At 61.4% G+C, this 41,900-nt stretch carries 43 protein-coding genes; 23 read left to right on the top strand and 20 right to left on the bottom strand.

Features of this window, described 5'->3' with window-relative positions; translation table 11 throughout:
* The 3 genes from PMI11_RS16830 to PMI11_RS16820 form a co-directional block, all read right to left on the bottom strand.
* The coding region (locus PMI11_RS16830; RefSeq protein ID WP_007819188.1) for an ABC transporter permease subunit at positions 1–390 on the bottom strand (390 nt) is incomplete at its 3' end.
* Between the two features lie 113 nt (positions 391–503).
* A complete protein-coding gene (locus tag PMI11_RS16825; RefSeq protein WP_007819186.1) occupies positions 504–1,277 on the bottom strand; it encodes a transporter substrate-binding domain-containing protein in 774 nt (257 codons plus the stop codon).
* Between the two features lie 106 nt (positions 1,278–1,383).
* Positions 1,384–2,157 carry a transporter substrate-binding domain-containing protein gene (locus PMI11_RS16820; RefSeq protein WP_007819184.1) on the bottom strand — a complete coding sequence of 258 codons (774 nt, stop codon included), beginning with the start codon at positions 2,155–2,157 and terminating at the stop codon, positions 1,384–1,386.
* 339 nt (positions 2,158–2,496) lie between these two features.
* Here PMI11_RS16820 and PMI11_RS16815 point away from each other — a divergent pair, with 339 nt between their 5' ends.
* Positions 2,497–4,767, top strand: a complete 2,271-nt coding sequence (locus PMI11_RS16815; RefSeq protein ID WP_007819182.1) for an OmpA family protein — start codon at positions 2,497–2,499, stop codon at positions 4,765–4,767.
* A 368-nt stretch (positions 4,768–5,135) separates the two neighbouring features.
* Positions 5,136–6,758: an arylsulfatase B gene (locus PMI11_RS16810; RefSeq protein WP_244430592.1), complete on the top strand. Its 1,623-nt coding sequence runs from the start codon at positions 5,136–5,138 to the stop codon at positions 6,756–6,758.
* A gap of 128 nt (positions 6,759–6,886) precedes the next feature.
* Here the strand turns inward: PMI11_RS16810 and mobB are convergent, their stop codons facing one another.
* From mobB to PMI11_RS16795, 3 genes are read right to left on the bottom strand one after another with little or no spacing between them, the layout of a single operon-like run.
* On the bottom strand, positions 6,887–7,411 hold the full coding sequence (gene mobB, locus PMI11_RS16805) for a molybdopterin-guanine dinucleotide biosynthesis protein B (protein WP_007819175.1): 525 nt from the start codon (positions 7,409–7,411) through the stop codon (positions 6,887–6,889).
* Positions 7,408–8,037: a molybdenum cofactor guanylyltransferase MobA gene (gene mobA, locus PMI11_RS16800; RefSeq protein WP_007819173.1), complete on the bottom strand. Its 630-nt coding sequence runs from the start codon at positions 8,035–8,037 to the stop codon at positions 7,408–7,410. The genes mobB and mobA overlap by 4 nt, the downstream gene beginning before the upstream one ends.
* A 17-nt stretch (positions 8,038–8,054) precedes the next feature.
* A complete protein-coding gene (locus PMI11_RS16795) occupies positions 8,055–8,963 on the bottom strand; it encodes a DMT family transporter (protein ID WP_007819172.1) in 909 nt (302 codons plus the stop codon).
* A 311-nt stretch (positions 8,964–9,274) separates the two neighbouring features.
* Here PMI11_RS16795 and PMI11_RS16790 point away from each other — a divergent pair, with 311 nt between their 5' ends.
* The 3 genes from PMI11_RS16790 to PMI11_RS16775 all read left to right on the top strand — a co-directional run bounded on the left by PMI11_RS16790 (position 9,275) and on the right by PMI11_RS16775 (position 12,946).
* Positions 9,275–11,830, top strand: coding sequence for a methyl-accepting chemotaxis protein (locus PMI11_RS16790; RefSeq protein WP_007819171.1), 2,556 nt, complete (start codon positions 9,275–9,277; stop codon positions 11,828–11,830).
* Positions 11,831–11,948: 118 nt separating this feature from the next.
* Positions 11,949–12,155, top strand: coding sequence for a CsbD family protein (locus tag PMI11_RS16785; protein ID WP_007819170.1), 207 nt, complete (start codon positions 11,949–11,951; stop codon positions 12,153–12,155).
* A gap of 404 nt (positions 12,156–12,559) precedes the next feature.
* Entirely contained in the window at positions 12,560–12,946 is a 387-nt protein-coding gene (locus PMI11_RS16775; protein ID WP_348257844.1) for a GNAT family N-acetyltransferase, read from the top strand.
* A 35-nt stretch (positions 12,947–12,981) separates the two neighbouring features.
* Here the strand turns inward: PMI11_RS16775 and PMI11_RS16770 are convergent, their stop codons facing one another.
* From PMI11_RS16770 to moaA, 3 genes are all read right to left on the bottom strand, one after another.
* Positions 12,982–13,503, bottom strand: a complete 522-nt coding sequence (locus tag PMI11_RS16770) for a GNAT family N-acetyltransferase (RefSeq protein WP_007819168.1) — start codon at positions 13,501–13,503, stop codon at positions 12,982–12,984.
* Between the two features lie 108 nt (positions 13,504–13,611).
* Positions 13,612–14,394 carry an SDR family NAD(P)-dependent oxidoreductase gene (locus PMI11_RS16765; RefSeq protein ID WP_007819167.1) on the bottom strand — a complete coding sequence of 261 codons (783 nt, stop codon included), beginning with the start codon at positions 14,392–14,394 and terminating at the stop codon, positions 13,612–13,614.
* A gap of 186 nt (positions 14,395–14,580) precedes the next feature.
* Positions 14,581–15,627, bottom strand: coding sequence for a GTP 3',8-cyclase MoaA (gene moaA / locus PMI11_RS16760; protein WP_007819164.1), 1,047 nt, complete (start codon positions 15,625–15,627; stop codon positions 14,581–14,583).
* Positions 15,628–15,763: 136 nt separating this feature from the next.
* Here moaA and PMI11_RS16755 point away from each other — a divergent pair, with 136 nt between their 5' ends.
* Positions 15,764–16,138 carry a gamma-butyrobetaine hydroxylase-like domain-containing protein gene (locus tag PMI11_RS16755; RefSeq protein WP_007819163.1) on the top strand — a complete coding sequence of 125 codons (375 nt, stop codon included), beginning with the start codon at positions 15,764–15,766 and terminating at the stop codon, positions 16,136–16,138.
* A 33-nt stretch (positions 16,139–16,171) separates the two neighbouring features.
* Positions 16,172–17,359 (top strand): low temperature requirement protein A, encoded by a 1,188-nt coding sequence (locus tag PMI11_RS16750; protein ID WP_007819161.1) that lies wholly within the window; start codon positions 16,172–16,174, stop codon positions 17,357–17,359.
* 1 nt (position 17,360) lies between these two features.
* Here PMI11_RS16750 and PMI11_RS16745 read toward each other — a convergent pair whose 3' ends face one another.
* Positions 17,361–17,828, bottom strand: a complete 468-nt coding sequence (locus tag PMI11_RS16745) for a MarR family winged helix-turn-helix transcriptional regulator (RefSeq protein WP_007819159.1) — start codon at positions 17,826–17,828, stop codon at positions 17,361–17,363.
* Between the two features lie 45 nt (positions 17,829–17,873).
* Here PMI11_RS16745 and PMI11_RS16740 point away from each other — a divergent pair, with 45 nt between their 5' ends.
* Both PMI11_RS16740 and PMI11_RS16735 read left to right on the top strand, forming a co-directional pair.
* Positions 17,874–18,824 (top strand): alpha/beta hydrolase, encoded by a 951-nt coding sequence (locus PMI11_RS16740; RefSeq protein ID WP_007819143.1) that lies wholly within the window; start codon positions 17,874–17,876, stop codon positions 18,822–18,824.
* A 48-nt stretch (positions 18,825–18,872) separates the two neighbouring features.
* Positions 18,873–19,484 carry a pyridoxamine 5'-phosphate oxidase family protein gene (locus tag PMI11_RS16735; RefSeq protein WP_007819141.1) on the top strand — a complete coding sequence of 204 codons (612 nt, stop codon included), beginning with the start codon at positions 18,873–18,875 and terminating at the stop codon, positions 19,482–19,484.
* A 228-nt stretch (positions 19,485–19,712) separates the two neighbouring features.
* Here the strand turns inward: PMI11_RS16735 and metG are convergent, their stop codons facing one another.
* On the bottom strand, positions 19,713–21,260 hold the full coding sequence (gene metG / locus PMI11_RS16730; RefSeq protein WP_007819140.1) for a methionine--tRNA ligase: 1,548 nt from the start codon (positions 21,258–21,260) through the stop codon (positions 19,713–19,715).
* Between the two features lie 202 nt (positions 21,261–21,462).
* A complete protein-coding gene (locus tag PMI11_RS16725; RefSeq protein WP_007819135.1) occupies positions 21,463–22,368 on the bottom strand; it encodes a LysR family transcriptional regulator in 906 nt (301 codons plus the stop codon).
* A 115-nt stretch (positions 22,369–22,483) separates the two neighbouring features.
* On the opposite strand from PMI11_RS16725, the gene PMI11_RS16720 reads away from it, so the two are divergent.
* The 4 genes from PMI11_RS16720 to PMI11_RS16705 all read left to right on the top strand — a co-directional run bounded on the left by PMI11_RS16720 (position 22,484) and on the right by PMI11_RS16705 (position 25,115).
* Positions 22,484–22,864, top strand: a complete 381-nt coding sequence (locus PMI11_RS16720; protein WP_037071575.1) for a DUF2255 family protein — start codon at positions 22,484–22,486, stop codon at positions 22,862–22,864.
* A gap of 17 nt (positions 22,865–22,881) precedes the next feature.
* Entirely contained in the window at positions 22,882–23,601 is a 720-nt protein-coding gene (locus PMI11_RS16715) for a carboxymuconolactone decarboxylase family protein (RefSeq protein ID WP_007819132.1), read from the top strand.
* 27 nt (positions 23,602–23,628) lie between these two features.
* Entirely contained in the window at positions 23,629–24,612 is a 984-nt protein-coding gene (locus PMI11_RS16710) for an aldo/keto reductase (RefSeq protein WP_007819126.1), read from the top strand.
* 104 nt (positions 24,613–24,716) lie between these two features.
* A complete protein-coding gene (locus PMI11_RS16705) occupies positions 24,717–25,115 on the top strand; it encodes a GFA family protein (RefSeq protein ID WP_007819123.1) in 399 nt (132 codons plus the stop codon).
* Between the two features lie 12 nt (positions 25,116–25,127).
* Here PMI11_RS16705 and PMI11_RS16700 read toward each other — a convergent pair whose 3' ends face one another.
* Positions 25,128–26,282 (bottom strand): ROK family transcriptional regulator, encoded by a 1,155-nt coding sequence (locus PMI11_RS16700; RefSeq protein WP_007819121.1) that lies wholly within the window; start codon positions 26,280–26,282, stop codon positions 25,128–25,130.
* Positions 26,283–26,472: 190 nt separating this feature from the next.
* On the opposite strand from PMI11_RS16700, the gene PMI11_RS16695 reads away from it, so the two are divergent.
* The 6 genes from PMI11_RS16695 to PMI11_RS16670 are packed head-to-tail and all read left to right on the top strand — an operon-like array spanning position 26,473 to position 32,474.
* Positions 26,473–27,783, top strand: coding sequence for an extracellular solute-binding protein (locus tag PMI11_RS16695; RefSeq protein ID WP_007819119.1), 1,311 nt, complete (start codon positions 26,473–26,475; stop codon positions 27,781–27,783).
* Between the two features lie 60 nt (positions 27,784–27,843).
* Positions 27,844–28,734: a carbohydrate ABC transporter permease gene (locus PMI11_RS16690; protein ID WP_007819117.1), complete on the top strand. Its 891-nt coding sequence runs from the start codon at positions 27,844–27,846 to the stop codon at positions 28,732–28,734.
* Positions 28,735–28,743: 9 nt separating this feature from the next.
* Positions 28,744–29,661 (top strand): carbohydrate ABC transporter permease, encoded by a 918-nt coding sequence (locus tag PMI11_RS16685; protein ID WP_007819115.1) that lies wholly within the window; start codon positions 28,744–28,746, stop codon positions 29,659–29,661.
* A gap of 1 nt (position 29,662) precedes the next feature.
* Positions 29,663–30,760 carry an ABC transporter ATP-binding protein gene (gene ugpC, locus PMI11_RS16680; RefSeq protein WP_007819113.1) on the top strand — a complete coding sequence of 366 codons (1,098 nt, stop codon included), beginning with the start codon at positions 29,663–29,665 and terminating at the stop codon, positions 30,758–30,760.
* Positions 30,761–30,771: 11 nt separating this feature from the next.
* Positions 30,772–31,596 carry a glycerophosphodiester phosphodiesterase family protein gene (locus tag PMI11_RS16675; RefSeq protein ID WP_007819110.1) on the top strand — a complete coding sequence of 275 codons (825 nt, stop codon included), beginning with the start codon at positions 30,772–30,774 and terminating at the stop codon, positions 31,594–31,596.
* 17 nt (positions 31,597–31,613) lie between these two features.
* Positions 31,614–32,474, top strand: a complete 861-nt coding sequence (locus PMI11_RS16670) for a glycerophosphodiester phosphodiesterase family protein (RefSeq protein WP_007819108.1) — start codon at positions 31,614–31,616, stop codon at positions 32,472–32,474.
* A 55-nt stretch (positions 32,475–32,529) separates the two neighbouring features.
* Here PMI11_RS16670 and PMI11_RS16665 read toward each other — a convergent pair whose 3' ends face one another.
* Both PMI11_RS16665 and PMI11_RS16660 read right to left on the bottom strand, forming a co-directional pair.
* Positions 32,530–32,928, bottom strand: coding sequence for a cupin domain-containing protein (locus PMI11_RS16665; protein ID WP_007819106.1), 399 nt, complete (start codon positions 32,926–32,928; stop codon positions 32,530–32,532).
* Between the two features lie 130 nt (positions 32,929–33,058).
* Positions 33,059–33,919, bottom strand: a complete 861-nt coding sequence (locus PMI11_RS16660) for an NmrA family NAD(P)-binding protein (protein WP_007819104.1) — start codon at positions 33,917–33,919, stop codon at positions 33,059–33,061.
* Between the two features lie 191 nt (positions 33,920–34,110).
* On the opposite strand from PMI11_RS16660, the gene PMI11_RS36015 reads away from it, so the two are divergent.
* The gene (locus PMI11_RS36015) at positions 34,111–34,647 is read left to right on the top strand and encodes a 2'-5' RNA ligase family protein (protein WP_007819102.1); all 537 of its coding nucleotides are present in this window, start codon (positions 34,111–34,113) and stop codon (positions 34,645–34,647) included.
* Positions 34,648–34,661: 14 nt separating this feature from the next.
* Here PMI11_RS36015 and PMI11_RS36545 read toward each other — a convergent pair whose 3' ends face one another.
* The gene (locus PMI11_RS36545) at positions 34,662–34,823 is read right to left on the bottom strand and encodes a DUF1127 domain-containing protein (protein ID WP_007819100.1); all 162 of its coding nucleotides are present in this window, start codon (positions 34,821–34,823) and stop codon (positions 34,662–34,664) included.
* A 168-nt stretch (positions 34,824–34,991) separates the two neighbouring features.
* Between PMI11_RS36545 and PMI11_RS16650 the strand changes: the two genes are divergently transcribed.
* The gene (locus tag PMI11_RS16650; RefSeq protein WP_007819098.1) at positions 34,992–35,882 is read left to right on the top strand and encodes a LysR substrate-binding domain-containing protein; all 891 of its coding nucleotides are present in this window, start codon (positions 34,992–34,994) and stop codon (positions 35,880–35,882) included.
* Positions 35,883–35,905: 23 nt separating this feature from the next.
* On the opposite strand, the gene PMI11_RS16645 is transcribed toward PMI11_RS16650, so the two are convergent.
* Positions 35,906–36,322: a YkvA family protein gene (locus PMI11_RS16645; protein WP_244430591.1), complete on the bottom strand. Its 417-nt coding sequence runs from the start codon at positions 36,320–36,322 to the stop codon at positions 35,906–35,908.
* A 147-nt stretch (positions 36,323–36,469) separates the two neighbouring features.
* On the opposite strand from PMI11_RS16645, the gene PMI11_RS16640 reads away from it, so the two are divergent.
* On the top strand, positions 36,470–36,766 hold the full coding sequence (locus tag PMI11_RS16640; protein WP_007819095.1) for a hypothetical protein: 297 nt from the start codon (positions 36,470–36,472) through the stop codon (positions 36,764–36,766).
* A 156-nt stretch (positions 36,767–36,922) separates the two neighbouring features.
* On the opposite strand, the gene PMI11_RS16635 is transcribed toward PMI11_RS16640, so the two are convergent.
* From PMI11_RS16635 to PMI11_RS16625, 3 genes are all read right to left on the bottom strand, one after another.
* Entirely contained in the window at positions 36,923–37,801 is an 879-nt protein-coding gene (locus tag PMI11_RS16635) for an NmrA family NAD(P)-binding protein (RefSeq protein ID WP_007819094.1), read from the bottom strand.
* A 62-nt stretch (positions 37,802–37,863) separates the two neighbouring features.
* The gene (locus tag PMI11_RS16630) at positions 37,864–38,760 is read right to left on the bottom strand and encodes a helix-turn-helix domain-containing protein (protein WP_007819093.1); all 897 of its coding nucleotides are present in this window, start codon (positions 38,758–38,760) and stop codon (positions 37,864–37,866) included.
* A 76-nt stretch (positions 38,761–38,836) separates the two neighbouring features.
* Complete coding sequence (locus PMI11_RS16625) at positions 38,837–40,390, bottom strand: acetolactate synthase large subunit (protein WP_007819092.1); 1,554 nt, start codon at positions 40,388–40,390, stop codon at positions 38,837–38,839.
* 150 nt (positions 40,391–40,540) lie between these two features.
* Here PMI11_RS16625 and PMI11_RS16620 point away from each other — a divergent pair, with 150 nt between their 5' ends.
* Positions 40,541–41,764, top strand: coding sequence for an alpha/beta hydrolase family protein (locus PMI11_RS16620; protein ID WP_007819091.1), 1,224 nt, complete (start codon positions 40,541–40,543; stop codon positions 41,762–41,764).
* Positions 41,765–41,900: the final 136 nt, after the last annotated feature.

Raw genomic sequence — 41,900 nt, 5'->3', positions numbered from 1 at the left:
GACTGGCGGCCCGCTATAGCCGGCGAGATCCAGCAGATACTGGATGAGGATCTGCATGCCGTAATAGATGATGAAGAGCGTCAGAAGCTCCGGCAGGCCGCGGAAGATCGTGGTGTAGACGCCGGCCGCCAGCCGCAGCGACTTTTCTTCCGATTGCTGGCCGAGCGCGACCAGAAAACCGATGACGAGGCCGATCGGCAGGGTGACAACCGCCACCGAAACGGTGACCTGCAGGCCGAGCGCGATCTCGTCGCCCCAGCCGGTATCGCCACAGGCAAGAATCGTCGACGGCGCTAACCAGGTGAAGATGCCAACGGGCCCGCACAGTGGATCGACGATGTGCACAATCAGGCTCCATAAGGAGCCAAGCGCGGAAAATAATCCGCCCATGCCAGAATTCCCCTCACGGCTTTTGCCGTTTTGATATTGCCACCTTTGTCAAACAAAAATGGCGGAAGAGCAAGCCTTCCGCCACTATCTTCATCGGCCAGATAGCGAATTTATCATTCGCCGTAAACGTCGAAGTCGAAGTACTTTTCCTGGATCTTCTTATACTCGCCGCTGGCGCGGATCGCAGCGATCGCAGTGTTGAGCTTTTCCTTCAGCGGATCGCCCTTGCGGATGGCAATGCCTGCGCCATTGCCGTTGATTTCCTTGTCGACCGGCAGGGTCGTCAGGATCTTGCAGCAGGAGCCGTCGCCGGACTTCACCCATTCGGAGAGAACGACGATATCATCAATGACGGCATCGACACGGCCGGCTGCAGCATCGAGTTTGTACTCGTCAGCCGTTGGGTAAAGCTTCAGCTCGCTGTCAGCGAAGTGCTTCTCGACATAGTTGACGTTCGTCGTGGAGGTTTGCACACCGATCACCTTGCCCTTGAGGCCGGCAACATCAGTCACGGTCGAATCCTTCGGCACGGCAACGGCCGGTGGGGTTCTGTAAAAATGATCGGAGAAGTCGACAAGCTTCAGGCGCTCCGGGGTGATCGCCATCGACGAAACGATCATGTCGAACTTCTTGGCGTTGAGCGCCGGGATGATGCCGTCCCAATCAGTGCTGACGAAGGAGCATTCAGCCTTCATTTCGGCGCAGAGGGCCTTGGCGATATCGATGTCGAAGCCCTGGATGGTGCCGCTGGCATCGACGAATTCGAACGGCGGATAGGTCGAATCGGTGCCGATCACATATTTTTCGCCGTCGGCAAGCGCCGCGCCGGCAAAGAGAGACAATGCCGCAAGCGAGGCTGCAGCAAGGAGCTTGATGGAAATGCGCATGAAAATTCCCTCACGGCTTGTGCCGTTTTGACATCGCCGTGTTGCCAAACAAAAATGGCGGAAGAGCAAGCCTTCCGCCATTACCTTCAGCCAGATAGCGAATTTATCATTCGCCGTAAACGTCGAAGTCGAAGTACTTTTCCTGGATCTTCTTGTACTCGCCGCTGGCGCGGATCGCGGCGATCGCGGTGTTGAGCTTTTCTTTCAGCGGATCGCCCTTGCGGATGGCGATGCCTGCGCCGTTGCCGTTGATTTCCTTGTCGACCGGCAGGGTCGTCAGGATCTTGCAGCAGGAGCCGGCGTCGGACTTGACCCATTCGGAGAGAACGACGACGTCGTCGATGACGGCGTCAACACGGCCGCTGGAAACGTCGAGCTTGTACTCGTCAGCCGTCGGGTAGAGCTTCAGCTCGGTGTCGGCGAGATGCTTCTCGGCGTAGTTGGCATGGGTCGTGGAGGTCTGCGCGCCGATGACCTTGCCCTTGAGGCCGGCAACATCAGTGATCGTGGAGTCCTTCGGCACGGCAATTGCCGGCGGGGTGTTGTAATACTTGTTGGAGAAGTCGACGAGCTTGAGGCGCTCAGGCGTGATCGACATGGAAGAGACGATCATGTCGAACTTCTTGGCGTTCAGAGCCGGGATGATGCCGTCCCAGTCGGTGGACACGAAGGAGCATTCGGCCTTCATCTGGGCGCAGAGTGCCTTGGCGACATCGATGTCGAAGCCCTGAATGGTGCCACTGGCGTCGACGAATTCGAACGGCGGGTAGGTCGAGTCCGTGCCGATCACATATTTTTCGCCGTCGGCAAGCGCCGCGCCGGCAAAGAGAGACATGGCCGCCATCGAGGCAGCAGCAAGAAGCTTGGTGGAAATGCGCATGAGGATCCTCTCTGTTGGTGGCTCCGGGCCTTTTTGTTGTTCGCCGGAGGCCGCACACTTCGACGGTGCCACCACCGTCTTGCGGCGATAATCAAACCTTTTCTCACAAAATTGCAACAGGAATCCCGCCGCAATTGTGCGCTGCAACCGGCAGCCAACGTGCGAGCCGATATGAACGAGGACCGACTGCCACGTTCAGGCGAGGTTAATGCGTGCCTTCCTAGCTTCCGGAACAAATCGGCATTTTAGCGCTTTGATTTTCGTGTGGTGCACAAAAAGCCGTGATTGCGGGGCAGTGAGCCCCGGTCGAAGTCAGAACAAAGGACGAGGAAATCCCTGATGGGCATGAAATCCAGACTGTTTGCGAGCGCGGCCTTTCCGCTGCTTTCCCTTGCCTTCGCAATGCCGCCTGTGGGCGCTTACGCCGCAGTCGGCGGGGTTCAGCATGGCGCAGCCGGTACTGTCGCCAATACAGTCGTCGGGGGCAGCTACGAGGTGGCGCAGGACGCACCTTCCGAAGAGGAGCTCCTGAAAAAGAAGAAGCAGGCAGAAGAGCAGCAACAGCAGCAGGAGGCGCCCGCCGAGAAGCCGCAGAAGCGCGAAGCGCCCGCCGAAAGCGCTCCGGAACCGGAACAGAAGCCCAAGCGCCAGCGCGAGCCCGAACCGCAGGCAGAGCCCCAAGCCCAGGCACCCGCGGCTGAGGAGCCGGCACGTCCGCGCCGCCAGCGCGAAGCGCAGCCCGAACAGGCAGCACCCGATCAGCAGGCTCCTGCCGCCGAAGAGCCGCAGCGTCCGCGTCGCCAGAAGCAGGCGCAGCCGGAACAGCAGGCTGAGCCGCAGGCTGTGCAGCCGCAGGCGGAGCAGCCGAAGCGCCAGCGCGACCGCAAGCAGAATGCCGAGCAGGCCGCACCTGACGCGCAGCAGCCGGCTGCCGAAGCTCCGGCCGCCGGCGAGGCGAATCAGCCCGCTGAAAAACCGCGCCAGCGCCCGCAGCGCCAGAAGCCCGAAACATCAGAGCAGCCAGCCGAGCAGACCACGGAACAGCCGGCCGAGCAGCAGGGCGGCAAGCGTCCGGCTGGTGGCAAGCGTCCCGCTGCCACCGAAGAGCAGGCGGCACCCGCCGGTGAGGCACCCGTCCCAGCCGGAAAGCCCGCAACGGCCGAACAGCCGACAGGCGAAAAGCCCGTCCCGGCAGAAAAGCCTGCGACAGCCGAAAAGCCCGCTGCGACCGAAGCGCCGGCGCCCGCTGAAAAACCTGCGACCGCTGAAAAGCCTGCTGCTGGCGAACAGCCCGCCAATGGTCAGCAGGCCGTCCAGCCTGCACCCAGCCAGCCGCTGGAACAGCCCGCCGCCAACGCGCCGCAGCCCGGTGAACAGGCGGCACCCGCTGCGCCGCAGCAGGCCGAACAGGCCATTCCCGCGCCTGAAAAGGTCACGCCGAAGGAGCTGGAGCGCCGCAAGGAGATCGCTCAGGACCCGGCCAAGAGCAACGAGACCATCGTCCTGCCGGTTGAGAATGGTGCCGCCGTTCTCGACAGCGACAAGGATGCCGACCGCAGCCAGGGCCGGCAGGGCCGTCGCGACCGCGACCGCCAGCGCGCCGACAGCCAGGATTTCAAGCTGCCGACCTCGGATGCCGAGGCCCAGTCGCTGAGCGCCACCCGACAGAGTGCTCCGGTGCAGATCGAGGCCATCACGCGTGAAGAAGGCCGGCGCATCGACCGCCGTCCTCAATTCGCCCAGCCGGATGGCGTGCGCTATGGCGAGCGCACGGACGACAGCCGCGTCATCATCCAGTTCGGCGACCGGACCGTGGTCCGCAGCGATGACGACCGCCGGTTCCTGCGTGACGGCGAACGGCCGAGCTACGAGGAACTTTCGGGAGACCGCTACCGCGAAACAATCATGCGGCCCGAAGGCTATCGCATCGTGACGATCCGCAACCGTTACGGCGACATCATCCAGCGCTCGCGCGTCGATGCCCGCGGCCGCGAAGAGGTGCTCTATTATTCGCCCGAGCTCTACGAGGATCCGGACCGTGATTACTTCGAGGATCCGGGTGCCGACCTGCCGCCGATGCGCCTGCGCGTGCCGCTGAACGACTATATCATCGACACCAGCACCGATCCGGACCGTGACTATTACGAGTTCCTGAGCGAGCCGCCTGTCGAGCCGGTCGAACGCGTCTATTCGCTGAACGAGGTGAAGTACTCCGCCCGTATCCGCGACAAGGTGCGCCGCATCGACCTGGATACGGTGACCTTTGCGACGGGAAGTGCGGAAATCCCGATGAGCCAGGCCCGTACGCTGCGCAAGGTCGCCGATGCGATCAACGAAGTGCTCGACAAGAACAAGAGCGAGACCTTCCTGATCGAGGGACATACGGATGCGGTCGGCTCCGACCAGAGCAACCTGATCCTGTCTGACCAGCGCGCGGAATCAGTCGCCAACGTGCTGACGGATGTCTACGGCATTCCGCCGGAGAACCTTGCGACGCAGGGCTACGGCGAGCGCTATCTGAAGGTGAATACGGCAGGGCCGAACCAGGAGAACCGGCGTGTGACCATCCGCCGCGTGACGCCGCTGGTGCGGCCAGTGGCGCAGAGGTAATTTATTACCGATATGATTGCGAAGGGCGGGGTCGTGAGGCCTCGCCCTTTTTTGTTTTGTGGATTTTTGAAAGGGGAGGACAAGCGTGGTTTCCTGCTAACCAACGCTAAGGGGATCAAATTACCAACGGAAGCAGAAGGCGACCTAACGTCTCGTGGCGCCACACCTGAAAGTTGCGCAGCGACAGCTTTGCCGACCTATCCGAAAATCCAGACACCTGAGAGCTCATGCACTCGCCTTTTGCGTAAATCGGATAGACAATGCCGAGATGCAGGCGCCGCCCGCAACGTGCCAGCCCGCGGAGGTAGGGGCGCATATGCCGGGTAGCAAAGCGGGCACTTGATACAGAGAGAGGGGTTAGGGGCATTTTGGATGCTCGCCAGCCCGGATTTTCTACTTTGGGCATGAATGTTGATGATCATCAACGAACTGTTCTTGCGCGAAATGCCGGACAAACCGCTGAGCAAGGGGGGAGACAGAAAATGGACAAGAACGCTGATGACAAAGCCGGTCATGTCGGTCCAAAAGGGTTTACACGCCGGGCAATGCTCACGACTGGCAGCTCGCTGGCGGCGGCGCAATTCGCTGGCAGGATCGGTGCGCGCGGATTAGCCGCCGCACTTGCTTCCGGAACGGCCGCGTTGGCACAGTCGACCAAGCCGAACATTGTTTATATCCTGGCCGACGATCTGGGCTGGAAGGATGTCGGATTTCACGGTTCTGACATCAAGACACCAAACATCGACGAACTGGCGGAGAAAGGCGCCCGGCTTGAGCAATACTATGTCCAGCCCATGTGCACGCCCACGCGGGCGGCGTTCATGACGGGCCGCTACCCGTTCCGCTACGGAATGCAAACCGCCGTCATCCCCCAAGGCGGCACCTACGGCCTGGCGCTCGACGACCATCTCTTGCCGGAACTGCTGAAGGAGGCGGGCTATGCCACCGCCGCGAGCGGCAAGTGGCACCTCGGTCACGCCAAGACGGCATTCTGGCCGCGCCAGCGCGGATTCGACTCATTCTATGGCGCTCTGCTTGGCGAGATCGATCACTTCACGCACAAGTCGGCGAACGGGAATGCGGACTGGTACCGGAACAACGACGCACTCGAGGAGGAAGGATTCGACAATGTACTCTTCGCTGACGAAGCCGTGCGAGTGATCAACGAGCACGATCAGGCGAAGCCTTTGTTCCTGTATCTGGCCTTTACGTCGCCGCATACGCCCTTCCAGGCACCGAAGGAATTTCTTGAACGCAACAGCCATATCGCCGACGAGAGCCGGCGAAACTACGCAGCGATGATCTCGGTGATGGACGATGGCATCGGCAGAGTCGTCGAAGCTCTCGAAATGCGCGGCATGCGCGAGAATACGCTCATTGTCTTTCACAGCGACAATGGTGGCGTGGTCGATGCCTTCTTTGCGGGGGAAAGCAATGTCAAAGGCAAGCTTCCAGCCGACAACGGTCCTTACCGGGAGGGCAAGGGGACGACCTATGAAGGAGGCACGCGCGTCGTTGGCCTCGTCAACTGGCCGGGAAAGATCGAGCCTGGCACTGCCAACGGAATGATGCATGTCGTCGATATGTACCCGACCTTGGCAGCCCTAGCCGGCGCTGAGCTCGGCAAGAACAAGCCGCTGGACGGAATGGACATGTGGCCGGTGCTTGGCGAAGGAAAGCCATCGCCACGCACGGAGATCGTCTACAACATCGAACCAATGACGGCCGCCGTGCGCCAGGGCGATTGGAAGCTGGTGTGGAAGACGACCTTGCCGCCGAAAGTCGAACTCTTCGATCTTTCGAAGGATACGTCCGAGACCACCAACCTTGCCGATCAGAACCCAGAAATGGTCCAGAAACTGCAGGCGCGGGTCATCGAGCTCGCCTCCCAGATGTCTGCACCATTGATCCTGCAGGACGCCGTGCGATTGCTCTTGCACTCGGACACGGTGCTGCCCGACGCGGCCGAAATGTTCAATGTCGGAGATTGAGTGATTTGGCGGTTCATTCCGAAGGAGAGCGGCCTGGCGAGGCCGTTCGTTCCTTGCTCGCCGTTGTGACGCCGGTCGAATTGGCGAACTCGGGCTCGACTTCTCAGGTCGACATTTTACCGTTTCGCTCAAACTCCAGCCGGAGCCCCAAGCCCAACCGTACGCGCCACAAAGTCGGCGATCCCGACGGTATCATCGAGATCGAACACCGCGAGCCCTGCCGCATCCTCCACGGCATGATCCGCCGCAATCGCCACAATATGCGGATCTTCCGATGCCAGCGGATCGCGCCTCGCAGCTTCCAGCCGCCGCGCCTCGATCTTCGGGATCGGCTCGCGTTTGTAGCCCTCGATCAGCACCAGATCGCAGGGCGCAAGCCGCGCCAATATCTCCTCGAAGCTCGGCTCCGGTGCGCCGCGCAGCTCGTGCATGATGGCGTAGCGGGTGCCCGAGACGATCGTCACCTCATGTGCTCCGGCCTGGCGGTGGCGGTAGCTGTCGGCGCCGACCTTGTCGATGTCGAAATCGTGGTGGGCATGCTTCACGGTTGAGATGCGATAGCCGCGACGGGTGAATTCCTCGACGAGGCGCACCGCAAGGCCTGTCTTGCCGGAATTCTTCCAGCCGGCGATGCCAAAGATTTTCTGTGTCATCCCCCAAGTGCCTCCAGCCAGCGTTCGGCCTCTATTAAATCATCAGGCGTGTTAATGTTGAAGAAAGGATCGAGAACGCTGGCGCGGGTCGGATGTAGCGGGAAAGCCACTTCCGTAACGTCATGACGCAAGAGGAAGTCGCGAACGCGGCGCTTCTCGTCGATCCTGACCCATTCTTCCAGATCGCCGGCGAGCGCCGTCGGCCAGAGACCGAAAACCGGATGGCTGCGGCCTTCCGAGGCAGCGATGGCGATCTGTTCGGGATGGCTTACCGCACCCGCAAGCCGGCTAACGAGATCCGCCGGGAAGAAGGGGCAATCGACCGAGACGGTAACGACATGGGTGGCGGGCAGGCCGGCACCATAGACCATTGCCGCGTGAATGCCGGCCATCGGGCCGGCCTTACCGGGAATACGGTCTGAGATGACGGGCAGGTCGTGTCCGTCGACCGCATCGGCATTGACGGCGATCTGTGCCGTCTGTGCAGAGAGGCGGGCCAGAACATGGGAAAGCAGGCTGCGGCCGCCGAGCGTGACGCCCGCCTTGTCGCGGCCCATGCGCGACGAGCGCCCGCCGGCCAGCACGACGCCCGGAATGGTCGATTGGTCGAGCACGAAGTCAGTCATGGCGGTACCTCAGACTATCAAACGGGCGATCGGGGCGCCGACTCCTGGGCAACCGGCGGCACGTGGCGCTTGGCCTCACGATAGAACGTATAGAGGCCGGAGGCGATAACGATGGCGGCACCTACCAGCGTCCAGAAATCAGGCACTTCGGCAAAGAAGAAGAAGCCGAGCAACGAGGAGAAGATCAGGCTCGTATAACGGAAGGGCGCGACGAAGGAGATCTCACCGGTGCGCATGGCGAGGATGACCGACTGGTAGCCGACGAGCACGAGGACGGAGGCGAGCAGGAGGTGCGTCAGCGAGGTGGCGCTGACCGGTTCCCAACCGCCGAGGAAAGGGATCATCAGTGCGCCAAAGATCGCAACAGAGATCGCCGTTATCGTCGTGATCATCAGCGAGGGTATATCCTTGCTGATGCTGCGGGTGGCAAGATCGCGGCCGGCTGTGACGGCGACGCTGCCGACGCAGAGCAGGGCGGCGGCGGTAAAGCCTTCCGGGCCGGGACGAATGATGATCATCACGCCGACAAGACCGACGAGGATCGCCATCCAGCGCCGCCAGCCGACCGGTTCCTGGAAGAAGAGTGCTGCGCCGAAGGTGACGACCAGCGGCAGCGACTGCAGGATTGCCGAGGCATTGGCAATCGGCATCATGCCAAGGGCGGTAATGTAGGTAACAGCGGCAATGATCTCGCAGGCTATGCGCAGCGCGATGATAGGCTTGAGCATGACGCGCCACGGGCGCAGCGCGCCGAATTTCCAGGCGATCAGATAGACGAGAATGCTGGTGAAGAGGCCACGCAGGAACATGATCTCGCCGGCATTCATGTAGGAAATGACTGATTTGGAGAGTGCGTCGCTCGAGGAAAAACCCGCCATCGCCATGCTCATATAGATGGCGCCTTCGGTATTGCGTGATCGCGGCATGCTGGAGATTCCCTTATCTTACAAGCCCTTTTAGAAGGGAACGGACGGTAAGGGAATCGGAGGAATGCCACACCTGCAATAATTCGATGCTGCAGCGCAGCACAACCTGGCGTAAGGGAAAACAAATCCTTGTGCAGTTGCGGCAAATATTAGAAATATAAGGATAATTCCCAAATCTTCCGGTTGCGGATTAAGGTTGTGTCAACCGATTCAGCGAACTATGCGACCACTCTTCATGATGGAGGAGGCCGCCGAACCATCCGGAATGATTGCGGAGTGGACGGTACCATCAGTTTCAAGGCGCCGCGTCCATGCACTTCATCGACCGACTTCTGCAAAGCCGTCGTATCGTCACCAAGGTCCTGCTGTTCGTCATCCCGCTCGTCGTGTTGATCGCCGGCGTCGGCATCCTCGGTTACCACACGGCCAATATCCTGAACGGCCACATGACGGTGACGCGCGCGACGATCGAAAACATCTCCGATTTCGAGAACCTGCAGGCCGCACTTCAGGAGTTCCTCTCCGATCCTTCCGACGCAAGCAAAGCCGGTTTCGGCAAGGCGATCGATGCGCAGGAAAGCGGCGTGGTGCGTCTCAACAGCTTGTTAAAGACCGACGACCAGCGCAGCCAGCTGACCAAAGTCAGCGGCCTGGCATCAGCCATGCGCAAGCAGGAGGAGACGCTATGGAGCCTGCGCCAGACGGAAGATGCGAGCGTTGCAGCCATTACCAAGACGGTGCAGGCGATTTCGGCTGCGGCAGATGAAGCCAGCGGCCAGACAGATCTCATACGCAAGGATTTCACCGACAAGGAAGTCTTCGCCAAGGCGCTGCTCTACAATTCTGCTGCCTTCAAGTCGCTGACCGATATCATGGGCGCGATGCGCGTCGACATTCAGATGGGCTTTACGCCCGAGGAGCAGATCGAGGCCGCCCAGCAGCATATTGCCGAGATCCTGAGACAGCTCGATATCGCCAAGACCATGGTTTCGAAGGATGGCCAGCCGCTGATCGCGCAGGTCGCAGAGACTGCCGGCAAGCTCGATGCGCTCTTGAAGGGCAGCGGGACACCGGATGAGAAAGCCTCCGGCATGGCGCCGCTCCTGACCGGCTTCGTCAATACCGAGGGCCAGATGACGCTGCAGTCGGCCAAGAACAGCGACACGGCATCCGCCCGTTTCGTCAGCCTCGACAAGAGCATTGCCGAACAGCGCGAGCTTTTGACCTCGGTAGACCAGGTGCGCGAGGGCGCCGACCGGTTGCAGGTACATGTCAGCCAGATGCTGAGCACGCGTGACGCCGCCGCGCGGGACGTGGTTCTTGCCGATCTCAAGATGCTGACCGAAACTGCCAGGAAGATCTCCGCGCTCGGGGCCAATGATGCCGTGATGAAGGCTTTTGCGGACAAGGTTGCCCCAGCTGCCGCTTCGCTGACCGCCGCTTCTGCCGACATGCTGAAGGCGGCGGCGGACTGGAAGGCGGCCCGCCAGCAGTCATCCGAAATCCTCTCCGGCGCCATGGCCTCGCTTCGCCAGTTCGTCAGCCAGGCGCAGGAACTCGGCAAGGAAGACAGCGAGCGTTCGGCCAATGTTTCCGTCTTTGCGATGATCCTCGGCACGCTGCTTGCCATCATCGGCGGCCTCATGCTGGTCGAGACCTTGCGCGGCCCGCTGAAGCGCGTCTCCGATGTGATGACGCGGCTTGCCAATGGCGATCTCGAAGTCGCCATCGAAGGCCGCAACCGCGGCGACGAAATCGGCGACATGGTTCGCTCAGTCGCCGTCTTCCGTGATGCGGCGGTCGAAAACGTCCGGCTCGAGAAGGAGGCCGAAAGCGCGCGGGCGCTCTCAGCCGACGAGGCAAGCCTCCGCGCCGCCGAGCGCGAGCGCATCGAGGCCGAACAGAAGCAGGCGCTGAATGCGCTCTCCGACGTGCTGCAGCAGCTGGCACAAGGAAATCTGGAAATCGGCATGCGCCGCGATCTCGCCAGCGATTTCGTCGATATGGCCGATACCTACAATCATGCCGTCGAGGCACTCCGCCAGACATTGGCCGATGTGCGCGGCGCCACCGTCGAGATCAAGGGCGGCACGGGCAACCTCGCATCCTCGGCCGACGATCTCGCGCGCCGCACCGAACAGCAGGCAGCCGCACTTGAGGAAAGCTCGCGGGCGCTGCGGCACTTGAGCGATGTCGTGCGCTCCACCGCCGACCGCGCCAAGCAGACAGCGCAATCCGTCAACGAGACGCAGGTTTTCGCGACCCGTTCCGGTGAAGTCGTCGCCAAGGCCGTCGATGCCATGGGCGAAATCAACCGGTCGTCCGAGAAGATCGCCACCATCATCGGCGTGATCGACGAAATCGCCTTCCAGACCAACCTCCTGGCGCTGAATGCCGGCGTCGAAGCAGCACGGGCAGGTGAGGCGGGCCGCGGCTTTGCGGTCGTGGCGCAGGAAGTGCGCGAACTTGCCCAGCGCTGCGCCAAGGCCGCCCGCGAGATCAAGGAACTGATCTCGGCGAGCTCCGGCCAGGTGCAGAGCGGCGTAGAGCTTGTCGAGGAAACCGGCCAGGCGCTCGCCGAAATCATCGCCCATGTCGGCGGCGTGCAGCGCCTCGTCTCCGAGATTTCGGCGGCCACCGGCGAACAGTCGACCGGCATTCACGAGGTCAGCAAGGCGGTGCATGACGTGGAGCTGATCACCCAGCAGAATGCGGCGATGGTTGAAGAGAACAATGCCGAGATCCAGGGCCTGCGCCAGCGTGTGGACATGCTCACGGACAAGGTCAACCGCTTCCGCACCGGTGACGAAGGCGAGGTGCATGGATATAGCCGCGCCGAAGGTCGCTGGACGGGCCGAGTTGCGTAAGTCAGCGCATCGGAATTGAGATAAGGAAGAGCCCGCGGTTTTCCAACCGCGGGTTTTTCTTTTGAACTATTAGCCGCCTGCGTCGTTTTCCAACCATGTCCAACAAAGGAGAACCGTGATGGATTGGAACCGTGTTGAAGGCAACTGGAAGCAAGTTAAGGGCCGGGTTAAGGAGCAGTGGGGCAAGCTTACCGACGACGACCTTGACCAGATCAACGGACGCCGCGAACAGCTCGAAGGCAAGCTGCAGGAACGCTACGGCCTCGCCAAGGACCGCGCCCGCCGGGACATCGATACCTGGTACGACAGCCAGACCTGGCACTGATAACAATCCGACATCAGAGTATTCCACTCAGAGAGATTTGGCCCCGCTTATGCGGGGCTTTTTTCGTGCCGGCTATCAACCACGGCAAAGCGGTTGAGGCTATAGCCGAATCCTGATCTCCATTAGATATTTTGGGACGGAACATAACGGATTTACGAGCCATGAGCACTGCGGAAAAATCAGATGAGTCGAACCCGGAGCTCCCCATGGGATATTCTCCGGTTCCCAGGGGCAAGCTTGCAAACGCCGTCACCTGCCTGGAAATGACTGAGAAGCCGCTGCCGAGGGAGGCCGGCAACAGCGCAGGGCTTTCCCTGGAGAGGATGTTGGCGCCTGATCCACACACTTATCGGCAGCTCTTCCGGGCGATCGGTGAGGACTGGCTTTGGGTTTCCCGGCTTGTCATGGCCGATGAAGCGCTGAAAGCCATCATCGGCGACCCCTTGGTGGAAATCTACGTGCTACTCTCGGACGGTTGGCAAGCCGGAATGCTGGAGCTTGATTTCCGGCAGCCCGGCCAATGTGAACTTGTCTTCTTCGGGGTCGGAAAAAGCGCCATCGGAACGGGGGCGGGGCGCTATCTGATGAATCATGCTTTGTCCATCGCCTGGGTGCATCCGATCGAGCGACTCTGGGTCCACACCTGCCATTTCGACCACCCGAATGCATTGCCGTTCTATCAGCGGTCCGGTTTCAAACCCTATGCTTTCATGATCGAGGTCACGGATGATCCGCGGCTGACCGGAGTTTTGCCGCGGTCGGCGGCGCCGCATGTGCCTATCCTCGAGTAAGGCAATGCCAGGCGTAGAGGGGCTCTTCCAAAGTTTCAGGATAGAAGGCTGTAAAGGTTCGTCGGCGCACCGTGGAGCATGACCTGCCCTTCGAAGCCGAAGCCGCATTTCTCGAGAACGCGGCGGGATGCGGGATTGGCCGGGCGCACCAGCCCGATAATCCGGCGGGCACCCAGCTCTTCAACGGCAAAGGCCAATATGCCGCGAACGAGTTCGGTTGCGTAACCATGTCCCCAGCTTCGGGGATCGAGATGATAGGAGAGGTTGAGACCCTCGAACTCATTCGACACGGTGACCCCGCCAAAGCCGATCAGCTCACCATTGGCGATGACTGCAAAGCGGCCGAAGCTGTGTTGCTTCCAATGCGCCATGTCCTTCGCCAGTCGTGCGGCGCTTTCTTCGGGGCTGTCCGGCCGAGGCACGGGCCGGTGTGCGACCAGTTCAGGCCTTGCGAACAGCTCCGTCAGAAAATGAAGATCCTCTATGGTCGGTGGGCGCAGCAGCAGCCTGTCGGTGCGGCGCATCTCATTCATTGGAATATCGTTGCCGTCAGTCATTCATGCTCCACTTGGCAAAGGAAGGGCGTGGGGGCAGTGAATATCGATAACGATGTCCCGCCACCGGATAGCCTCCTCCTATTCTCTCGTGCGGCGAAACACAGTCTCTCAACTCATATAGCCGCCATCCAGCACCAGCGGACTTCCCAGCATGAAGGACGAGGCATCCGAGCAGAGCCACAGCACGCCCTCTGCGATCTCCTGCGGCGTGGCGACCCTGCCGATCGGCGTCTGGGCGATGATGGCGGTCGCGATATCGGCGCTCTTTTTCATAGAGGATTCGACGGGCGGGGTGCCGACCCAGCCGGGACAGATCGCGGTAATGCGGATACCCTCGCGAGCATATTCGAGTGCGGCACTCTTCGTCAGCCCAATGACGCCGTGTTTTGCGGCCGCATAGGCCGCACCACCCGGAAAGGGATAGCCGCGCAGACCATCAACGGATGAGTTGTTGACGATGACACCGCGGCCGTCCTTTTGCATGGCCGGGATCTGATAGCGCATGCAGAGGAAGGCCGAGGTCAGGTAGCCGTCGATGGTCTTGCGCCAGGCATCCTCGCCGAGGGTTCCGACCGGTGCGCCGCGTCCGCCGCTGCCGCCATTGTTGAAGGCGTAGTCGATCCGCCCATGTTGCTTGACGATGCCGGAGATCAGCCTTTCTACAGACTTGCCATCGGCCACGTCGCATTCAACCCAGCTGGCGCTGCCATCCGGCAGGCTGGCAAGTGCCTGTTTTGCCCGTTTTTGGTTGCGACTGGCGATGACGAGCGTTGCGCCTTCGCGGGCGAAAGCCTGTGCGGTCGCAAGGCCGATGCCGGATGATCCGCCGGTGATGAGGGCGACCTTACCCTGCATTTCGGGATAACGTTTTGGGCTGGTGTCAGTGGGCATTCGGCGATTCCATGTTCACACAGTCATGCCATATGAGCGTGCCTTGTGGTTCACTGCAAGATCAGGTGCTCGCTGGCTGAAGGGAGGGCGCCATGCCGCGCCTTGCCGGCCCTTCGCATGGCTCCTGGCGTTCGACGCTGGACCCGATTCACTGGATCGATTGCTGCCGCTTCGTGTTACCGGATCTCACCCCCCGGTGACACTCATATGCCGGGCGACGGCCGGACGCTTATGCGTGCGGTCGATGATGAAATCGTGGCCCTTGGGCTTGCGGGTGATCGCCTCGTCGATGGCCGCATGGAGCAGGCTGTCGTCCTCGGTGGCGCGAAGGGCCGCGCGCAGGTCGGCGGCGTCGTTCTGGCCGAGGCACATATAGAGCGTGCCGGTGCAGGTGAGCCGCACGCGGTTGCAGCTCTCGCAGAAATTATGGGTGAGGGGCGTGATGAAGCCGAGGCGGCCGCCGGTCTCCGAAACCCGGACATAGCGGGCAGGACCGCCGGTCTGGTAATCGATATCGGTGAAGGTGAACTGTTGCTCCAGATCTGCGCGCAGTTTTGAGAGCGGCAGGTACTGGTCGGTGCGATCTTCTTCGATCTCGCCCATCGGCATGGTTTCGATGACGGTCAGATCCATGCCTCGGCCATGCGCGAAGCGCAGCATGTCGGGCATTTCCACTTCATTGAAATCCTTCAGCGCCACGGCATTGAGCTTGATCTTCAGCCCGGCCTTCTGGGCGGCATCGATGCCTTCCATGACCTTGGCGAAATCGCCCCAGCGGGTGATTTTTCGGAATTTTTCCGGATCTAGCGTGTCGAGGGAAACATTGATGCGGCGCACGCCGCAGTCATAGAGTTCTTCGGCATGGCGGGCGAGCTGGGAACCATTTGTGGTGATCGTCAACTCATCGAGACCGGAGCCGACCTGGCGGCCAAGCTGGCGCACCAGATGCATGATGTTCTTGCGTACCAGCGGCTCGCCACCGGTCAAGCGGATCTTGCGCACGCCCTTGGCGATGAAGGCGGAACAGAGCCGGTCGAGCTCCTCCAGCGTCAAGAGGTCCTTCTTCGGCAGGAAGGTCATGTTTTCCGCCATGCAATAGGTGCAGCGGAAGTCGCAGCGGTCGGTGACGGAAACGCGTAGATAGGTGATTGCACGCCCGAAGGGGTCGATCATCGGCGCTGCATCTGCTACCAGCGGAGAGGCATTGCCTATCGTTCCGGCTATGGTGTTCACGTCAATCTCCGTACTCTCCTTAATGTGGGCATATGCTATTGTGGCGTCAAGGGAAACAGCTTTCGGCGCCACGGCAAATTGCGCTTGCGCCGAAAAAGATCAGCGCCTACTCCTCGCAGAAGAAGAGGACATAGTGATGAGCGATATCTGGCCCAGCGAACTCCGGGTTTCGAAAGACCGCCAGAGGCTGGTGGTAAGCTTCAATGACGGGCAGAGCTTCGATCTCTCGGCCGAGCTTCTGCGCGTGCTGTCGCCCTCGGCCGAGGTTCAGGGGCATGGGCCGGGGCAGAAGGTCACGGTGCCGGGCAAGCGCAATGTCGCCATCATCTCAATGATCCCGACAGGCAATTATGCCGTGCGCATCGGCTTCGACGACATGCACGATACCGGCATCTACACATGGACTTATCTCCGCGAACTCGGCGAACGCGGCTTCGAGCTTTTCTCGGCCTATGAGGAAGAGCTCGCGGCCAAGGGAATGAGCCGGGACGTAGCGGAAAAGCCACGCTGATCGCGATAAACTTAGGGGCAGACGAGGGGGCACATGACGGAAACACATAAAAAGAGCTGGCTGCGAGCCCACGGGCATACCGGCAGCAGGGTCACATTCCTGGAACTCTTCTTCGATCTCGTTTTCGTCTTTTCCATCTCGCAATTATCGCACGCGCTCTTTGCCCATTACACCCCGCTTGGGGCTGCCGAAGCAGCGCTGATGATGTTTGCGGTCTGGTGGGTGTGGATCTTCACCGCCTGGGTGACGAACTGGCTTGATCCGGAGCGCATGCCGGTGCGCAGCATGCTGATCGTGCTGATGCTGCTCGGCCTCGTGCTTTCGGCCTCCATTCCCGAAGCCTTCGGCGAGAAGGGTCTGCTGTTCGCCTCAGCCTATGTGCTGATGCAGGTCGGTCGCTCAATCTTCACCACCTATGCGATGCAGGCTGCGGGCCGTTCGGCCACGATCAACTTCGTGCGTATCACCACTTACCTTGCCGTTGCCGGCGTGTTCTGGATCGCCGGCGGGCTTCTGGAGCATGAAGCGCGGCTGATCTGCTGGGTGATCGCGCTCTTGATCGAATATTCCGGGCCGGCTCTCGGCTTTGCGGTGCCCGGCCTCGGCAAATCCAAGACGGAGGAGTGGGACGTTTCCGGCGCCCATATGGCAGAGCGTTGCGCGCTTTTCATCATCATCTGCCTCGGCGAAGCGATCCTCGTTTCCGGCCGTACCTTTTCTGAAATGGAATTCTCGGTCATGACCGGGGTGGTCTTCCTGATCGGCTTCATCGGCACGGTTGCCATGTGGTGGCTCTATTTCCGCTTCGGCCATGAGCGGGCGGCGCATCGCATCGAGCATGAGGATACGCCGGGGAGCTTAGCGCGGCAGGCCTTCACCTATGCGCATATCCCGATCCTGGCAGGCATCATCGTGCATGCGGTGGCGGTGGAATTCATGTTCGAGCATCCGCATGAGGCGGGCAATCTCGCCATCGCGGCCTCCGTGCTCGGGGGCTCCGGCCTCTTCCTGATCGGCAATCTCTGGTTCAAGGGCGCCACCAGCGGCCGCCTGCCGCTCTCGCATCTCGCCGGAATCGTGATCCTGATCCTCTGCGCATTCCTGGCGCCCTTCATGCAGGTCTATGTGATGGGCATTCTGGCAGCACTGGTGCTGATCGTCGTGGCAGCGTGGGAATACAAGTCGCTGACGCGGGCGCCGGCGGGGCCGGTACTGCACTGACCTAATCCTCGTCCCGCAAATCCTGCAGCAGCACGCCGATGATGCGCTCCATCGAGTCGGCGGTTGCCATGCATTGCTCGATCGGCTCGGCAGAGAGCGTGCGCTCGATGAGGCCGGTCTGGATCGCCATGGCCTGTTCGGTCAGCTTGCGGCCTTCTGATGTCAAGTGCAGGCGCAGCACGCGCTTGTCGCGCTCGTCGTCGCGGCGCAGGATCAGGCCGCGTTTTTCCATCTGCGGCAGGAGCATGCTCATATTGGAGCGGCCGACGAGCAGCTTGCGGGCCAGCTCCTGCTGCGAAATGCCTTCGAAGCGGTAGAGATTGACGAGAATATCGAGATGCGGCGGCTTGATATCGAGATCGGATAACGAGCGCGCAAGGGATTGTTGCATGAGCTGGCAGGCGCGAGCCACCGCGATCCAGCTGCGAAAACGCGGATGATCCCAGGGAAGGGATTGATTTTTGTTCATCGTTGTACTTTATTGTTCATTGTTGAACATTATCGGAATCCCATCATGGCAAAATTTGCGCTTGAGGTCACCCGCCTCGGATTTTCGCTCATGCAATCCGTTTCTCCGCGTCTTGCCGGCGAGGCAGCCTTCCGGCTGTTCTGCCGAACGCCATCCGTCAAGCCGAAAGGCGAGAAGGCGAAGGCGGCGCATGCGGCAGGTGTTGCCAGGCTTGCGGGCGCGGAACGCTTCCTGCTGCCGGTCGAGGGTAAGCGCGCCCATGCCTACCGGCTGAATGGCGGGGCGCTCGGCCGGCGCAAGCGTTACCTCGTGACCCATGGCTGGGGCTCCGGCATGGCCTATATGGCCGATCTGGTAACGATTCTGGCGGATACCGGCGCGGAAGTGATCGCGCTCGATTTTCCCGGCCACGGTCGCGCTGGCGGACGCTTCCTCCATATGGGGCTGGCGGTCAAGGCGATTGCTGCTGCGGAAGCGCGTTTCGGCCGCTTCGATGCCATCATCGGCCATTCCTTCGGTGGTGCTGCGCTCATGGTCTCGGCTTCCGCCATACTGCCTGACGTAAAACCCGTCTCGACCGAGCGCATGGTGCTGATCGGCTCGCCCAGTGAAATGCATTGGCTGTTTACCGATTTCGGCCGGATGCTGCGGCTGAAGCCGGCCGCGCAGGCCGCGCTCGAGGATGTCGTGCAGCGTGTCACCGGTCGCAGACTTGAGGATTTCGACGCGGGAAAAACGGCCGCAAGCATCGGCAAGCCCGTGCTGGTGATCCATGCCGAGGACGACAAGGAAGTCGGTGCCGCCCATGCGCGGCGTTATGCGGCCTCAGGCGGGCAGGTGCGGCTGTCCTGGGCGAACGGTTTTGGCCACCGGCGCATCATCTCGGCCGCCCCAGTTCTTGACGAAGTCGCGGCGTTTCTGGCTGAGGGAGACATCAAGAAACCTGCTGAGATCATTCCGATTTTTGAGCTTCCGGCGCGTCGCGCATCGGTGTAGCGTCCGGCCGGTCGCGGGGCAGGCGACCGCCAACAGGACGGGGTAGCGATGAAGATCATCAGCAGTATCGAAGAGCTCAACGAAATCTATGGTGCGGGCCTGTCGCAGGCATCCGTCGACAAGGTGACGAAACGGCTGACACCGCTCTATCGGCATATGATCGAGATCTCGCCCTTTACGGCGCTCGCGACCGTTGGCCCGGAAGGGCTCGACTGCTCGCCGCGCGGCGATATCGGCGGCGTGGTGCGCATCATTGACGACACGACACTGCACCTTCCTGACTGGCGCGGCAACAACCGCGTCGATTCGCTTTCCAACATCGTGCGCGATCCACGCCTGTCGCTGATGTTCCTCATTCCCGGCTCGAATACCGTGATGCGCATCAACGGCCGCGGCGTAGTGTCCAATGACGAGGCGCTGCTTGCGAGTTTCGAGATGGACGGCAAACATCCGCGCACGGTTATCGTCATCAGCATCGTCGAGGTCTATTTCCAGTGTGCGCGTGCCGTGATGCGCGCCGAACTGTGGAACGCCGAGCGCTTCATCGATACCACGAATTTGCCGACGCCCGGCCAGATGCTGAAGGATGCGGTGGCGGATTTCGACCACGAGACTTATGATCGGGAATGGCCGGCGCGGGCTGCCAAGACGATGTGGTGAGGTGAGGGCGCGCCGGGAAGTGACGTCCTCACCAACCTTAGTTGATTGTCAGCATGAGCGGCCCCCTCATCCGCCTGCCGGCACCTTTTCCCCTCTGGAGAGAAGGGGATGCCGCGACCGTCTCCGCATTCTCAAAGGCATCGTAGGCCTCGTCCCCTCTACCCAGCGGGGAGAGGGTTAGGGTGAGGGGGCCGCACATTCTAAAAAGCAACAGGCGTTCCTCGGCACCTAAGCCGCCACTCTTCTCGGAAACAGCACGGCGTCCGACACCGTCCTGACCCCGTCAACGACAAGCGGCGTCTCATAGATATTAGGCACCTCAATCCCAAGTCTTGAATGCAGTGCCTCCGCTGATCGCGGCAGGAAGGGCAGGAGGCAGCGAGCAACTATCGCCAGTCCATAGACCTGCTCGGCAAGGCAGCCCCCGAGACGATCAACCGCCGCCTGCCGCTCCACAGCAGTGAGATCGCCAAGCAGCGCCTTCGCATCCGCCCAGGGAGCGCGTTTGGCAAAACGCCGGTTCGCCTCGCCGACAAAGGCGAAGATATCCGCAAGGCCGACATGCAGCTCATAAGCATCGAAGGCCTCGGCCACTTTCGCAGGAAGCCGTGCCGCTTCTTGCGTGAAATCACTCTCCTGCAACGGCGGAACGATCCCGGCGAAAGCTGAAGAGACAAGTGCCAGCACCCGGTTGGCGAGATTGCCGAGCTGGCCGCCAAGCTCTCCTGTCCATGCGGCTTCCAGACGCTCGGCCGAGAAGTCGCCATCGTCACCGGAGCGGATATGCCGGAGCAGGTAATAGCGCAGCGCATCCGGCGTGCCGTAGGCGTCGACGACGCTGTTGGGGTCGATGCCATTGCCGGCGGATTTGCCAATCTTTCTGCCGTCGACCGTCACATAGCCATGCACCAGGATCGACGATGGCGGCGGCAGGCCTGCCGAGAGCAGGATGGCCGGCCAGTAGATGGTATGGAATTTCGAGATACCCTTGCCGACGACGTGGATGCGCGCACCGCTGGCGGTCCAATAGCGATTGAAGAGCTCCTCATAGGTGCCGTAGCCGAGCCCTGTCAGGTAGTTGGCCAGCGCATCGAACCAGACATAGACGACTTCATCGCTATCAGGCACGGGAACGCCCCAACCGCGCGCCCGCTCTGCGCTGCGCGAGACGCTGATATCGTCAAGGCCTCGACGCAGCAGCGCCAGCACCTCGTTGCGCCGGTGGGCCGGAACGATGCTGAGTTCACCGGTCTCGATCAGTTGCAGGATACGGTCGCCATAGCGCGAGAGGCGGAAGAACCAGTTCTCCTCCCGGACGAGTTCAAGCGGGATGCCATGCTCCGGGCAACGCCCGTCAGTGAATTCCGACGCCTCGTAGAACTGCTCGCAGCCGACGCAATAGAGGCCCTCATAGGCCTTGCGATAGAGGTCACCATTGTCGGCGCAGGCGTTCCACAAGGCGTGCACGCAGGCGATATGCCTTGGATCGCGCGAGGTACGCACGAATTCGTCGTTGGAGATGTCGAGCCGTGTCCCGAGCTGCTCGAAGCGGTCGGCATTGGCGTTGACGAAATCCGCCACGGGCAGGCCGGCGGCTTCCGCCGAGCGGACATTCTTCAGGCTGTTGTCATCGGTACCGCACTGGAACCGCACATCGCGGCCGAGCAGGCGGAAATGGCGCGCATAGGCATCGGTCTGCAGGAGTTCGAGCGCAAAGCCCACATGCGGGGCGGCGTTCACATAGGGGATCGAGGTGGTGATATAGGTCTTGTTCATCGGTTGATCCTTTCGAAGGCTGGTTGCCCCGCGAGACGGATCGCCAAATGAAAAGACCGCCTCGAGGGCGGTCGCTGGTGCATTCTGGACGCACGAAACCCGCCACGCTATGAGCGCGGCATCATCATCACAAAGGTGCTGATTGCGGTTCTGTCCATGCGGGATGTGGTATCATCCGGCGCGAATTCAGACAAGCGCGGCCTCAGGCATTTTCCGCGGGATGAAATTTCAATGCCTCAACCAGCATCGTGAAGGCCGGCGAGGGATGCCGCCTTGACGGGTAGTAGAGATGATAGCCGGGAAAGGGTGGGGACCATTCGTCCAGCACCTGCACGAGGCGCCCACTGTCCAGATATTGCCTGACGACGTCTTCGTGGACAAAGGCCAAGCCGTAACCATCGAGTGCCGCCCTGATCATCTGCGGCACGCCATTGAACGCGACCTGCCCATCGACCCTGACGCGCATCTCATGTCCGTCACGTTCGAATTCCCAGGGATAGAAGCCGCCATAGGTTGGCAGGCGTATGTTGATGCATCGATGCGCCGTCAGTTCCTGCGGCGAGGCGGGCGCCGGTCTTTCTGCCAGATATGACGGAGCACCCACGACGATCATTCGCGCCAGCGGCCCGATGCGAACGGCGATCATGTCCTTTTCCACCTGGTCGCCAAGCCGGACGCCGGCGTCGAAGCGCTCCGCGACAATATCCGTCAACGCCAGATCTGCGATCAGCTCGACCTTGATGTCGGGATAGTCGGCCAGGAATTTGGACAGCTTGGGCCACAGAAGCGTGTCGATCGCATGTTCGCCCGCGGTTATCCTGAAACTTCCCGCAGGCTTTTCCCGGTATTCGCTCAGCGCCGACAGTTGCGCGTCGATGCTGCCGAATGCCGGGCTGAGCGTCGCCAGCAGTTGTTCGCCTGCCGTCGTCGGCGCGAGGCTGCGCGTCGTGCGGGTCAGCAGGCGAACGCCCAACCGTTCCTCCAGCCGGCGAATGATGAGGCTGAGCGACGACTGCGATGTTCCGAGACGGGCAGCCGCCTTGGTAAAGCTCTGCTCCTCGGCAACCGCGAGAAACGCCATGAGATCGCCCAGGTCTTCGCGCCGCATTTATTGACCTCCGATATAAGTCCAATCTCATATTAGCGTCTAATCGAAACAAAAGGCAGGGTCTATGGTGTCGGGCAATGACACCAGTCTGCCGGCAATGGACGGAGCCTCGATCATGGCATGGTCAAAAGACGAACTGGCGCGCATCGCCGCCTCCGATGATCTGCATAATTCCCCTTTCCGCGATGACGGCGTCACCTATGGCACCCCGAAATGGATCTGGTCCGTCGTCGTCGACGGCGCCCTGTTCGTGCGTGGTTACAATGGCCAGGCTTCGCGCTGGTATCAGGCGGCGCTGAAGCAGAAAGCCGGGCGCATCACTGCCGCAGGCATGACGGCGGACGTCACGTTTGAACCCGTTGCCGATGCGGCGACCAACGACAGGATCGATGATGCCTACAGGGCGAAATATGCCGGAAACCGCTACCTCGATCCGATGATCGGTGCACGGGCGCGGGCCGCCACGATCCGCGTGGAAGCGGTTCGCAACTCATAGACCGAATGGACGAAGCAATGCCGAACTCTCATACCTTGCACCAGACGCTCAGCCTCGGCGATATCAGGAGTGTCTCGCCCGCATTGGCTGATTATACCGAGAAGGCCGTTGTCGGCGACCTGTGGAAACGGCCCATGCTGACGGCGAGGGATCGCTGCGTCATCACCCTCGCGGCGCTGATTGCCCGCAACCAGACCATTTCGATGCCGCATTACGTCAAGCTCGCTCTCGACAACGGTGTCCTGCCTGCCGAGATATCCGAGATCATCACGCATCTCGCCTTTTATTGCGGCTGGCCCAACGCCTATTTTGCAGTGGGGATCGTCAGGGATATCTTCGCCGAGCGCGGCATCGGCGCTCACCAGTTGCCGGCGGCAGCGCCTGAGCTTCTGCCGCTCGATGAGCCAAGCGAATCCAGGCGTGCCGCCGCCGTTGGGGCCAATTTCGGCGAGATCTCAGCCGGCGTCGTCCATTACACCGGCGAACTCCTGTTCAAGAACCTGTGGCTGCGACCGGATCTCGCTCCGCGCGACAGAAGCCTGGTGACGGTTAGCGCGCTCATAGCGACAGGGCAGGTGGCGCAGATCACCTATCATCTCGGCCGCGCCATGGATAACGGCCTAACCCGCGAGCAGGCGTCCGAAGCGCTGACACAGCTTGCATTCTATTGCGGCTGGCCCTGCGTCTTCTCGGCCATGCCCGTCGTCAAGGACGTTTTCGCCAGCCGCCAAAACTGACGGCGTCGACAAAAAGGGAGCATCAAAATGCAGAAGCGCAAACTCGGACAAGGCCTTGAAGTCTCGGCGCTGTCGCTCGGCGCCATGGGATATGGAAAAGCCCGCGAACTGCCCGACAGGGCCGACATGATCTCGCTCATGCGCAGCGCAGTCGAGCGCGGGATGGACTTCTTCGACACGGCCGAAGTCTACGGCCCCTTCACCAATGAGGAGATGGTTGGCGAAGCACTGGAGCCGCTGCGCGACGAGGTCAAGATCGCGACGAAGTTCGGCTGGGATGTCGATCCTGTTACCGGCGTCAATCATGGCGGCGTCAACAGCAAGCCGGATCATATCCGCCGTGCCGTCGAAGGCAGCCTCAAGCGTCTTCGCACGGATCATATCGATCTGCTCTACCAGCATCGGGTCGATCCCGATGTACCGATGGAGGATGTCGCGGGCGTCGTGAAAGATCTGATCGGCGAGGGGAAGGTGCGCTGGTTCGGCCTTTCGGAAGCCGGGGCCGGCTCCATTCGCCGCGCCCATGCCGTGCAGCCGGTCGCAGCACTCCAGAGCGAATATTCGCTCTGGACCCGTGAGCCCGAAGCCGAGGTGATCCCGACACTCGAAGAACTCGGTATCGGCCTGGTGCCGTTCAGCCCGCTAGGCAAGGGCTTCCTGACCGGGAAAATAGACACCGGGACTGAACTCGATAAATCGGACATGCGCAACAACATTCCGCGTTTTGCGCGGGAGGCGCGTGAAGCCAATCTGGGGCTGGTCGATCTCATCCGGCGTATCGGCGAGAAACACCATGCAACGCCTGCGCAAGTGGCGCTCGCCTGGCTGCTCGCGCAGAAGCCCTGGATCGTTCCCCTGTTCGGCACCCGCAGGCTAGAGCGCTTCGAGGAGAATATCGGATCGCTGAGCGTTCAGTTGACGCCTGCTGATCTCAAGGAAATCGAAACGTCCGATATCAAAATCCAGGGTGCGCGCTATCCCGACGAGCACATGCGTCGCGTCGGGCTTTGACCGGCGGCCATGTCGCTTCGGTATTAGCTGAAGGCCGGCATGGCTGCTTTCCAGTCATTGTAAGCTATCCTGTGCTGTCTTGAAGCGATGGCATGGAGGACGCGATGGCGATGGAAAGCGTGAGAACCGGTGGCTGCGCGTGCGGCGCAGTCAGGTACGAAGTCGGAGGCGAGCCATATCAATCCGGGCTCTGCCACTGCACCAAATGCCGGAAGCTGACCGGTTCCATCTTTTCGGCAACGGCGAACTGGCATCGCTCGAAGTTCAAGATGGACGGCGAGATCAGCACCTACGACAAACGGTCGTTCTGCCCGATCTGCGGCTCGCGGCTGTTCTTCATGCTGGATGATGCCGTCGAAGTCTTCATCGGCACCCTGGATCAGGCACCCAACGATATCAGGCCCATGGTCGAGGTCTGGACCATCCGCCGCGAACCCTGGCTGCCACGGGTCCAGGGTGTCCGGCTCTACGACGAAAACGAGCACCCGCCGTCAGATCGGTAGGCCCGCGAGCCGTCAGTAAAACGTCGATTTGAAGGGGACGATCGCCGAGCCCATGGCAGCGGCGTCGCCCGATATGTCTGACACGATGAGTTTGGGATGTGGGCGGGCGACGCCATAGCGCGGGCGGCCGAAAAGTTCGGTGCGTTCGCTCAGCATCTGCGCCAGTCCCGGTGGCACCTGGCCGCCGAAGACGATCGCCTGCGGGTCGTAGATCGCCCAGATGGCGTTGACGAGACGGTTATAGGCGGGCGTGATCTCCTCGACCCATTCCACCACGCCCGGCCATTTCGGATCGAAATTCTTGCGCAGATACGGGATCGACGGCACATCGATATTGTGGCGCTTGAGCTTCTCCAGAAGCAGCTGCAGGGCGGGGCGGCGGAGAGTCTCTTCGTTGTCATACATCCCTGAGAATTCGCCGGCATTGCCGTTGCCGCCGGCCAGGAGTTCGCCGTCGTTGATCAGGCCGCCGCCGAAGCCGTAATTGAAGCTGAGATAGGCGAAGTGCTTGATGAAGCGGCCGGCGCCGAACATCGCCTCGGCGACGGCGCCGGCGCTGCCGCCGTTCAGGAGCCAGACGGGCTTTTTGAAGAGATCGCTCAGAAGCGGTCCGAGCTCGATCAGCGACCACTCATGCAGCGGCATCGAGGCATTGTATTTTGTCCCTGATATCAGAGCGCCGGCAATGCCGAAGCCGATGCCGAAGAAGGTCTCGTCGTCGAGGCCGTTCAGCTGCTGCAGTTCGGCAATGCGTTCGCGCACGCGATCCAGCGCCTGGTTCATGCCCAGCTCCCTCAGCGAGATGTCGCTTTCGCCGAGCACATTGCCTGACAGGTCCACCAGGCAGATGTCGACCACGTCGGAATTGACGGAAATACCGACCGAATAGGCATGGCGGCCGTTGAGCCTGAGCATGGGGCTCGGCTGGCCGCGGCCAAGGCCGGGCTTGGGAGACCCCAGCGAAACGATGCCGCGCTCGACGAGCTGGTCGATGATGCGATGGACCGACTGCTGCGTCAGGTCCGTATGGCCGGTGATCTCGGATCGTGACAGGCCGGGATTGCGCCAGATGAGTTTGAGCAGGCTGCGCTCGTTCGGGGAGACGACGATTTCTTCTCCCGGACGCCGGAAGCGTGAAGCAATCAATGGTTCGGGAGAATAAGGCATCACGCACCTCGAATATACTACAAAAGTGTAACTGAAACACAAATAGCAACCGCAGGTGCCTGCATACCGGGCTTTACGCTCTCAATCAAGCGGGACCACGTCATCGAATTGTTACACACAAAGTGTACTAATCCGACCGTTCACGATCCGGACGCCGATCCGGCGGGTCTCAAATTCAGGCGAGGGCAAAATGAAGATTTCCATTCTGGTGGCTGCGGCCGCCCTGATGACGGCTGCGTGTTCTTCTGCGCAAGCTGCCAATTTCGAATTCTGGTACGGCAATACGGGAAGCGTCGAAAAGGCGATCCTGGCGCAATGCGACGCCTTCAACGCGTCGCAGTCGGCCAATCACGTCACCTGCGTCGGGCAGGGCAGCTATGAAGTCTCCATGCAGAAGGCGATTGCCGCCTACCGCTCCAACAAACATCCGGTGCTGATCCAGTTCTTCGATGCCGGCACGCTCGACCTGCTTCTGTCGGATGCCGTCGTTCCGGTTCAGGACGTGCTGCCCGATGTCAACTGGAACAATTACATCAAGGGCGCGCGCTCCTATTACGAAACGTCTGCCGGCAAGCTCTATTCGCAGCCCTATAACGCTTCGACGCTGCTCTTCTACGTCAACAAGACCGAGCTCGAGAAAGCCGGCGTCACCGAGATGCCGAAGACCTGGGAAGACATTATCGAGGCTGCCCGCAAGCTGAAGGCTGCCGGCAACGAGTGCCCTTATGTCACCAACGCCGAGCCGTGGTCGATGTTCGAGCAGTTCTCCGCCCGTCACGGCCTGCCGATCGCTTCCAAACACAATGGCTATGACGGTCTCGATGCCGAATATGTCTTCAATACCACTTTCTTTGCCAAGCATCTGCAGAACCTGATCGGCTGGCGCAAGGAAGGCCTGGTGAAGATCGCCAGCGACACCAAGGCCGGCAATTACACCGCCGCCTTCAATTCCGGCGAATGCGCCATGATGGAAAATTCCTCCGGCTCCTACACGGACTCGTCCAAGGCCTTTGCCGGCAAGTACGAGCTCTCCGTCAGCTTGACGCCGATGTACAAGGGCTACGAGCGCCACAACACCTTCGTCGGCGGCGCCTCCATCTACATCATGAAGGGCCATGACCAGGCCGAGATCGATGGCGCCAAGACCTTCCTCGACTTCCTGCGCAAGCCCGAACAGCAGATGTTCATGACGGCTTCCACCGGCTACGTACCCGTCACCAACGACGTGCTCGATGCCATCGCCAAGAGCCCTGATGCCGGCACCACCAAATATGCGACGGCGGGCGTCGGCATCGAATCCATGAACGAGCCCGGCACCCCCGACACCCGCGGCATCCGCCTCGGCTTCTACGTGCAGTTCCGCTCGATCCTAATCGAAGAAACGCAGAAGGCGTTTGCCGGTACGCAGACCGCACAGGCATCGCTCGACAGTGCCAAGAAGCGTGGCGACGAGCTGCTGCGCCGCTTCGAGCAGACCTACAAGACGGCAAAGCTGCCCTGATCCTTGACCGGTGCAGCGCACCCGTCGCCGCACCGGTTTTTCTCGAAATGGACATGCGTGATGACGTCGGAATCCTCGCTTTTCAGCCATCGCTGGCTGCCGGCTTTGCTAGCCGCACCCTTGCTGCTGCTGATCCTCATCTTCTTCTACGCGCCGATCATCCAGGCCTTCTACTGGTCCTTCTTCCTGGAAAGGCCGTTCGGCGGCGGGTCGGAATTCGTCGGTTGGGACAATTTCCGCCGCGTGCTTGCCGATCCGGAATTCTGGAATGCCGGCTGGCGCACCGTCGTCTTCATGGTGGTCGCCTCGTCGCTCGCGGTCGCTCTGCCGCTGATCCTGGCGGTGGCAGCCGACCGGAAAATCCGCCTGTCGATGACGGCCCGCAACGTGCTCGTCTGGCCGAAGGGGGTCGCAGGCGCCTCGATCGGCGTTGTCTTCGCCTTCATCTTCAACCCGTTCGTCGGCATTCTGGCGCCGATCAACCATTTCTTCCCGGGCGCCTGGGCACCGGGGCTCGATGGAACGGATGCCTTCATCACACTCATCGTCGCGCATGTCTGGAGCGGCATTCCCTTCAATTTCGTCATCCTTCTCGCCGGGCTGCAGTCCATTCCGCGCACGATGTATCAGGCGGCCGCCATGGATGGCGCAGGACCCTGGCGGCGCATCTTCGATGTGCAGCTGCCGCTGATCATGCCGCAACTCTTCCTGACGCTGGTGCTGGAATTTACCGAAAGCGTCACCTCCGCCTTCGCGCTGATCGACACGATCACCAAGGGCGGGCCGGGCGGGGCCACCAACCTGCTCGTCTACAAGATCTATACCGATGGTTTCAGTGGTTACGATCTCTCCGGTGCTTCCACCCAGACGGCCATCCTGATGGTCTTCGTCGTCATCCTCACAGCCGCGCAGTTCCTGCTTCTCGGCCGCAGCATCAATTACGAACGGTAAGGGCCGGCCATGATCGAAAATGCTCGCTCGCTGAATTTCGCCGCCAGCGCCATTCTGCTCGTCGGTATCGTCTTCATTCTCGGGCCGCTCTACCTGACGCTCGCCAATGCCTCGCAACCTTACGAATTCCTGCTGCGCAACGGGCTTGCCTGGTATCCCGGCGATCATTTCATCGCCAATGTGACGCGCGTCTTCACCGAGACGCGCATCCCGATCCAGATGCTGAACAGCATGCTGGTGGCGCTTTATGATGCCTTCTTCACCTGCGCGCTGTCCTTCCTCACGGCCTATGCGCTCGTCTGTTTCCGCATCCGTTGGGCCGGCATCGCCTTTGCGGCGATCCTCGCGACGATCATGCTGCCGATCGAGATCCGCGTCATCACCACCTATCAGGTGGCGGCCAATATCTTTTCGCCGCTGAACGCACTTCTGGATCTGACCGGCACCAATGCGCTGATCGAAAGCCTGTTCGGCGCGCCTGTTCATCTGGAACTCAGCGTGCTCGACACGCATTTCGGCCTCGTCGCACCACTGGTTGCGCATGGCACCGGCACCTTCCTGTTCCGGCAGTTCTTCCGCACGCTTCCCGCCGATCTCTTCAAGGCGGCGCGCATGGATGGGGCAGGGCCGATCCGCTTTCTCTTCCATATCCTGCTGCCGATCTCGCTCAGCAGCTTTGCCGCACTCTTCGTGCTGACCTTCCTCAGCGGCTGGACGCAGTATCTGTGGCCGCTGGTTGCCGCCTCCAAGCCCGAGATGACCACCGCCGTCGTAGGTCTGGCGCGGCTGGCGCCCGACATGGAAGGCGAAATCCCTGATTTTCCGATGATCATGGCCGGTGTCGTGGTCGTCTCGGTCATACCCCTTGCGATGATTGCGCTGCTGCAGCGCTACCTCGTGCAAGGCCTTGTTCTTTCGGAGAAATGACGTGAACGCCATCGATACTGCCATCCGCACCGCGGCCACCAACATCACGCTCACAGGCGTCACCAAGGCATACGACACGAAATCAACCGTCATTCCGCCGCTCGATGTCGAGCTTCGCGCCGGCGAATTCACCGTCGTGCTCGGGCCTTCCGGCTGCGGGAAGTCGACGCTGCTGCAGATGATCGCCGGGCTCGAAGCCGTCAGCGGCGGCAAGATCCTGTTCGGCAATCGCGAGGTACAGGGCCTGGAGCCGAAGCAGCGCGGCTGCGCCATGGTGTTCCAGAATTATGCGCTCTATCCGCATATGACCGTGTTCCAGAACATGGCCTATAGCCTGAGGGTCGCCGGCCTGCCGAAAGCCGAGCGTCAGGAGCGGGTCGGCGCTGTCGCCGAAATGCTCGGGCTTGCCGCCTATCTCGACCGCAAGCCGGGGCAGCTCTCCGGCGGGCAGCGCCAGCGCGTGGCGATCGGCCGGGCAATCGTGCGCGAGCCCGGCGTACTGCTCTTCGACGAGCCGCTTTCCAACCTCGATGCGCAGCTGCGCCACGATATGCGCGTCGAACTTGCCGATCTGCACCGCCGCATCGGAGCGACAACCGTCTTCGTCACTCATGACCAGGTGGAGGCGATGACGCTTGCGGACAGGATCCTGATCCTCAACAAGGGCAGCGTCGAGCAGTTCGATACGCCGAAGGCGATCTATCATCGCCCGGCCTCGGTCTTCGTCGCAAAGTTCATCGGCGCGCCGCCCATGAACATTCTGCCGGTGAAGAGCGACGGCTCTGTGCTGCGCCTGGCGGACGGGCAGGCGGTTGCGGGATACCACAAATCAGGCAATTTCCAGCTCGGCATCCGCCCGGAGGATATCGCCGTCGCAGCGGACGGCACGATCAAGGGCCGGCTCAGGCATTTCGAAGATCTCGGCTCGCATGCGGTGCTATCAGCCGATCTCGCCGGCACCTCCATCCGCATCGCCACACCCTTCGGCGCGGATACCAATCCCGCCGCCGAGCTTTCCTTCACCTTCCCACGATCCCGGTTGCACCTGTTTGACGGCGAGACGGGGCGCGCCATTGCGGACGCATTCGCCGACCATTGAAAGACTTCTCCATGAATTACACAGACTATGTGCGGGACCCGGACAGGGACTGCGCAGTGGTGGCGCATCGCGGCATCTGGCGCGATGCTCCCGAAAACAGCCTTGTTGCCATCGAAGCGGCGATCCAGGCCGGCTGCGATGTCGTCGAGATCGACGTGCACCGAAGTGCGGATGGCGGCCTCTTCCTGCTGCATGACAGGACACTGCAGCGCATGGCCGGCATCGACGAGGCGCCGGAGGCGCTGAGTTCGGCGCGGCTCGCAGGTCTCACTCTCAGAAACCGCGACGGTGGCGAGAATAACGCCATGACCGGCGAGAGGCTGCCGAGCCTGCAGCAGCTCTTCGACCTGACGCGGGATCGCATCTTCCTGCATCTCGACGTGAAGGACCGGGCCATCGTCCCCGACGTCATCGCCTGCGCGCGCGATCTCGATGTCGAATCCCAGGTGGATTTCTGGGGCAGTCTTCGAACGCCCGAAGATCTTGCCTGGGTGCGCGAGACGGTTAGCCCATACGGCATGCTGTTCATGGCCAAGTCACGGATCGGCGCTACGCATGCTGAAGCCGAACTGGATCTCCTGTTCCAGCTTGCGCCTGCCGTTTGTGAAGTCTGCTTCGACCGCATCGAGGATATCGCCGCGCTCCACGCCCGCCGGACGGGCATGGCGCTCTGGGCCAATACGCTCGATTCCGTGGCCTTCGCCGGCTTCACCGATACGGCTGCCATGCAGGATCCCGACGCCATCTGGGGCCGGCTCATCGAAGCCGGCATCTCGCTGATCCAGACCGATGAACCGGTCGCACTGAAATCATATCTCGCCAGCCGCCGTGGCTGACACATAAGGACGTAAACATGAGCTACAAAGACTTCATCGCCGATCAGAACCGCAGCTGCGCCATCGTCGCCCATCGCGGCGCCTGGCACGGCGCGCCGGAAAACAGCCTGGCCTCCATCGAAAAGGCCATCGCCGTCGGCGCCGACATTGTCGAGATCGACGTGCGCAAGAGCGCCGATGGCGAGCTTTTCCTGATGCATGACGACACGCTCCTTCGCATGGCCGGCATCGACCGCGACGCCGAGACCTTCACGATGGCGGAACTGCAGGCGATTGCGCTGCGCGAAGACAATGGTGGCGAGCACCGCGCCACCACCGACCAGCGCATTCCGACGCTGAAGCAGGTATTCGAGACCATTCGCGGGCGCATCTTCGCCGATCTCGACCTGAAGGATCGCGACCTGTTTTCGGAAGTGGCGGCCTGCGCCCGCGAGATGGGTGTCGCGTCCTTCGTCGACCTGAAGACAACGGTCATGACTCGCGAAGACCTCGACTGGGTACGCGCCCAGGACATCGAGGGCGTGCCCTTCATGGCGATGGTCTATTTCACCGCTGGCAACGTCAGCGAAAGATTTTCGCTGCTCTCCGAAATCAAACCCTTCATGTGCGAGCTGCGCTTCGATCATCTCGACACGATCGCCAGGAACCGCCGGCTCTTCGAAGAGGCCAATATGGCGATCTGGTTCAATACGCTGGATATGGCGGCAAGCGGCGAATGGACCGATCCCAGGGCACTTATTGAGCCCGACGCCATCTGGGGCCGCCTGATGGACGTCGGCATCAGCACGATCCAGACCGACGAACCGGCGGCGTTGAGGCGCTATATCGAAGCGCGGACAGCGTCGCGGAAACCTGCTGAAAGCCGCGTCGCGGGTTGATCCTCCGCCGGCAGGCCGGCCACCCGCCAGAGAGCGAGGTGGCCTGTGTCTGCCATCACTTCACCGGCACGACGAGCGGCGAACCCTTCGGGACGATATAGGTTGCGAGTTCCGAAGCCTTGCCGTCGCCGACATTCCGCGCCGAATGCGCAACGCCCGAAGGGATGAACAACGACTGGCCGGCCTTCAGTGTTACCGGCTTCTGGCCATCGAGTTGGTATTCCAGCGCGCCCTGGATGACATAGGCAATTTCCTCACCCGGATGATGGTGCTTGGGTGCCAAAGCGCCGGGGGCAAAATCGACGCGAACCTGGACAGCCTCATGGCCGGGCACATCGATGTCGTTCCGGACGAGATCAGTACGCTGGATGGGCTCTTCGGCCTTGGCCTTGGTCAGCTGCATTGCGCCGGCGATGACGAGAGCGCCTGCTGCCATGATCATGATGGTTCTCATCTGTCTGTCCTTCCGTCAGATTGGTTGAAACCCGCAATCGGGCGACGGGGCTATCTGAACAGAGGGATGAATTGGAAATGTTTCAGCAGAGGGGGCTTTTTGTATCGCCGTGTATCTGCGGGGCGCTCCGTCAAGGCTTTGTCTGCACTGCTTCAAGATGCTCATCGAGCGTTATCCTGCCCCAATGGCGACGGGCGGGCATTTCAAAGCCGGTGTCGATGGTGACTTCGGTCATCTTCGCGTAGCAACGGGCGGCCGCCCAAGAGAAGCCAAGTCCGAGATAATATTCCTCGAATTTTTCGCGAGGGATCGTCTCGGCCGTGACGGGGCGGCCGAGACGCGATGAAAACGCCTTGGCGACATCGGCGAAGGAATGGCGCTCCGGACCTTCGATATGGTCTATCCCGATGTCGTCGATCGGGCTCTTGAGCCGCGCGGCAGCAGCTTCTCCGAGATCCCTTGGCGAAACCATCGGCATCTTCATATCCTCGGGGAAGGGCGTGAGCAGACGTCCGGTCTCTTTCGCAGGCTGCAGAAGCATGTCGAGATTGGAGAAGTAATATGCGCCGCGGTTGATGGCGGCTGGAATACCGGTTGCCTTTACGAGGCGTTCGAATTCGTACAGCACCGAGAGATCGCCGATGCCGGCGCCATCAAGCGCTCCGTAGGTCGAGGCCACGACCAGCTTCTCGAGCCCGGATCCTTCGAGTGCCGCGGCAATGCTCCTGGCGGTCTTCAGTTCCTCGGCGTTCGTGTCGCCTTTGATATCGGCCGGCGGGTTCAGCAGAAAGGCGCGGCGCCCCTTTTGCAGGATGGAACGAATCTGGCCGGTGTCGGCCACATCGGCAATGACGGGTTGAACGCCGTCGTGCTTTATGGCGGCAGCTTTTTGCGCGCTGTGAACGACGGCGATGACTTTCTCGCCCGATGCCTGCAAGGCGTCGATGACGACTGAGCCTATGTGTCCGGATGCGCCAAGGATGACATACATGTGTGAATCTCGCAGACGCTCACCTGTATAACTGCGCACACCGGTTCGAGGTTCCATTGCTGGCCCGTTCGACCTCTGGCCGAAGACGGCTGTGGGTGCGAATATCCTGGTAGAAATGCCGGAGTGAGGCTTCGCCTCGGACCGGACTGTGCAATCAGAGCCGACAGGGCTGCCAACATTGCAGGTGACTCTTGCCTTTTGCCGTTCACATGGAGCTGGACCCGTATGCTGCAGCAGAGCTTCGGCCGATCATCGAGCATGTGGAGCGTATTTCACCCGATGTCGTCACTCCTCGTCGTTTGAAGGTTGAGCCGCACATATCGCTCGCCGTCTATGACGGGCTCGACCCCGAGCCTCTCACAAACGCGCTCGACCGCTTCAGCGCGAACATGAGCGCTCCTAGCGTCAAACTTTCGAGTATCGGTCTTTTTCCCGGACCGGCATCGGTCCTGTTTGCCGCGCCTGTCGTTTCTGAGGAGCTGCTTATCCTTCACCGGGACTTCCATGCCGCGGCCGCCTCTGCAGGGGCGGCGTGCTGGCCGCATTACCTGCCGGAAAACTGGGTGCCGCATGTCACGCTTGGCGAGCAGTTGAGCCCCGAGGAGGCCGGGGCGGCAATCAGCGGCGCGATGGGCCTCTGGCAACCGGTGGCGGCAAGCCTGCACCGGATTTCACTCGTGCGCTTCCATCCGGTCGAGCTGTTGTGGCACCGGCAATTGCCGGGCTGAACCTATTCGGTGGCTTATGCGCGCCAGAAGGGTCGGTGGCTGTGCTGGTAGGCGATTTCGCGCGTCATGCCGAAATCCCGGAGCGTTTCGTCGGGCAGGGTATCCAGTTCGCGGGCAAAGAGGCGGCGTTCGGTCCAGCGTTCACACCACAGGCGGAGCGTATCTGTCACGTGCATGATGAAATTTCCTTTCTCTGTTGGCAAAACTCACCTATTGTTAGTGGGAGTTTGAGCGGATTTTCCGCTCATCTTGCTTTTATGTCATGCTTTTATGGCAGTATTCGAGCTCGGAAAAGCGCCTTATCTTGACGACATCAGTTAGAAAAACTCACATATAGGGAAGCCATGGCCCGCAATTTGCCACCACTGTCCTATCTCAGGGCCTTCGAGGCCACGGCGCGTCTCGGCTCGGTGACACGGGCGGCCGACGAGCTGGGGCGCACGCACGGCGCCGTTTCCAAGCAGTTGCAGCTTCTGCAGGAGCAGCTTGGCATTCCGGTTTTCGAAAAATCGGGGACGGGGCTTCGGCTCAACGAGGAGGGAGCGGCCTTCTTCGCCACCGTGTCGCGGGCCTTCGATCTTCTGGAGGAGCGCTATCAGGAACTGAAGGCGAGCCGGAACGAGGCGAGCGTGCATATCGCCTGCAGCGCCACCTTCGCCATGGTCTGGCTCGTGCCGCGTCTGGCGGAATTCTACAGTCTCTATCCGAACTGCCGCGTGCAGCTTTCCCTGTCATCGAGCGCGCGCGACGGCGGTACGAACCGGGCGAGGGATGGCGTAGATTTCACACTGAGCTGGGACCGCCTGTCGCGGCCGCAGGTGAAGGACGAGTTCGTGCCGCTCGCTTCCGTCTCCTTCGGCCTGGTCTCGGCGCCGGATTATTCGTTCAACACGGACGGCGATGACTTCAGCTTCCCGACGCGCATCTCGCCTGACCACCTGAGTGAGCAGTGGACGAGCTGGCAGGCGGCGACCGGGCATAGGATCTCGGCACAATCAGAGCTTTATTTTCCACATATGCATCTCTGCGTGAGCGCTGCCGTCACCGGGCTTGGGGTAGCGCTGGTCGAGCGGCGCTTTGCGCTGAAGGAGCTGAAGAGCGGGAGGCTCGTGGAGCGGTCGGAATTCCTGACCTACGAGGACGGCTTCGTGGCGATCATGAAACCGGGCCGGGCGCTATCGCCGGCGGCAAGCCATTTCCTCGACTGGCTGCGCGGCGCCTTCGTGCGGGAATAGGCCGGCGAAAGCTCGCTTCCGCCTCAGCGAAGAAGCAGATCCCGCGCAAGCCAGATGCAGAGGGCGGCTGCGAGCAGCCAGAGGATCACGACCGCTACAAGGCCGGCGCGGCTGACCGGGCGCTGCGCACGCTCGATGGCTAGGTCCCTGAATTCCGACATCAGAGGCGCGGGAATGAGGCGGATGGCGATGAGGATACCGAGCGGGACGATGATGAGATCATCGAGATAGCCGAGCACCGGCACGAAGTCCGGGATGAGATCGACTGGCGAAAGCGCGTAGGCAGCAACCGCACCGGCGACGATCTTGGCCACCACAGGCGTGCGGCCGTCGCGCGCCGCAATCCAGAGCGCGACCACATCGCGTTTCACGCGCCGCGCCCATTGTTTCGCCGCCGTCAACCATTCGCCCATTGTTGCGCTGCCTGTCTGTTCGAGCATTCGGGCCGGATCATTGCAGGCGTGGTTTAACATTTGATCTATTGATTGGGAACGGAGCCGAGCCCAGATGTTTTCTGTTTGTTCTTTTTCGCCATTCAGTTAGATTGCACTCGTAAGCGACGCCGATTTCGCGAAAAGGGAGCTTGCATGAAGGCGGTTTTGTTTGGGATTTTCTTGCTGACCGCGGGGAATGCGTCTGCTTCCTGCGACCTGGTTTCGGCTCCGTGTTCTACTGACAGTTCAGGCAATACCTATATCAGGGAGCAGAATCTCGGCGGCGGCTACAATACGTATCGAAACGGAGATCTCTACTCACAGACGCATCAGCAGCTCAATGGAAGCTATCGAGAGACCTATTCGAGCGGCGGCTACCGGACTTATTACAGCGATCCCAATCGCAGCGATCCTTATCGGGACAATCCGAAAGGCATGATCGGCCACTGAGGCGGGGCCGATCTTCCTGCAGCACACTCCGAGCAGCGGGAATAGAGACGATATTCGCCTGACTTCAATTTGCGGATCATCGGAACCTCCCATGCTGAGAGGTAAATCCCCTCAGCCTCATCCGGTTCCGGCTTACGAGGATGATCTTTCCCAAAATCACCGTGCGGAGACAAGCGGCCGAAGCGCGTCGATCAACTCGGTGGGGCCTCTGCGGACATCGCCTGCATTCGGCTCGACGTCGATGAGGCCACCCTTGCTATGCACGTCGTAGAGTTCGGTTAGAAGATCGGCAGCGCTGGCGCTCATCACCCGGCCCAGGCTTTCCCGCCATTGCGAGCGGGGCAGGGCTTGAGCAATAATCGTGCGGCCCAGCAACTGGCTCAGCGCTGCAGCCACGTCGCTCGCGCTATAGCGGCGCGAGCCTTCTGCGTGAACGATCTGCTCGCGCGTTTCGATGTCGGGCCGAAGCAGGAGATCTGCGGCAATCTGGCCGACATCCTGTGCAGAGACATTGGGGATCTGCTTTTCGACCGGGTCATGAAAACTCGGCAGAACGCCGGTTGCGATCGCTGCCGGCGCGACGCGACCCCAGCCTTCCATATGCTCGGCCGACCGCAGAAATATCCGGCGCATATCCAGTTGGCGAAGGCGCTGCTCGAAGATGTAGAACATGCTCGGCATGGCGAAGCCTTCGCCGAGATGGGCGCCATAGTCGGAAATGGCAAGCATGAGGGCAGGGCGCGTCTCTTCCAATGCCTCGGCAATGCTTTCGATCGAGCGGCGCATGTCGCCTTTCACGTCTTCGGCCCGCGGGTCGACCGGCAGGATGACCTGAACGCTGTCCGCACCTGATATCGCTCCGGCAAGCGCCTTAGCGTCCTGCAGATCGGCAAATGCGACATCGCAGCCGATGGCGGTCAGGCGGTCAGCCTTTGCCGGATCGCGCAGGATAGCGCGCACGGGCACACCTGCCGCGCGCAGCGCCTTGGAGGTCGAATAGCCGATCTTTCCGGCGGCTCCGAGGATTGCAATCATGTGTTTCTCCTTGCTGATGATGCACAAGGACTAGGTGACCACACCGAAGGCGTCGCACAAATTCAGGCCGGTCTTTGCAATTTCGGGCGGAATTCGCCGACTTCGCGCAGGATCTCGCCGGGTGTCTGGCCCGTGAGCCGGCGCATGGTCGTTGCCATATGGCTCTGATGGGCAAAGCCCGCGGCAAGCGCAATCTCGCTTGAGGCCATATCCGTCGTCGTCATCAGGGCGCGGGCATATTCGACGCGGCGGCGGATGACATATTGGTGCACGGAAACGCCGGTGCTGTTGCGAAACAGGCTCTTCAGCCGTGTGATGCTGACACCGGCAACGACCGCAAGGTCCGCCAGATGCAGCTTCTGATCCAGATGGGTCTCGATGAATTCCGTCAGCATCCGCAATTGCCGGGCCGAGAGCTTCGGTTCGCCGTTGATCGCGGGCCGGGGCGCGCCGTCGCTCGACGTCTCGATCAGCCGGATGGCGAGCGCGTTGGCGAGAAGATCGATATAGAGCGGATCGGAGGGGATATCGGCCTCCAGATCCGCCTTGATCGCCCGGCAAATCGCCTCGATGCCGGCGTCACGCAGCTGAAATCGTGGCTGCAGCTCGATCTTGCCGGTATCCCGTCCGAGATCTTCCGCGACCTGTTCCAGCCGCGAGGGATCGAGAGTTACGCGCAGTATGCGGCAATCGGCATCATCCTCCCAGGACCCGTCGAGGCCGGCCGGGATGACATCGATATCGCCAGGCTTCTGCACGCGGCGCATGCGCCGGCCGCCGCAGTGGCAATCGGCATTGACGGGAGGACCGAAGTGGATGCCCAGACGATGCATGTCACCACCCGGAACACGGGAGATGCCGCGCGGAATATGCAGGAAGTCGGCCGCGAGCCCGCTCCACGCCCGTCCGGCGCTGGTCAGCAGGATCAGCGGTGAGGTCTGCAGGGATGAAGCTGTCATGATCTGTCTCGACTTTCTGCTTTGGCCGGATGCTACGTCTCAATCGCCGCCCTGCCAACCGGCCATGCCTGAAAGCTCAGATGATCGCCTCGATGAGAAATGGTCCGCGGCGCCTGAGCGCGCTTTCGAAGAGATCGGCAAATTGCTCGCAGCTATGCGCGCCCGCAGCATCGACGCCCATGCCCTTGGCGACCAACACCCAGTCCCAGGCCGGGTGATCGAGGTTCATCATCCGCCGGGCGTTCTCGCCGATGCCGTCGACGCCGACATTGCGCATCTCGGCATGCAGCACGGCATAGGCGCGGTTGGCGAAGATGATCGTGATCACATCGAGATTTTCACGCGCCTGCGTCCACAGGCCCTGCACCGTATACATGCCGCTGCCATCCGCCTGCAGATTGATGACCTTGCGGTCGGGACAGGCGACCGCCGCACCCGTCGCAAGCGGGATACCGCAGCCGATCGAGCCGCCGGTGTTCATCAGGTAGTCGTGCGGCGCCGAGCTGGCCGAAAGATCGAAGAAGCGGCGGGCCGAGGTGACCCCCTCGTCGCAGATGATGGCATTATCGGGAAGTCTTGCCGCCACCATCACCGCGATCGCATCCTCGGTCAGATGCCCGAACGGAACGATATCGTCGGAAAGTCCTGATGGTCGCGACGGAGGTAGTGACTGCCTGACGCCGAGTTCGTCCCTGAGTGCTTCCAGCGCGCCTTTCAGATCTTCGCCATGCCTTGCAAGGGTCAGAACCTTGCAGCCTTTGCGCACCAGCCGTCCAGGCTTGCCCGGATAGGCAAAGAAGGCGACGGGCTCTGGCGCGCCTGCCAATATCAGCACATCGATATCGGCCAACAGATCAAGGGCGGCGTCGATCGGATAGGGGATGCGGGTCAGGGCGACACGGCCGCGGCCACGCTCCACCCTCGGCAATTGCATCTCGCTGAAGAGACGCACATCCTTGGCGGCCGCAATTGCGCCCGCAATCTCCAGGCAGTCGGCACGGGCAGCCGCACCGCTGACGAGGATTCCGGCCTCGCCAGGCGTATCTCTGATGGCGGCGGCAACCTCGCGCACGACGTCCATGTTCACGGCCGATGGTACCGGCGGGGACAGCCTGACCGGCTGATCCGTTTCGACATGGCCCCAAGCGGCATCTGCCGGCAGGATGAGCGTTGCCACACCAGGAGGTGACAATGAGGCACGGAAGGCAGCCTCCGTCGCGTCTGCCACATCCTCGGGGCCGCTGATGCGACGCACCCAGTTCGACATCGGCGCGGCGAGGCTTTCGATATCGGATGTCAGCGGCGCATCGAGGGCAAGATGATAGGAGGCGTGGTCGCCGACGATGTTGATGACGGGAACTCTTGCCCGGCGGGCATTGTGGAGATTGGCAAGGCCGTTCGCCAGCCCCGGTCCGGTGTGGAGCAAGGTCGCGGCCGGTCGGTCGGTCATGCGCGCATAACCATCGGCCGCTCCGGTGACGACGCCCTCGGAGAGGCCGAGAACGCAGCGCATCTCGGGCTTGCGGTCGAGCGCCGCCACAAAATGCATTTCCGATGTGCCGGGATTGGCAAAGCACACCCTGACATCGTTTGCCAGCAGCGTATCACACAGGCTGTCTGCACCATTCATGGCCGTTTCCTCCTGTTTACAACAGCCTTGCACGGTAAGAATATAAGAACAACCTTGAATATTGCATCCGGTCGGCGCGAGCTTTTGTGATGGGGCTTCAAGCCGCCTTTATAATCATGGCGGCGGCGGCAGCCATTGGGGAAATTGGCGATGAGCATGCTATTCAGGAACGAGTTGCATGAGGATTTCGGCAGTTGGCCGATCGCCTATATTCCGTATGGCGGTGCGGATTTCGGCGAGATCCAGGCCGTGGCGGAAGCTGTCGGCGATGGCGATCACGCTGCGTTCTACGAGGCGTGGGTTTCGGCTGGCGACCGGCTGAAAGGGGAAGCCGAGGCAGCGCTTTCCGCGGGGCATAAGGTCAGCGCGCGCGAGCTTTATCTACGGGCAAGCGTCTTCTACGCCACCTCCTATCATCCGCTCTACGGCGCGCCTGTCGACACGCGTCTGCTTGCCGCCTTCCGCAAGCAGACGGATGCGCTGGAGATGGGGCTTGCGCTCTCGGCACCGACGATCGAGCGGCTTTCCATTCCGCTCGGCGAGACGCCGATGCCTGGATATTTCATTCCGGCTCAGGGTCTCGAGCATGAGATGCGGCCGCTCATCATCTTCAACAACGGCTATGACTGCACCATCACCGACACTTATTTCGCCTGCGCCGTCGCCGCCTCCCGGCGCGGCTATCACAGCCTGCTCTTCGACGGCCCCGGCCAGGGCGCCATGCTCTACGAGCACGGCATCCCGCTGCGGCCGGACTGGGACGTGGTCATCAGGGCGGTGGTGGATTTTGCGGTGGACTATCGGCTCGTCGACCCTGATCGTATCGCGCTCAGCGGCTGGAGCCTCGGCGGGCTTCTGGCGCCGCGCGGGGCGGCGGACGAGCCGCGCATTGCCGCGCTGATTGCCGATCCCGGCACCTGGAGCATAGCCGATGGGTTTCGCAGGGTCATCATCCAAAAATTCGGCGTGCCTGCGGAAGCGGCGGCCGATCTTACTGCTCTCGACCAGACATTGCTCGATACGATGGATGCCTTCATCCGCGGCAATCCGGTGCTGAACTGGAAGGTGGTGCAGCGCGGCTTCTGGGTGCATGGGGTGGATGATCTCAGAGGCCTTCTCGCGTCGGCCGAGCTATTCACCATGCGGGGACATGCGGAGCGCATACAATGCCCCACATTGATCACCCAGGCGGAGAATGACGGGCTCGCCGCCGATGCCGGCTTTTTCTTCGATACGCTGCGCTGCCCGAAGACGCTGATGCGGTTCACCGCCGCAGAGGGCGCGGATGGCCATTGCGAGATGAAGAACCGGTCACTACTCAACAGGCGGGTTCTGGACTGGCTCGACGCGCAATTCGGGCCGGGCAGCAGCTAGATGGTCCAGAAGGCTGCGGGCATGGACGGGCAGTTCCGCTCCTTGCGCCGTGCAGACCACCAGTTGCCGTGTCGCCCAATCTTCCGACAGGCGGACGATGGCAATCCCGGACGATCGTTTTTGGCGGCGGGCCGCC

This window comes from Rhizobium sp. CF142 (assembly GCF_000281145.1).
Taxonomy (GTDB): Bacteria; Pseudomonadota; Alphaproteobacteria; order Rhizobiales; family Rhizobiaceae; genus Rhizobium.
Note: the sequence above shows the minus strand (reverse complement) of the source record. Positions and strands in the feature narration are given on the sequence as shown.

Coding starts and splice junctions, on each gene's coding strand:
- PMI11_RS16745 (WP_007819159.1), bottom strand. CDS start 17,828: ATGAACAAAAATCAATCCCTTCCCTGGGATCATCCGCGTTTTCGCAGC.
- PMI11_RS16785 (WP_007819170.1), top strand. CDS start 11,949: ATGGATTGGAACCGTGTTGAAGGCAACTGGAAGCAAGTTAAGGGCCGG.
- PMI11_RS16660 (WP_007819104.1), bottom strand. CDS start 33,919: ATGTATGTCATCCTTGGCGCATCCGGACACATAGGCTCAGTCGTCATC.
- PMI11_RS16670 (WP_007819108.1), top strand. CDS start 31,614: ATGAGCTACAAAGACTTCATCGCCGATCAGAACCGCAGCTGCGCCATC.
- PMI11_RS16620 (WP_007819091.1), top strand. CDS start 40,541: ATGAGCATGCTATTCAGGAACGAGTTGCATGAGGATTTCGGCAGTTGG.
- PMI11_RS16715 (WP_007819132.1), top strand. CDS start 22,882: ATGCCGAACTCTCATACCTTGCACCAGACGCTCAGCCTCGGCGATATC.
- PMI11_RS16795 (WP_007819172.1), bottom strand. CDS start 8,963: ATGCCGCGATCACGCAATACCGAAGGCGCCATCTATATGAGCATGGCG.
- PMI11_RS16645 (WP_244430591.1), bottom strand. CDS start 36,322: ATGCTCGAACAGACAGGCAGCGCAACAATGGGCGAATGGTTGACGGCG.
- PMI11_RS16625 (WP_007819092.1), bottom strand. CDS start 40,390: ATGAATGGTGCAGACAGCCTGTGTGATACGCTGCTGGCAAACGATGTC.
- PMI11_RS16825 (WP_007819186.1), bottom strand. CDS start 1,277: ATGCGCATTTCCATCAAGCTCCTTGCTGCAGCCTCGCTTGCGGCATTG.
- PMI11_RS16790 (WP_007819171.1), top strand. CDS start 9,275: ATGCACTTCATCGACCGACTTCTGCAAAGCCGTCGTATCGTCACCAAG.
- PMI11_RS16770 (WP_007819168.1), bottom strand. CDS start 13,503: ATGACTGACGGCAACGATATTCCAATGAATGAGATGCGCCGCACCGAC.
- PMI11_RS16720 (WP_037071575.1), top strand. CDS start 22,484: ATGGCATGGTCAAAAGACGAACTGGCGCGCATCGCCGCCTCCGATGAT.
- PMI11_RS16820 (WP_007819184.1), bottom strand. CDS start 2,157: ATGCGCATTTCCACCAAGCTTCTTGCTGCTGCCTCGATGGCGGCCATG.
- PMI11_RS16750 (WP_007819161.1), top strand. CDS start 16,172: ATGACGGAAACACATAAAAAGAGCTGGCTGCGAGCCCACGGGCATACC.
- PMI11_RS16710 (WP_007819126.1), top strand. CDS start 23,629: ATGCAGAAGCGCAAACTCGGACAAGGCCTTGAAGTCTCGGCGCTGTCG.
- PMI11_RS16735 (WP_007819141.1), top strand. CDS start 18,873: ATGAAGATCATCAGCAGTATCGAAGAGCTCAACGAAATCTATGGTGCG.
- PMI11_RS36545 (WP_007819100.1), bottom strand. CDS start 34,823: ATGCACGTGACAGATACGCTCCGCCTGTGGTGTGAACGCTGGACCGAA.
- PMI11_RS16725 (WP_007819135.1), bottom strand. CDS start 22,368: ATGCGGCGCGAAGACCTGGGCGATCTCATGGCGTTTCTCGCGGTTGCC.
- PMI11_RS16775 (WP_348257844.1), top strand. CDS start 12,560: ATGGCCGATGAAGCGCTGAAAGCCATCATCGGCGACCCCTTGGTGGAA.
- PMI11_RS16705 (WP_007819123.1), top strand. CDS start 24,717: ATGGCGATGGAAAGCGTGAGAACCGGTGGCTGCGCGTGCGGCGCAGTC.
- PMI11_RS16630 (WP_007819093.1), bottom strand. CDS start 38,760: ATGACAGCTTCATCCCTGCAGACCTCACCGCTGATCCTGCTGACCAGC.
- mobA (WP_007819173.1), bottom strand. CDS start 8,037: ATGACTGACTTCGTGCTCGACCAATCGACCATTCCGGGCGTCGTGCTG.
- metG (WP_007819140.1), bottom strand. CDS start 21,260: ATGAACAAGACCTATATCACCACCTCGATCCCCTATGTGAACGCCGCC.
- mobB (WP_007819175.1), bottom strand. CDS start 7,411: ATGACACAGAAAATCTTTGGCATCGCCGGCTGGAAGAATTCCGGCAAG.
- PMI11_RS16765 (WP_007819167.1), bottom strand. CDS start 14,394: ATGCCCACTGACACCAGCCCAAAACGTTATCCCGAAATGCAGGGTAAG.
- PMI11_RS16695 (WP_007819119.1), top strand. CDS start 26,473: ATGAAGATTTCCATTCTGGTGGCTGCGGCCGCCCTGATGACGGCTGCG.
- PMI11_RS16665 (WP_007819106.1), bottom strand. CDS start 32,928: ATGAGAACCATCATGATCATGGCAGCAGGCGCTCTCGTCATCGCCGGC.
- PMI11_RS16675 (WP_007819110.1), top strand. CDS start 30,772: ATGAATTACACAGACTATGTGCGGGACCCGGACAGGGACTGCGCAGTG.
- PMI11_RS16700 (WP_007819121.1), bottom strand. CDS start 26,282: ATGCCTTATTCTCCCGAACCATTGATTGCTTCACGCTTCCGGCGTCCG.
- PMI11_RS16640 (WP_007819095.1), top strand. CDS start 36,470: ATGAAGGCGGTTTTGTTTGGGATTTTCTTGCTGACCGCGGGGAATGCG.
- PMI11_RS16740 (WP_007819143.1), top strand. CDS start 17,874: ATGGCAAAATTTGCGCTTGAGGTCACCCGCCTCGGATTTTCGCTCATG.
- PMI11_RS16755 (WP_007819163.1), top strand. CDS start 15,764: ATGAGCGATATCTGGCCCAGCGAACTCCGGGTTTCGAAAGACCGCCAG.
- PMI11_RS16650 (WP_007819098.1), top strand. CDS start 34,992: ATGGCCCGCAATTTGCCACCACTGTCCTATCTCAGGGCCTTCGAGGCC.
- PMI11_RS16690 (WP_007819117.1), top strand. CDS start 27,844: ATGACGTCGGAATCCTCGCTTTTCAGCCATCGCTGGCTGCCGGCTTTG.
- PMI11_RS16815 (WP_007819182.1), top strand. CDS start 2,497: ATGGGCATGAAATCCAGACTGTTTGCGAGCGCGGCCTTTCCGCTGCTT.
- PMI11_RS16635 (WP_007819094.1), bottom strand. CDS start 37,801: ATGATTGCAATCCTCGGAGCCGCCGGAAAGATCGGCTATTCGACCTCC.
- PMI11_RS16685 (WP_007819115.1), top strand. CDS start 28,744: ATGATCGAAAATGCTCGCTCGCTGAATTTCGCCGCCAGCGCCATTCTG.